Genomic DNA, 57,671 nt, shown 5'->3' with positions numbered 1-57,671 from the left:
CCGACGTCCGTCACGACCGATCGCCGAGAGGGTCCGACGATGCAGCACGACGCGCCCGACGCAACGGGTACGCGCGCAATGTTGAAGTCGTACAAAAAAGTTTCGCGCTGGTATCCCAGCCTCGAGCCCGGCGCCGACGGCGCGGTGCTCACCGACGCCCAGGGCGACACCGTATTCGGCGAGGACGACAGCCCGGCCCGGTTCCCGCACTACATCAGCGACGACGAGGCAGAGCTGGTGATCCCGCCGGTGCCGGACGCGATCCTGCGCCGCAGCCACTTCGCGGGCGCGTGGTCGGACTGGATGACCGATCGTGAAACCGCTTCGTACACACCGAAACTGCGCTACCGGGCATCCACCGTGGTGGAATTCCCGTCCGAGAGTGACGAATACGACCGAACTCCGCCGGTCGATACCGCGTCCGCGCTGCTGGACGCCGTCGCCGACCCGCCGCCCGCGCAACCCGCACCGCAGCCGCACTACATGCGCCGCAGGATCATCGCGGTCGCGATCCTGGTCGTTGCCATTCTGTTGCTGGCAGTAGCCGGGGGATTAGCTCTACATACGCTCAAATCTTCGCGTGACACTTCGCAATCCGTCGGCACACTCGAAGAGGATGACCGTTCCGGTCCGGGCGCCCGCACGGCGGCGTACAACGAGATGACGGACACCTTGGTCATCGGCGACCATATCCCCGCGGGCATCCCGGCCGGATAAGAGGAGAGCTGAGACAGATGGATCAGGACTGGAGCCGTTGGCTCGACGAGGTCCCCGACGAGGGGGAGTCGTCGAGTGGTGTCGCGCGTTCCAAGGCTCCGGTGGTTCGATTGCGAAAGCGCCGTGGTGATTCCGGTGAGCCGGGACCCGCGCAACGCTCGATTCTGGTGGTCGGCGGCTGCGGCGGCGCGGGCACCACGACCACCGCACTCGGCATCGCCGGCGAGGTGGGTGCGGCGGGCGCACAGGTGGTCGCGGTGGACGCCACCCACGCCGGCAGCGATCTGGCGCTGCGGGGCGCGGACGAGCACCTCAGCCCCATCAGCCTGCAGTCGTGGCTCTACGGCCGCGGCGACGACGAGCCCGCCCCGCTCAAGGAGTGCCTGTCCCGGGCCACCTCCGGGATCGGATTGCTGTGGCGCGATCCCGAACCGCTGCGCCGGCGCGCCACCTACCTCACGGTCGCGCGTGCCATCGGCGACTCCGGATACACCCCCGTATACGACGGCGGCAATCCGATCGCCGGGCGGCACCTGCGCCCGCTGCTCGAGGACGGCGATATCGCACTGGTCCTTGCCATTCCGGCCCGCGTGGACGCCGCCAACCGGCTGCGCGTCACCCTGGAGTGGCTCGACGACCAGTTCAGCGGTCAGGGCGAGGGTCAGGGCGGTGGAATTGTGGGCGATACCACGATCGTTGTGTCACATCAGTTGCCGGGCGTCGACTCTCGGATCGCTGACCATTTGCGGGAGCATCTGGACGGCTGGGTCCGTGACATTCGTGAGATACCCTATGACCCGCACCTCGCGCGCGGAGAGCTTGTGCGGCACAGCAACCTGGCCGCCGAGACACGCCGGGCGTATCGCCGCCTGCTTGCTGGAGTGGCATCATGACCGCAGCCATGAAGGAACGTCGATCCTCCTCCGAGACCGCTATGGCGGCCGGAGTGGTGCCGCCGCCGGAGACCCGCCGCGCACCCATCTGGGACCGTCCCGTACCCGGAGCAGGTCGAGCGCCACTGGTGTGGCTGCTGGGCGTGCACGGCGGTGCGGGCGCCAGCACCCTCGCGCATGTGCTTGCGCCCGCTGCGGATTCGTACCGCCGCTGGCCGGGCGGCTTCGATCGCGAATCACCGTTCGTCGTACTGGTCGCCCGCGAGACCATCTCCGGGCTGACCCGCGCGCACGACCTCTTGCGCCAGCACCACGCGGGCCTGGCCGGCTCGTGCGAGGTGCTGGGTCTGGTCACCGTCGCGGCCCGGCCGGGCCGGATCCCGGCGGAGATCCGGCGCTATCGCGACGTGGTCGGCTCGCTGGCCGGTGAGGTGTGGCAGGTGCCGTGGCACGAGGAGTGGACGCTGGTCGAACCCGATCAGCTGCCGATCTGGTCGCCCGGCGACGCACCGCCGCCGCAGCAGCGCAGACGCAAAACCGATGCGCTCGAAGAGGTCATGCCCGATGTCCGCGAGCTCGGTGCGGGGATCGTCGCGGCCGTGCAGGACGCACTGGACGCCCCATCCGCCCCCCGGTCCGATCAGCCGGAACCCGGGGAGTGATCATGGTGGCAAGTGGAAAGCTTTGCGCACCAACGTTTTTATCCCCGCCCGCCGGGGTGTGGGAAGGCTCATCCGAAGGAGTTGCCGGGGCCGGCCGTGCGAAATGGCCGATCATCGGCGAGATTGTAACTAGCAGTTCGCTTTTGGAGAAGGACAGACAATGAGCATGCTCCTCGCCGTGCACGACGCCTACGGTTCCATCCTCGCCCAGGTCGGCAATCCGACCCCCGAGGCGCCACCCGCGTCGGACAAATTGTTGAAGCTGGTTCGGTACTTCACCTGGTTCGTACTGTTGTCGGGAGTCTTGGGGATCACCTACGCGGGTGGTCGCTTCGCCTGGGAGAAGTGGACAGGAGGCGGTTTGGAGTCGCCGAAGATGGTGGCGGGCGCGATGATCGGCGGAATCATCGCCACCAGTGCGGGAACCATCATGAACGCTGTGATCACCTAATGTCCGCCACAGTGGCCCTGCTGGCCTACAAACAGATGCCCGCCGACGTACTGCGGCCCATGATGCAGTTGATCGATTGGCTGCTGTGGTGCGTACTGCTGTTGTGCCTGGCCTGGATGATCCTGTCCGCGGGCAAGCTGTGGTACGCGTTCCGCGACGATCTCGCGGCGAACGACGCGACGCACGGTGTGGTGGTGAGCCTGATGGGCGCGATCATGGCCAGTTCGGCCAGTGGGATCGCGCTCGCCCTGCTGCCGACCTAAAGTTTTCTTGGTAAGCGCAATTGTCCAGTGACATACAGACTTTGGAGGCGCCGCAATGAGCGAGAAGGAGTCGCCCGAGCGCGACCGGATCTCGTTCGGCGTCATCGTCTCGGCGGCCGTGGTGACGTTGATCGTCATCGTCGGCGTCGTGGTCTACATCGGCCGCGACGACACCCCGTCGAGTACGAAGGCCGAGGGAACGACACCCATAGCGGGTGAAGCGGGTGCGACGGGCTTCGCCGCGCCCGAGGTTGATCTGTTCGGCCGCCGGGTCGACATCCCCAACAATGCGGCGGGGCAGCCACTCTCGCAGGAACCGGGTAAGCAGCGCAAGCCCGCGGACCAGGACTGGCTGACCGGACTGCCGTCGGGGATCACCGAACCGCACGGCTGGCAGCGGGTTTTCGGCGCGTCGGTGCCGTTCTCGACCTCCGACGGCCCGGCACGGCTGGAAAACGGTCTGGCCGTCGGCTACTCGCACACGCCGCAGGGCGCCGTGCTGGCCGCCGCCCAGATCACCTACCGGCTCAACGCCCGCCCCGCCGACCGCGAGCTCTACGTGCGGCAGGTCCGGGTGTCGGCGCAGCAGGTGGCCGCCTACGACCAGGCCCTGGCCGATCAGCGGTTGCCGAAACAGCAGCCGGAGAAGGTGACCCGCTACCTGGTGGCCTCGGACGGCTTCCAGGTGGAGAACTATGCCGACGACATGGCCATCGTGCGCCTGGCGGCGCGCGGTCCGGTCGTGGACAACCGGCAATTGTGGGCGGCGGTACGACTGATCATGGTGTGGGACGCCGGTGACTGGCGACTCAAGCCGTCGACCTCGAAGGCCTCGCAAACCGAGTACGTGGATTCCCTTGCGGGGTGGACGCGGTGGTGATGAAAAAATGGTGAATGAAGTGGCAACTCGACCCATGAAGGGGCGGACCACATGCTGAGGCGCATCCTGACGATCTTCGCGGTCGTGTTCACCGTCATGATCGCTACACCGACGGTGGCGTACGGACAGAACTACGGTTTCGACGAGGCGTGCAACCAGTTACACGATTCGCTCGACGGTCTCGGCATCCCCGGTCTCACCCTCGGTGACGCGGCCTCCGCCGCGTGCAAGGCCGGCAACGTAGCCACCCATCCCACCGACGCCGCCGCCACCGTGCGGGACAAGGCGTGGGACTCCACCTTCGGCAAGGTGGTGGACTCGCTCATGAGCGGTCTGGGCGAGGCGCTGATACTCGCGCTGACCTTCTGGATGAAACTGCCCAATGAACGGGTCAGCGACGCCGGAACGCTCTTCAGCAAGATAAACGACTACACCTATCAGGCGCAGATATTGCTGCTGATGGTGTCGGTGATCCTATCCGGCGCGAAACTGGCAGAGGCCAGACGAGGGGCCGCGGTCAGTGAGGCGGCCGAATCCTTCCGCATGTACGCGCGGGTCATCTTCAGTTCCTGGATGCTCGGCGCGGTCATCGTGGCGGCCACCCAGGCCTCGGACAAGTTCTCCGAGTGGGTGATTCAGGATTCCACCGACGGGCAGGCGCGCAACATCGCCGAGCTCATGGTGAAAACGTCCAAGCTGCAGGCGTTCTCGCCGGGTCTGGTGCTGATCATCGCTATCGTCGGCCTGCTCGGGGCGCTCGCGCAGATCGTGCTGGCCATCGTGCGCCAAGGGTTGCTGATAGTCGCGGCGGGCGTCCTGCCGCTGGCGGCGGCGGCCTCGGGCACGGCGACCGGGCGCGGGTCCTATCCCAAGCTCATCAGCTGGATCATCGCGTTCATGCTCTACAAACCGGTGGCGGCGATCGTCTACATGATCGCGTTCACCACCGCGGGCAACACCGATGAACTGACCTCGACCGCGGGGCTGCCCGACGCCGATCAGGCCCAGCGCATGCTGGTCGCGATCGTGCTGCTGTGCAGCGCGGCGTTCGTGCTGCCCGCCCTCATGCGCCTGGCCACCCCGGCCGTGGCGATCGTGGGCAGCGGCGGTTCGGGTCTGACCGCCACCACCGGCACCCTCGTCGGCGTCGCCGCCATCGGTGCGGTCGGCAGCCGGGCCGTGGGCGCGAAGGTGGCGGCCGGGCCGGGCAACGCCGGATTCGTCGGACCGCGTCGTGGCGGACCGCGTGGCCCCGGTGGGCCGGGCGGTCCCGGCGGCGCTGCCGGACGGCCGTTGCCACCGCGCGGCGGCGGAGGCGGCGGTGGCGCGGCCGCCGCGAGTCCTTCCGGGCCGGGCGGCAATGCGGCAGTACCGTCAGGCGCGGCACGAGCAGCAGCGAACCGGGTCTCGCAGGTGCGAGCCGCGACAGCCGGGTTGAACCGGGCGGATGCGGCCGCTGGCGATCTCGCCGGTGACCGCTGGACCAACCGTTCACCCGACCTCGGCAGGAGCACCATCCCACGATGACCATGACCGACACCTACGAGCGCCGCTCGTACGGACTGTGGCAGAAGCCCCGCAGCGCAGGACTTTTCGGCCTGCGCTGGGGTGAGACCGTGGTCGGCTTCGCGGTGGTGATCACCGCGCTGCTGACCGCGCTCATCGCCGGACCCAAACCGGCGCTGTTCGTCGCGGTCTTCGGTCTGGTCGTAATGGTTCCACTGGTGTGGCGGACCGGGGGACGCTCCGGCTACGAGACGGGATTGATGATGTTCCATTGGTTGCGCGGCCGCAGCAGGGGCGAGCACGTGTATCGCGGCGGCCGGTTCTCCCGGATTCCGGGCGGGGTCACCCGGCTGCCCGGAATCATGGCGCCCTCACGGTTGTACGAGGGGATCGACGCCGGCGGGTACAGCTTCGGCATGATCCACCTGCCGCAGTTCGGGCAGTACACGGTGGTCCTGCGGGCGTGGCCGCAGGGGCACGAGGCCGTGGATCAGCCGGTGATCGACCGGTGGGTGTCCGCGTGGGGCACCTTCCTGGCCTCGCTGGGGCAGACCTCCGACATCGTGGCGGTGGTGCCGGTCATCGACACCGTGCCCGAGACCGGAAACCGTTTGCTCACCGAGGTTTCCGCCATCACCCGGCCCGAAGCGCCGGATCTGGCGCAGCAGGTCATGTACGAGCTGGCGACCGAACTGCCGCAGGAGCGGGTACAGCTGCTGCCGCGCGTGTCGATCACGTTCAAGGCGACCACGGCCGAGCGGCGCAAGAATCCGGCGGAGGAGGCGGTCGAGATCGGGCGCCGGCTGCCGGGCATCTGCGCGGCGCTGGCCGAGGCGGGCGTGCGCGCGCAGCCCATGTCGGCGGACGACGTCATCTCCTTCATCCGGCGCAGCTACGATCCGGCCGCGCAGGCCGATCTCGAGGTGGCGGCGGGCGAACCCGGTGGGCACGGGCTGGATTGGGCCGACGCCGGGCCGGTCTCGCACGAGGAGCGGTGGGATCACTTCATCCACGACGGCGGGCGTTCGGTCACCTGGGAGATGGACACCGCGCCCGAGGGCGCCGTGGACGAGCGGGTGCTGCAGCGGCTGCTCGCGCCCAATCCCGAGGTGCCGCGCAAGCGCGTGACCATCGTGTACCGGCCGCATTCGGCGGGCGACGCGGCGCAGATCGTGGACGACGACTACAAGAACGCGCTGGTGGCTCAGCAGAGTGAACGCGGCGTGGTGTCGGCGGCGGCGACGATTCGGGTCGGCGCGACGCAGCAGGCGCGCGAGGAGCAGGCGCGCGGGCACGGCGTCACGCGATTCGGCGCGCTGGTGACCATCACCGAGCCGCTGCGCGGGGATCTGCCCCGCATCGAGGCGATCACCCGCGACCTGTCCACCCAGTCGCGGTTGAAGATCCGGCGCTGCTACCGCTACCAGGCGGCGGCCTTCGCAGCCTCGCTCGGCTGCGGGGTGATCCTGCCGGAGCACGCGACAATTCCGAAAGCGCTTGCGGGGTAACAGTTCATGCCACGTGATTTCGAACCACCGGTCCGGGACCGCGACGCCGCCGCCTCGGCGCGTCGCGGTTCTCGCCGCGACCAGGGTACGGCGGACGAACCCGACCGCACCCCCGCGGACCCCGACCAGTCCTGGCCCTCGGCCCGCGTGGCCCGCGATGAGCACCGCCCCCGCCGCGGCACCCTCCCCGACCGCCGGATGCTCCGCCGCGACCCGGTCCCCCCGGAGACGTTCATCCACCCCGCCCCGGAGGATTCCGCGACGGACTCCGCCGCCGAAACCCCCGACGCCCCCGGCCCCGAACCCCGCCAACCGGATTCGTCCACCCCACCCCGCCGCTCGGCCTACAAACTCGATCCCGGCCGCACGACCCAGGACCCCGAGCCCGGTGCGGGCTCGACTCCGGAGACCGGGCTCCCCGGCGGGCCCGGTTCGACCGCCGGACCCGGCTTCCGTGGCGCGGCTGCCGCGAGTGGTGGGGGTGCTGCCGGCGGCGCGGCTGCCACAAGCACTGTGGGCCACCCGGGTGGTGCGGGCAGCACGTGCGGTGCGGGTGCCCCCGGAGATGCGGGTGCCCCCGGAGATGCGGGTGCCCCCGGAGGTGCGGCCGCCACGAGTAGTGCGGGTGCCGTAGGTGGTACGGCCGGCGCGCGCAATGCGGGTGCCGTGGGTGGTACGGTCGACGCGCGCAGCGCGGGTGCCGCAGGTGGTCCAAGCACCGCGGGCGATGCGGGTGCGGTGCGTGGATCGACCGGTGCCGGCAATGCGGGTGCAGACGGTGGTTCGGCCGGTGCGGGGAGCTCCAGCACAGCAGCCGGTTTCGGCCCGGCGACAGATTCGAGTGCGTCGGCCGGCTCGAGCGCCGCGACGGGTTCGAGCGTGGCAGGGGCGGCGCGCGGCGCTGATTCCGGCCCCGCGGCAGGTTCCGATTCCGCCACGTCGGCCGACTCCCGGCGGGACACCGGTGGCCGCCCCGAATCGTCCTTCGAGCGCACCATGCTCCCGCGCACCCGAGTGGGCGAGCCCCCCTGGTCCCGTACCGATTCCGGAGACCAACGCCGTCCACTCGCCCGCCCCCAGCCCAATTCGGCCACCTTCGGCGCGAACCGCGGCGCGGGCGCGTACGGCCCCCCACGCCGCCCCATCCCCGCCCTCCCCGTCGACCCGTCCCCGGCAGCTCCCGCGCCCCGCGACATCGAGAACCGGGGTTCGACCGGGACTTCGGCCGCGGATCAGCCCGCTGGCCCGGCTCCGGAAGCTGTCGACCGCGAGCGAACCAGCGCCGAAGCGCTGGCACACGCCGCGGCCACGAACCCGGATGGCTCGGCCATCCCACGCCAAAACACTTCGCGCACAGTCGAATCCCCGAAGCAGGCGACAGCCGATGCACACCGGGACGGTGGCGAGGCCGTAACCATCGAGAGTGAAGACGCGCCGTCCACCACAGGCCGATCGCATGGGTCGCGATCATCCGAAGATTCAGGTCGGGCAAGCGCTTCCACGGTCGCGGATCCGGACACGGGCGACGTGGAGCCGCGGGTGCCGGGTGAGGCCCGGCGGGCGGGGCGGCGGCCTATCCCGTCGTTGTCGCTGGAAACGGAAACCGGTGAGCGGCGGAGTTCGGACGTGGCGGGGGAGGGCACCGGTGGACGGTCGCGGACCGACGACGTGCGTGCGAACCGGGCCGGAGCTGATGCGGGTGGCGACCTTGGTCGCGGCGGTGGGGGTAGCGAGAGTGTCCGCGGCGACGCCGTGGGCGGGCGCAGTGTGCGGGGGAGTGTAACCGGCGGGGGCGAAGCGGACTTGGCGGCGAAGGACGCTGCTGCGGGGGTGGATTCGACCGGTGCGGCATCGGCCGGTGCGGTAGCCGCCGGTGGCAGCTCCGTGTCCGGAGCGTCCGCGGACGCCGGCGCGAAGTCTTCGGGGGTGGACGGGGGCCGGCGAAGAGCCGGGGCGGGAACGGGTGGCCCGTCGGTGGCGGGGTCGGAACAGGTTGGTGGCTCAGGAAGTTCGGAGCGCGAGGACGCGCGCCCGGGGCAGGCGGAGGGAACGGCCGCACCCGGTTCGGAACGATTCGAGGGGGACCGCATGGACCGGGAACGTGGCGACGACGGCGTGTCAGGGGCGGGAACCGAAGGGGGCGACCGGGATCGGGGCTCGGCCGGGCGGGTAGCGCAGGAAGTGCGGCCGCGCGCGGGCGCGGGCGACACCGCCGAGCGCGCCCACGGGGCCGGTCAGCGGGCGCACGCGGGCGAGATCGGGACGGGGCCGCATCGGCCGCCCGGCTCGGGGCAGCGAGCGCACGGCGCGGACAGCGCTGGCAGTGAGCGCGGGCGGACCGGCGCGGCAGGAGAATCCGGCCGAAGCGCCGGCACAGGTCAAGCCAGGGACGTTCGGCGCGGGACCGGCACGGGAGAGTCCGGAGACGGTCGGCGCGGGACCGGCACGGGCGAGCGCAGCGGCGAGACTCGGCGGGGGAGCGGGCGCGCGCGGCGCGACGACGACGCGTCGGCGCGGTCCCGGAGCGAGGCCGACGGCCGGGAACGGCGCGGCGAACAGCGGGGGACGGACCGGGAATCGGCACGCGGGGGCTCGGACTCGAAGCCGCGCACGGGCGAGCGGACCGGCGAGGGCCGGTCGCGGCCCACCGACGCGGACCGGGTCCACATCGGCGGGCGCTCGGGCAACTCCGGGCGCACCCGGCGGCCGCGGCCCGAGGGTGAGGCCGGGGAGCGCACGGCGCGCAAGCGGACCGCGCGCCCCGCACGCATCGAGGGCGAATCCGGTTCGCGGCGTGGCGGACAGGACAAAGGCAAGGACACGGACAAGGCCAAGACCCGGGTGCCCAAGGGCGCCGCGGAGCGGAAGAAGGCCGCGAAGAAGCGCCAGACCGGGCCGAAGCTGCTGGACGACGCGACCCGGGCCAAGCTCGAGGTCATCGTCCGCGAGCAGAACGGCCTGCGGGCGGTATGGGCCACCTTCCGCCTGCACACCGACGATCTGCGCCGCCGCAACTTCGCGGCCCGCGTCGAGCGCATCGAATACGGCAGCGTCGACGAATTCGACCGCACCACAGCACAACTCACCGATCGCGGCTACATCGGCGCGGGCGGCGGGCGCATGAACGTGGTCGGCCGCCCGGTCGAGTACCGCGCCACCACCGCACAGGTCGCGGGTCTGTGGCCGTGGTCGGTCGGCGCGGGCGCGCCGCTGATCGGCACCCCGCTCGGCTCGCACCTGCACACCGGCGCCCCGGTCTGCTTCGACCCCATGAACTGGTTCATGCGCGGCAGCTTCATCACCGCCCCGAGCCTTTTCGTGCTGGGCCTCAACGGTTTCGGCAAGTCCTCCCTGGTTCGCCGCATCGTGCTGGGCGGCGTCGCACAGGGCATCACCCCGCTGATCCTGGCGGACGTCAAGCCCGACTACCGCAAGCTGGTGGAGCTGGTCGGCGGTCAGGTCATCGACCTGGGTTACGGCCACGGCAAACTGAATCCGCTCGCGGCCGGCGTGCTGGGCTCGATCGTGCCCCGGCTCGACGACATGCCCGAACTGCAGACCCAGGTCATGCAGGAGATGCGCGCCCGCCAGGTCACCCTGGTCGCGGGCCTGGTGGAGCTGGTGCGCGGCGCGCGCGTGCGCGACTACGAGGAAACCCTCATCTCCACCGCCCTGCGCATCCTGTACCGCGAGGGCAGCGATTTCACCCCGGACCAGCCGCCCATCATCGAGGATCTGCTCACCGTCATCGTCAACGGCGGCGACGAACTGATGCTCGACGCCGGCGCCGACAATCCGGACGAATACCAGAACGCCATCAAGGGCCTGCGCCGCTCGCTGCGCGCGCTGACCCAGGGTCCGTTCGGCGCGATCTTCAACGGCCACACCACTACTCCCATCGACACCAACTCCACCGCGGTCTGCATCGACGTCTCGCACATCCCGAACGGCGACAAGAAGCTCAAGGCCGCGGTCATGCTGGCCTGCTGGGCCGACGGTTTCGCCTCGGTGGAGGCCGCGCACGTGCTGGCCGACGCCGGCCTGGGCCCGCAGCGCTACTTCCAGGTCGTCATGGACGAGCTGTGGCAGGTGCTGGGCCTGGGCGACTTCATGGTCGACCGCGTGGACGAGCTGACCCGCCTCCAGCGCAGCATCGCCACCGCGCTGATCATGATCAGTCACACCATCAAGGATCTGCAGTCCCTGGGCTCGGAAGCGGCGATCTCCAAGGCGCTCGGCTTCCTGGAACGCGCCCGCGCCAAGATCTTCGGCGCGCTACCCGCGGAGGAGATCGGCCGGCTGGACTCGATCGTCCCGTTCACCTCCGCCGAGGAGGACATGGTCACCAGCTGGTCCGCGCCCCAGGCGCTCACCGGCGAGGCGCTCAAACCCGGCCAGCTGCGCCCGTCCGCCCCCGGCACCGGCAAGTTCCTCATCAAGATCGGTGAGGACCGCCGCCCCGGTATCCCGTTCCACATGGAGTTCTCGCCCTCGGAGAAGGAGAGCGGAATCCACGACACCAACCAGCGTTTCAGCGAATTCACCGAAACCACCGCCCGGCGCGGCACCGACGACGACGGGAACCCCGAATGATGCCGCACCGGTCCTACCGAAGAGTGTCGCCGGAGGTGCGTCAGGCCGCCGTCGAACAGGTGGTCGCGCTGAGTGCGAAGATGCGCTCGGAGTCCGAGGCGTGCCGGGTGGTCGCCGAACAGATAGGTGTGCACACCAATTCGGTCCGCAACTGGGTGCGCGCCGCGGAGAGCCCCGGCCTGGAGCAGATGGACGCGAGCACCCTGCGCCGCAAGGTCGCGCTACTACAGCAGCAGCTGGCAGCGGCCGCGGAGATGAACCGCAGCCTGGTGGAAACGCTGAATCACGCCAAGCGGGGCTCATGACCGCGTCCCGGCAAATCGGACACGCCGATTCGGGAAAACCGCTGGTATCGCCCGGCGCTCGGCTCGTAGGACTAGCCTGGAACGCAGGTCCGAAGCTGCGCCGCCGGCACGGACCGGGCGATGCGGTCCCGGCGGCCCAACGCGCGAAACTGGTGGTGATGCTGGTGCCTGTCGTCGCGATGCTGACCGCCGCGTGCGGCAGTAGCGATTCCGACGGTGGCTCGGGTCCGCTGCAACCGCCCACCTCCACCACCCGGTTGCTGCTCAGCGCCCCGGCCCCCGATCCCGCCAGCGGCGAGGGCGTGGCGGTCGCGGCCCTGCGTGAGATCTACACCTGGTATCCCGCCACCGAGGTGCAGGGCGCTCCCGCGCTCGCGCGCGCCCGGAAATGGCTGGGACCCACGCTGATCCGTACACTGGATGCACCACCCGCCGGTGCCGCGACGCCGAAGGCGACGTTGCAGTGGGCCGATTGGAGCAAATCCGGGGCTCACGTCGAAGCGTTCGCGTTCGCATCCGGTGAGAAGGCTCCGCCCGGCGCGGATCCCGGCCGTCAGCGATACAAGATCGGCATCGAACAGACGGTCGTCTATCCCGACGGCCGTCGCGAACCCTTGTCGCCCACCACCGTCGTCGCCACCGTCGTGCGCGGCCCCGGCGGCTGGGTGCTGGACGAATTCCGTTGAGCCGCATCAATTTACAGGTCATCTGAGGAGGCTGGAGATGGCGAAGCAACCGGTAAAGGATCCCGCCGCACCGGGTCCGGACACCACGCTGTTCATGATCTACGCGGCATTCGCCGTGCTGGGAACACTGTGGATATCCATCCAGATGGGCAATGCCCTGTCCTCGCCCAAGCAGGATCTGCCGATCAATCCGATCGCCATCGTCGTCGACCTGGCCAAGGGCAAGCTGTACTGGCCCGGCTGGGCGACCGTGATCGTGCTGCTGATCGTGCTGAGCGCGGTCGGCTACCAGCTGTACAAGCGAAGGGTCAAGGCGCGCAAGGCGATCGGACGCCTCGCGGTCGACGACAAGGCCGACCACATGGGCTCGGGCGGCGCCATCAAATCGCTCACCGACGCCGGTGTGCGGGAGAAGGCCACCCAGCTCGGCATGCGGCTGGGCAACAACGACATGCCCGGCGTCCCGATCGGCATGTCGGTGGCCGACGGCTGCATGCTCTACGGCTCCTACGAAGACCTGCACATCGACATCTGGGGCCCGCGCCAGGGCAAGACGACCTCGCGTGTCATCCCGGCGATCCTGGCCGCCATCGGCCCCGCGCTGGTCACCTCGAACAAGCGCGACGTGGTCGACGCGACCCGCGACGTGCGCCAGAACAAGGGCAGCCCGATCTTCATCTTCGACCCGCAGGACATCGCGGGCGATCCGATGAATCGCGATGACCGGGCGCGCAATTGGCACTGGGATCCACTGGCCTGGATCGACGCCCGCGCCGATGGCTGCGAGATGCGTGCGGCCCGCCTGGCCGGGCACTTCGCCGACGCGGACGACGGCGCCGGCGGTGGGATGGCGACCTCCACCGACAGCTTCTTCGACCAGGAGGCCGAGGATCTGCTGGCGGGCCTGTTCCTGGCCGCGGCGGTGGCCGACCGGCCCATCACCCAGTGCTGGGAATGGGTCACCAACCCGCAGGACACCGAGCCCATCGAGTTGCTGCGCCGCACCGGCCGGTTCCACTTCATGGCCTCGGGTCTGGCCCAGCAGTACAACGTCGACGAGCGCACGCGCAGTGGCGTTTTCGGCACGGCCAAGAAGATGGTGCGCTGCCTCAAGCTCTCCAACGTGCATCGCTGGATCACCCCGGAGGCGGGCGGCGAGCAGTTCGACGAACTCGCCTTCATCCGCGACAACGGCACGCTCTACTGCCTCTCGCTCGAAGGCCGCGGATCGGCGGCCCCGCTGGTCAGCGCCCTCACCGAGGCGGTCATCGACATCGCCATGCGTGAGGCATCGCGCTCGCACGGCGGCCGCCTCGAGATCCCGCTGCTGGCCGTGCTGGACGAGGCCGCGAACGTGGTGCGCTGGAAGGATCTGCCCAAGCAGTACAGCCACTTCGGCTCGCGCGGCATCGTGGTCATGACGGTGCTGCAGTCCTGGGCGCAGGGCGCGCGCTGCTGGGGCCTGGACGGCATGGAAGCCCTGTGGGCCGCGGCCAACATCAAGGTGCTCGGCAGCGGCGTGGACGACACCAAGTTCCTGCAGGAGCGCTCCGAGGCCATCGGCGCGTACGACAGCATCTCGTCCTCGGTCTCCGAATCCAGTGGCGGCAAGAGCTATTCGCGGTCCCTGGGCTCGTCCAAGACCTTCGACGTGCACGGCCTGGCCACGCTCCCGCGCGGGCGGGCCATCGTGTTCTCCTCCGGCACGCCGGCGGTGCTCGTGCGCACGGTGCCGTGGTGGGAGGGCGAATACGCTGCCGCGGTGAAGGAATCGATCACCAAGCACGATCCGTCGCCGCGGAAGAAGACCGAGATCACCGATCTGATCGGCGCGCCGTCACTGATCAAGCAGGAACCGGCGAAAGACGCCGGGCAAATCGAGGAGGTCCGGCCGCTGTGACCGAACAGCAGCAACAACCGATGGTCTACCAGAGCGTGGTGGAGTTCGTCGAGAACTACCTGAGCCTGGTGTACCGCCGTCAAGTGACCGACATCAGCGACACGGTCTGGTGCCCCGAATGGTGGAAGCACGCCGAGGCGGTCGCGCGCCTGGATGCCATGTGGCGCGCCTGGGAGCACTACCGCCAGGACGGCAAAACCGGTCTGAGCGTGTGGTTCCTGGATCACGCGGACCCGCACATGGCCAAGCTGTTCGACCCCAAGGGGCCGTTCAAGTACTGCAGCGTGCGCAACGGGCACAAGGACATGCTCACGCCGCTGCCGTTGAAGTCGCCGCAGCAGGGGCTGTTCAGCGATCCCACGATGGGGGACTTCCGGCTCTGAGCCGGATGGCGGTCGACGGCCGGGGCTCGGTCCCGGCCGGAAACCGAATCGTTGTGAACACGATTCGAGTCCGGGCGTGTCGAGCCGGGCGGTGACCGCGCTTCGGGATGCCGTGCGGCCGTGCGGGGATCATCCGTCGGCCGGGAGCCTTAGAGGAAGACGGACCGGCCGGATGGGCAAGCGACACAGCCCGATCAGGCTGTGCCGCTGTGGTTCACCGTGAACTCGTGCGAATCTAGGTGCGGGTGCGCTGGAGGCCGCGGGCTTCCATTTCCCGCGCCCGGCGCTGTGCGACGGCGGCTTCCTGCTCCCGGGCCTTGACCGCTTCGGCCGCCGACTGCGCCTGCCCGACCTCGAGCAGCATGCGGACCGCGGCCAGCTCCGGCGCGATACCCATGCGAGAAAGGTGCTGGGCCAGCGCGGTTCGGCGCTCCACCGAGTCGTAGCGGACCAGGTTCTTGTTCATGGCGGCCTGCGTGGCGGCCATGCGCGTGGCCTCGGCCTGCGCGGCGAACCTGTCCTTCTCGAGGGATACGCCCTTGTCCAGCGGCGGCTTCTCGATCATGCGCGCCAGTTCGAGGTTGCGCGGATCCTTCGCCTTGGAATCCGCGGCTTCCCGGAGCTGGAGCTCACGGGCCTCTTTGTGCCGGGCTTCGGTGACTTTGACGCGCGCTTCCGCTTCTTTCTGGCCACGTTCCCGGGTGCGCAGCGCGACAAGCGTCGCGAGCTGCAACATTTGCCTCATCATCGCCGCGGTCTGGGCGCCGATGTCGTCGAGTTCCTCGGCCATTGCCTGCTCCCCGATGCTGCAGTGATCACTATGGATGATTGTGGTGCTTCGTCTCGAACATCGCCACACGAACGGTGATTCGGCTAGCTATGTCCCGCCTGCGAACGTGACACCGGGAGTGCTGGGAGGCGCTGGGGGCTCGGTCCGTTGGGGGTTGCCCGGTGGGCCTTACTACGCCGCTTCGTACTCCGTTCTACGAGATTACCAGCGAAAACTCGGATACCACCGTACGCGCGAGTCGCGATACAGCATATATCGCACAATTCCGGCATCTCAGCGAAAACTCAGGATTTTCTTTGGTTAGGGAACCCTTACGCAGGAGGTTCCGTGGAGGTATGCGGTTGCTTTTCGCGAAAAACGAACGGCCCCGGTGCTACACGAGCATCGGGGCCGAAAAACCATGCTGGTCAGTCGATTCGGACCGACTGGATGGTTACGTCCTGGGCGGGCTTGCCATCCGGCGCGCCGCCCGCGACACCGGCCTTGGCGATCTTGTCGAGGGTGGCCAGGCCGCCCTCGTCGATGGTGCCGAAAATCGTGTACTGGGGCGGCAACTGCGAGTCGCCGTACACCAGGAAGAACTGGCTGCCGTTGGTGCCGCGGCCGTCCGTCTGATCCGGGCCGGCGTTGGCCATGGCCAGCACGCCGCGCTTGTAACCCACCGGCATCTGCGCCGCGGGATCGGCGGCGTCGTACTGATCGCTCGGGTACTCGTTGTCGAACTGGTAGCCCGGGCCGCCCATGCCGGTGGCCGACGGATCGCCGCACTGCAGCACCTGCAGGCCCGCACCGGTCGTCATGCGGTGGCACTGGGTGCTGGCGAAGAAGTTCTGCTTGGCCAGGCTCACGAAGCTGTTGACCGTGCACGGCGATTCGGCGGCGTTCAGCGTCACGCCGATCGCACCCTGGTTGGTCTCCAGGGTGGCCTTGGGATTGGTCGTGGTGGAGATGTCCGCCGCGCCCGGCTTCTCGACCGGCTTGGCGGCCGGGCTCTGCGCGTTGCGGTAGTCACAGCTGACCGTGGCGGGCTTGGCCTTGGCGACCGGGAGCGGCGCGGCCGAGGAGAGCGAGGCGTCCGGGGTCTCGGAGGTCGCGGTCGTGCTCGCGTTGTCGTCGCCGCGGTTCCAGAGGTACAGGCCGACACCCGCTGCGATCACGACCACGACGCCCAGGGCGGAGGCGGCGATCGTCATCTGCTTCTGCTTGCGTGCCCGCGAGGCGCGGTTCGCCAGCTGGCGCTCCAGCTTCCGTTTCGCCGCAGCGCGTCGCTGTTCATTGCTCGGCACTAGCTAGTCCCTCCGTATCGGTTGCTTCCGGCATAAGAGTGTGCCATCACTTCCTGAGACGCTCCCTTATAACCGGTGCACACTAACCGGTTGGACTTGGATAAGCACCATGGGGAAAACTGGACGGCGTGACCAAGACCAGCAGCTTCCGTGCCCCGAAGGGGGTACCCGACTATCTGCCCCCCACCTCCGCGGAGTTCGTCGCCGTGCGCGACGCACTGATCCACACCGCGCGACTGGCGGGATACGGGCACATAGAGCTGCCGATCTTCGAGGAAACCGCGTTGTTCGCGCGCGGCGTCGGCGAGTCCACCGACGTGGTCTCCAAGGAGATGTGGACCTTCGCCGACCGCAACGGTGAGAGCTTCACCCTGCGCCCCGAAGGCACCGCCGGCGTCATGCGCGCGGTCATCCAGCACGGGCTCGACCGGGGCCAGCTCCCTGTCAAACTGGCCTACGCCGGGCCGTTCTTCCGCTACGAGCGACCGCAGAAGGGCCGCTACCGGCAGTTGCAGCAGGTTGGCCTGGAGGCCATCGGCGTCGATGATCCGGCGCTGGACGCCGAGGTCATCGCCATCGCCGACCGCGGTTTCCGCTCGCTCGGACTCGACGGGTTCCGGCTCGAGCTCACCTCCCTCGGTGACGACAGCTGCCGCCCGCAGTACCGGGAACTGTTGCAGGACTTCCTGTTCAAGCTCCCGTTGGACGAGGAGACCCGCCGCCGGGCCGAGATCAATCCGCTGCGCGTGCTCGACGACAAGCGGCCCGAGGTCAAGGAGATGACCGCGGGCGCGCCGCTGATGATCGATCACCTGTCCGAGTCCGCGAAAGCGCACTTCGACCAGGTGCTCGGGCACCTCGACGCGCTCGGCGTGCCGTACGTGGTCAATCCGCGCATGGTCCGCGGCCTGGACTACTACACCAAGACCACCTTCGAATTCGTGCACGACGGGCTCGGCGCGCAGTCCGGCATCGGCGGCGGCGGTCGGTACGACGGGCTCATGGCCGAGCTCGGCGGGCAGCCGCTCTCGGGCATCGGCTTCGGCATCGGCGTGGACCGCACGGTGCTCGCGCTCGAGGCCGAGGGCAAGTCCGCCACCGACGGCACCCGCATCGACGTCTTCGGCGTGCCGCTCGGCGACGTGGCCAAGCAGCGGCTGGTCGTGCTGGCCGGCGACCTCCGGGCCGCCGGGATTCGCACCGACATCGCCTACGGCGGTCGCGGGGTCAAGGGTGCGATGAAGGCCGCGGACAAGTCCGGGGCGCGCTTCGCGCTGGTGCTCGGTGAGCGCGAGGTCGCCGAGAACGAGCTGGGCCTGAAGGATCTGAGCAACGGTGAGCAGCGGCAGATCGCCCTGGACGACGCCGTGGCCCAGATCGCCGCGGCTCTCGCGGGGGAGTAGGCGCAGATCCAAGGACAGACCGCGCCCCGGACTTCGAGTCCGGGGCGCGGTGTCGTTTCCGGGAGCGACGTGCGCGCGGCAACGGGTGCGGCCGGTCGGCTGCCGTCGTGGTGCTTCGGTGCCGTGGTGCCTAGGTGCCGCGCTGTGACCTGGAGTCGGGGCAGTCACCGGGCGGCTTCTCTCGTGCATTCGCTAGGGCCGAAATCGCGGGGCCGCAGCGGCGTTCGGTACGCGGTGAGCCGTTGTGCCCCGAGCCCCCGGTGAGCTGCCGGACAATGGATTCGGAAGTCGGGCACGCCGGGCGAGAGTCCTGGTAGCGTCCCGGCGGTGCGTGGCAGCCGCGGCGCGCCTGATGCACTTGGACGAATGCGCAACTGTGACTGACAAATCGACATCCGGGGCCGCCGCCGAGGTCGGCCTCGATCTCGTGGCGCCCGAGCTGCTCGCGCCGGCGCTCCGGCGGCTCACCCTGGCCGCGCTGGGCGTGGGCATCGGGATGGGGTTGCTGACCGCGCTGTGGGTGAGCTGGCCGGTGGCCGTGGCCATCGGGCTGGTGCTGGGCGCACCCACCGCGCTCTACGCGATGGCGGTGCAGCGCAAGCGGATATCGCTGTCCGGCACCGTGATTCGCGCCCGCACCTGGCACGGCGAACACAGCGTCGACCTCGCCGCCGCGACCGGCACCGAGATCCTGGTGTACCCCGGCAAGATCAGCCGGGTACTGCTGCGGGTGACCTCGAAGGGTGACACCCGCACGGTGCCGCTGGCCATCTACACCGATTCCGGCAGCGGCCGCGAACTACACATCCTGGGCCTGCGCAAACTCGCCGACGCACTGGCCACCTGCCCCCTGGCGGCCGCCCTCGCGGTCTCCGAGCTCCTCGTGCACCAGCTGCGCGCCGAGGCCCGCGACGCCAACGCGGAGGAGCGCCCGCTCTATCGGGCGATGAAGATGGTCCGCTCGCGCGATGTCGTCCCGATGGTCGTCCTGTCCGACGCCGATATCTCCGAACTCACCCGCTGAGCGCGGTCGCGCTTCCGGTCGCGCCGCGCGCTGCTCGAGCCCGTGGGCGGCGTGGAACGGGCTGCTCGTGAGCGGCGTGCGCACACGGGTTGGGATGGCTTGGCGCGCAGCGTACTTCGGAAATTGTGGCTCACAGTGGCGCAGGGAACCGAGGAACCGGGCCGGGGCGGCGGAATCAGCGCGACTGGTCGGAATTCCACAGCGACCCGAATTCCCGGTGGCCCAGGAGATCCGCGACGCGCAGCAGCGGGGCGGCGTAGCCGGGGATCGCGCGCGGATCGTGCAGCTGGGCGTTCGGTACATAGGTGAGCAGGTCGGTCCCGGCCAGACTCCACAGCGGGACCGCGCCCGCCACGTGCGCCTCGATCAGGTGCGGCCCCACCATGGCCTTGGCGTAGGCCGGATCGCCCGCGTCGATGCGGAAGGTGCAGTCGAACAACGGGTTTCCGGTCGCGGTCTTCCGATCGCCGAACAGGGCCCGGCCGAGTAGCGACCACATGCCCTGGGCGCGCACCTCGAGCGGCGGGTACTGCCGGTCGAGGTGCACCACCGTCACCACGTAGCGATGGGTGGTGGTGTCGGTGACGGTGGAATCGCCGCTGGAGCGGGTGTGACTGGTCTGGTACGAGTACTCCGCGACCGTCACCCAGTGGCCGCCGAGGCGGCCGACGAGGCTGATGTCGATGCCGTGCCGGTGCCCGCCGGGCAGCCGGTCGGTCCACGGCGCGTCGCTCCGGTGATACACCCGCCATCCGGCCGCGGCCGCCCAGTGATACAGGCGGTCGACGCGTTCGCGCTCGGCCCGGGCCGAACTCGCCGCCGCCAGCATCATCAAGCCGACGAATCCCACCACGATCAGTACGCAGAGCCACCCCATCGAAAACACCTCCCCGGTCGGCCGCGCCGTGGAGCGCGGTCGCGTGAATGATCTTGCGGGTGGCTTAACGCGGAGCGTGGCAAACGGTTGGAATCGGCTGTGGCCGGGATAAACATGCAGGTGGTGAGCTTGATCGAGGCGGATGGCCCGGTGTCTGGTTGATCACTTCCGGGCTCACGGCCGGGGCTTTCCTGGTGTGAGCGGGGATAGGGTGAAAACGGATATCTCGACTATGCGAGGAGTTCGTGGTGAGCGAGCAAGGTCGTTCGGAACCCGTAACCGTCACCGTCACCGGCGCCGCCGGGCAGATCGCCTACGGGCTGCTGTTCCGCATCGCGTCCGGGGCGCTGCTGGGCGAGCGGACACCGATCCGGCTGCGACTGCTCGAGATACCGGCCGCGGTCTCCTCCCTCGAGGGTGTGGCCATGGAACTCGAGGACGGGGCGTTCCCGCTGCTGGCCGGCATCGACATCGCCGACGACCCGTGGGTGGGCTTCGACGGGGCGAACATCGCGATCCTGGTCGGCTCGCGACCGCGCACCGCGGGTATGGAACGCGCGGACCTGCTCGCGGCCAACGGCCCGATCTTCACCGATCAGGGCGCGGCCATCAACGCCAACGCCGCGGACGACGTGAAGGTGCTGGTGGTCGGCAACCCGGCCAACACCAACGCCTACATCGCCATGAGCAACGCGCCCGACGTACCCGCCGAACGCTTCACCGCGCTGACCCGGCTCGACCACAACCGCGCCATCGCGCAGGTCGCCCAGCGCACCGGCGCGGCCGCCGCCGACATCGAGCGAATCGCCATCTGGGGCAACCACTCCGCCACGCAGTATCCGGACCTGAGCTACGCCACGGTGGGCGGCAAGCCCGCCCTCGAGCTCATCGACGACCGGAACTGGGTGGAGAACGACTTCATTCCCACCGTGCAGCAGCGCGGCACCGCGATCATCAAGGCGCGCGGCGCGTCCTCGGCGGCGAGTGCGGCCAGCGCCGCCATCGATCACGTGCACGACTGGGTGCTGGGCACCGGGCCCGGCGAGTGGGTCTCGATGGCCGTGCCCTCGGACGGGTCGTACGGGGTGCCGCGCGGGTTGATCAGTTCGTTCCCGGTCACCTGCGCGAACGGTGAACACAGCATCGTGCAGGGGCTCGAGATCGACGACTTCTCGCGCGCCCGAATCGATCTGAGCGTGGCGGAGTTGGCGGCCGAGCGCGACGCGGTGATCGAACTCGGCTTCGCCAAGCACTCCTGAGTCGCGAGCGGGCCGACTCCGAGGGGGACTCCGGTCGATCTCGCGCCGAGCCCGGAGGGCCGTGCGGGGGCGTTGAACCCTCCTCGCGTGATCGACTTCGAACGCACATCGCGTGCGCTCCCGCTGGGGGAGCGCACGCGAATCGTATTCCGGCCCTTGCCTACCGGGTGCGAGCCCTCAGCTGTTGAGCTTGCCGATGATCTTCTCGCCGTACCACTTGATCTTGACGATCTTCTCGTCGAGCGTCTCGGTGTCGTGCTCCTTGGCGTAGGAGTTGCGGAAGCCGACGATCGCGTCGGTGATGCCCTTGTCCTCCATGCGCTTCACGCCGTCGACCGAGTACGCGTCCATCGAGGCCGCGTGGATCTCGAACTCACCGGGATTGTCGCGCTCGCTGCGCAATTCGTTGATGCGCGCCAGGTACCGATCCAGATCCTCGGGCTTGCCGCCCGCGTGCATCCAGCCGTCGGTCAGGCGCACCGCGCGCCGCAGCGCCGCGTCGCTGTGCCCGCCCACCAGAATCGGCAGCGGCTCGGTCGGGGCCGGGGTCATCTTGATCTTCTGGATGTCGTAGAACTCGCCGTGGTACTCGAAGTACTCGCCGGTCGACAGGCCCTTGAGGATCTCGATGCACTCGTCCAGGCGCTTGCCGCGCTTCTCGAACGGCACGCCCATGATGTCGAAGTCCTCGGGCCACGGGCTGATGCCCACGCCCAGCGCGAAACGGTTGTTGCTCAGGCGTGCGAGCGAACTCGCCTGCTTGGCCACCAGCACCGGCGGGCGAATGGGCAGCTTGAGCACGAAGGGGGTCAGGCGCAGGGTGGTGGTGGCTGCCGCGATGGCCGCCGAGAGGACGAACGTCTCGATGAAGGGCTTGTCCTCGAGGAACTCGCGATTGCCGTCGGCGTTGTACGGGTACTTGGAGTCGGACTCCGCCGGGTAGGCGATGCTGTCCGCGACGGTGATGCTGTGGAACCCGGCCTCCTCGGCGGCCCGCGCCAGGGGGATGTAGTAATCCGGGTTGGTCATCGCCTCCGCGTAGGTGAAGCGCATCGGGATCGTCCTCTCGACGGTGAGCAAGTACGAAAACTAGAACAGATTCTAGTTTGTAGCCGTGATGCTAGCGGGGGTTCGAGCGCACTGGCCAGTAGTCGGCGAGATCGGGGCGAATTGCCGCCGATCGGCCCGAAGTGCCTGATCCGTTGTAGCGCACCCGGCTGGTGACCGGGGCGGGCGGTCCCGATAGCCGAGATCGGCAGCGGGGTGGGTTGCGGCAGTAATCTGAACCTTGTTCTAATCGCAGGCATGACCATTGCCATCACCGGATCCGGGTCGGGCATCGGAGCGGCCACCGCCGCCGTGCTCACCGCGGCGGGCCACGACGTCATCGGCATCGACCTGCGCAACGCCGACATCACCGCCGATCTGACCGATCCGGCCGCCCGGGCCGCGGCCGTCGACGCGGTGCTCGAACGCTCGGGCGGCGCGCTGAGCGGACTCGTGCTCTGCGCGGGCGTCGGCCCGCACGTTCCGAACCCCGAGCTCGTGGTCGAGATCAACTATCGCGCCACCGTCGCCTTCCTGGACGCGCTGCTCCCGGCGCTGCGCAAGGGCGAATCGGCTGCGGCGGTGGTGGTTTCGTCGGTCGCCTCGACCCACATCCAGTGGGCCGACAACCCGATCAACAAGGGGACCGAGGCCGAAGCCTTCGCCGAGGCGGGCGATTTCGCGGGCCAGTACGCCTACGCCTCGTCCAAGAACGCGGTGACCGTGGCCGTGCGCGAACGCGCGCCCGAGTGGGGAGCGGCGGGTGTGCGCCTGAACACCGTGGCCCCCGGCGGCGTCGACACCCCGCTGCTGCGCGCCGGCATGGACGACCCGCGCTACGGCGAGGCCATTCGCAACTTCATTCCGCCGATCGGGCGCAACGGAACTCCCGATGAGATAGCGTCCCTGATCGCGTACCTGCTCGGCCCGCAGGCCGGTTTCATCCACGGCGCTCAGTTCGTCATCGACGGCGGGATCGACGCCCAGGTTCGCCCCACAGCGGTCTGATCCACCCGCCGGTCACGCACCGGCCCCCGTACGGTGTCGGAGCCCGCGAGGTGTACAAATCGCGTTCCGCCTCCACGATGCCGCGGTCCCGGAGCAGCTACTCCGACGGCCGCGGCATCACCTTTCGGCGGGGCCGGCCTCGTGGCGCGGCACCATGATCGGCGATGCACGGCAGTCGATCCGGCGTGGCCCGGGTGGTTCCGGCCGGCGTGGCTCGGCAGCTCGATCGGCGCCGCCGGGTTCTACGGCGTCCCGGCGGTCGAATCCGGGCGGTGGGGTCGTCGTGGCAGCGTGGCTGGGCGGTTCGATCGAGGCGGCCGGGCTGTGCGGCGCCGGGCAGTCGATCCGGCGCGGTCGGGCAAAGCGGTGCGGTGCGGCTCGGCAGTCCGATCGGCGCGGGACGTATCTCGCCGTCGATTCGATTGCGTGGCAACGTACCTGGCCCCACCGTGGTGCCCACCCGCACCCAGCTGCCGGCCGTGCCGGCCGATGTGCGGCTCACGCCGCCCGCTCGAGTAGTTTCTCGCTGCCCGAACCCGCTCGAATGATGCGCCGAGTGGTGCTGGGCCGGTGCTCAGGCCTCGTCGCTCTGGTCGGGTGCGGCCTGTTCGTCCAATTCGCCGATGACACTCGGCGTCGCCGCGCCCAGATCGCCGGTGAGTTCGCTTTCGCCGGAAACGTTTTCGTAGGGCTGCACCGCGCGCGCGTGGTCCTGATCCGCGCCGCCCCGGTTCGCGGCCGCCGCGGCGGGGGAGCCTATGAAGCCCGGGGAACCGGGTCCGGCCGTGCCGGGCGCACCGGAGCCGCCCGCGCCCACGGGAGCGCCCGCGCCCGCGCCGGGACTGCCGCCGGGAATCGAGGAGCCGGGAGCGCCCGGCGTGGACGGGATTCCACCGCCGCTACCCAGCCCGCCGCCCGCGCCGAGACCGCCGCCGCTACCCAGCCCGCTGCCACCACCCGGCCCGCCGCCTGCGCTGAGACCGCCGCCACCGGCTCCGCCGCTACCCAGGGCCGCTGCCCTGGTGTCCGGATCGGTGGGCGTACCCGGCTCACTCACACCCGGATCGGTGCTCGCCGGATTCAGGCTGCCCTCGAGGAGTTGCTTGGCCTGCTCCAGAATCGGCTGACCGACGTTCTGCGCCAGCGACTTCGCCACCGCCGCGGGGTCGGGACCGCTGCCCGGTCCGAGCAGCTCGCCGACCATCCCGTTGACCTGCGCGGTGTAGCCCGCGAGCTCGCCGCGGGTGAGGTTGACGACCGTGATCGCCGAGGCGAGATGCTCGGTGGCCGAGGCGATCAGCGCGGTTTGCGCGGGCGGGGCGAGGATCACCGGCGCAAGGGCCGTGGCCTGGGCGCCGAAGGACTGCGCGATCGCGGTGAGTTGGACATTGCCGCGCTGCACCACCGCCGCGGCCTGCTCGGTCACCGCGGACAGATCGACACCGCGCTGCGCTGTCTCCCGCCCGCGCGCCTGGGCCTGCTGACTTGCCGCCTGTGCGCTGTCGGACGCCTTGCCGTCCCACGCCGATTCGACGGTCTCGAATGCGCCCTTGCCCACCTGCACGGCGGTCTCGATGAGCTGGGAGCCCTGACTCAGCAGGGTGGCCGGGTTCAGCCCGCCCAGCACGCCGGTGCCGAAGCTGCTGATCAGCTCCAGGAACGGTGCGAACAACGCGTCCAGTCCGGGGATCGCGGGCAGCGCCAGGCCCTTCATGAGATCGCCGATCGGGTCCGCGGGCAGCGGCGGCAGGACCGGCAGGTTCGCGGCCGCGTCGCTCAGTGCGGCCTGGGCGGCATCGAGGGCGGCGGGGATGCCGTTCACGGCGCTCTGCGCGCCCGACAGCAGGCTCTGCGCGTCGCCGAGGGCGTGCTGCGCACCGGAGAGCACGCCGGTGGCGGCATCGACGCCGGGAGCCGCGGCGTCGCCGAGCGTGGCCGCGTCCCGGGGGTCCGGACCCTGCCCGCCGCCGGAGCCGAGCGGCGGACCGCCGGTCAGCGGTGCGTCCTCCGGCTCGATCTCTTTGCGGGACAACAGGAATGCGGGTGCTTCGAATGGGGCGATGCCGTCGGGGAGCTGCCCCAGCCGCAGGTCCGGCAGGCCGCCGAATACGACCGCGCCACCGTCGCCGGAGTCGGTCGGGTCGTCGGCGAGATCTCCGGCCGGGGCCGCCGCGCCGATCACGCCGTCTTCGAGGGGGCTCACGCCGGATCGCCGATCGCGCCCGCGATCGAGTCCAGTCCGCCGGTGAACGATTCGTCGGCGACGTCATAGGTGGCGGCCGAGCCGAAGGCGGCCTGCCCCAGGTGCGCGAACCGGCTCGACAGCGAGGCGATGTCCTTGTCGTGCAGCAGTTCGGCGACCGCGAAGCCGGCCAGGAAGTCGGCCCCGATGAGTCCGAAGACCGGGGTCATGGCGGCGACGTGGGTTACCGTGTCCAGGCCGCCGGTCGCGGCGATATCGGCGGCGACGCCGTCCTGGGCCGTGGCAAAGGCTCGAACCGCGCCGGTATCGACAGAGAGATCGGCCATCGGTGCCCCCCAATCGTCATGGACATGCGCGTGTGAATATAACGCGTCGAGCGTCCAGCTCGGCGGGTCGGATGAACCTCGCGCACCCGCGAGCGTCTACCACGTTGGGTACGCGAGCGTCTCTCGATCGGGTCCCGGCCGTTCTTGCAAATTAGAACAAGTTCTATATTCTTCATCACATGAAGGTCGCAGTCACCGGCGCCGCCGGGTTCCTTGGCACCAATTTGCTTCGCCTGCTTACCGATCGCGGTCACGAGGTCACCGCCATCGACCGTGTCAAGCCCGCCGGACCGGCCGTCCCGGGTGTCACCTGGGTCAGCGGCGACGTGCTCGATCCCGCGTCCATGCGCACCACGCTGGAGGGTGCGGAGGTCGTCTACCACCTGGTCGCGCTCATCACCCTCGCGCACAAGAACGATCTCGCCTGGCGGGTCAACACCGAGGGTGTGCGCGTGGTCGCCGAGGCCGCGCTCGAGGTCGGTGCGCGCCGCATGGTGCACACCAGCTCGATCCACGCGTTCAACCAGTACACCTGCGGCGGCACCATCAACGAGCGTTCGCCGCGGTCGATCGATCCCGATCTGCCGGTCTACGACCGCTCCAAGTTCCAGGGCGAGGTCGAGCTGCGCAAGGTCATCGATCAGGGCTTGGACGCTGTCGTCTGCAACCCGACCGGTGTGTACGGCCCGGTCGACAACACCGATTCGCGCATCAACAAGACGCTGTGGGACGCCGCGCGCGGCCGCGTGCCCGTCATGATCAGCGGCGGCTTCGACCTGGTCGACGTGCGCGACGTGGCCAACGGCCTCATCCTGGCCGGAGAGCGCGGCAAGACCGGTGAGAACTACCTGCTCGGCGGGCATTTCACCAACATGTTCGACGCCACCCGCCTGGCCGCCGAGGTCAACGGGAAGCTCAAGCCCGCCTTCGCCATTCCGGCCAAGTTCATCAACGCGCTGATGCCGGTGCTCGAGCCCGCCGCCAAGGCCGTGGGCAGCGACCGCATCTCGAAGGCGGCCATGGGCGCGCTGCTGTCGGCGCCGGTCGTGGAACACGACAAGGCGAGCACCGATCTCGGCTACCGGCCACGCCCGGCGGAGGAGACGATTCGCGACCTCGTGGCCTTCTACAACGGGCAGAACTTCAAGACGGTCACCCAGAAGATCGCTTGACACCAGGTAGAACAAATGTTCGACTTGTGTGGTGCGGTGGCAGAGCCAGACCCTCGAGGCCGATGACGGCGCGCTGCCCGGGCTCGAACGCGCGGGCTTCGTACGCAGCGTACAAACCCCGGAGTTCGAAGGCATCACTTTTCACGAAGTGCTCTGCAAGAGCGCGCTGAACAAGATGCCCGAGGGCGGCACGCTGCCGTTCAACTGGACGGTCAACCCCATGCGGGGTTGTACCCACGCCTGCCGCTACTGCTTCGCCCGCCCCACCCACGAATACCTGGACCTGGACGCGGGCGAGGACTTCGATCGCCAGATCGTGGTCAAGACCAACATCGCGGCGATCCTGCGCCGGGAAGTGCACAAGCGCTCCTGGCGTCGGGAAGTCGTTGCGCTGGGGACCAATACGGATCCGTATCAGCGCGCGGAGGGTCGCTACCGGCTGATGCCGGGCATCATCGGCGCGCTCACCGAATCCGGCACCGGGTTCTCCATTCTCACCAAAGGCACACTGCTGCGCCGGGATCTGCCGCTGCTCACCCAGGCGGCGCGTCAGGTTCCGGTGCATCTGGCCGTGTCCATCGCCATGCTCGATCCGGAACTGAGCGAAGCGCTCGAACCGGGAACACCGTCGCCGCGCGCGCGGCTCGAGCTCGTGCGCGCCCTGGCCGATGCCGGGTTCGCGGTGAATGTCATGGTGGCGCCGATCATTCCGTGCCTCACCGACGGCCGGTCGCAACTGGACGAGCTCTTCGCCGCCATCGCCGAGGCCGGGGCCGCGAGCGCGGTCGCCTTTCCCATGCATCTGCGCGGAAGCACCCGCGGCTGGTTCCTCACCTGGCTCGCCGAACAGCACCCGGCGCTCATCCGGCGCTATCGACAGCTGTATGGTCGCGGGACTTCAGTGACACCGGAGTACTCCGCGTGGTTGCGCGGCCGGATCGATCCGTTGCTGGACAAGCATGGTTTGAACCGCGAACGGCAGGCCGAGCCTCTCGAGCGTGCCGCCGAATCGCATACGCCCGACCCGCAGCTGGCACTGTTCGCCTGACGCCGGCCGCGAAATCTCGACGTTTCACCGCTGTTTTCGCGGGTGTGTCGCGAATATAGCGGAGTAGTTTGGCGTTGGTACCTCTCACGGACGAGGAAGTGATGCAGGCGCATGGGTTCCCAGCATGACGAATCGGTGACAGCGGCCCGAAACGGCGCTGCCGCAGAGAAATTGGAAAAGGTTGTAATTCGCTTCGCCGGCGATTCCGGTGACGGTATGCAGCTCACCGGTGATCGATTCACCCATGAGGCAGCCGCTTTCGGAAATGATCTTGCTACGCAGCCGAACTTCCCGGCCGAGATCCGCGCGCCCCAGGGCACGCTGCCGGGTGTCTCGTCGTTCCAGATCCAGATCGCCGACTACGACATCCTCACCGCCGGTGACCAGCCCGATGTGCTGGTGGCGATGAATCCCGCGGCTCTGAAGGCGAATCTGGAGGAGCTGGCGCGCGGGGCCACGCTCATCGTAAATACGGACGAATTCACCAAACGTAATCTTTCGAAGGTCGGCTACGCCGGTGATCCACTCGCCGACGGGACGCTGTCCGATTTCGTGGTGCATCAGGTGCCCATGACTTCGCTGACGCTGGCCGCCACCGAACCGACCGGTGTGGGCAAGAAAGACGGTCAGCGCGCGAAGAATATGTTCGCGCTGGGATTGCTGTCCTGGATGTACGGCCGTCCGCTCGGCGGCACCGAACAGTTCCTCCGGGAGAAATTCGGGTCCAAACCCGAAGTGGCAGAAGCGAATATTCTCGCATTCCGGGCGGGATGGAATTATGGCGAAACCACCGAGGCCTTCGCCACCACCTACGAGGTCGCCCGCGCGACGCTGCCCGCCGGGACCTACCGGCAGATCACCGGCAATACCGCCCTGGCCTACGGCCTGGTGACCGCCGGTCAGCTGTCCGGGCTGCCGGTGTTCCTGGGCACCTACCCGATCACCCCGGCCTCGGACATCCTGCACGAGTTGAGCAGGCACAAGAACTTCGGCGTCACCACCTTCCAGGCCGAGGACGAGATCGCCGGAATCGGTGCGGCCCTGGGCGCTTCGATCGGCGGGGCGCTGGGCGTGACGAGTACCTCCGGTCCCGGCCTGGCGCTCAAGAGCGAGGCCATCGGCCTGGCGGTCATGACAGAGCTGCCGCTGCTCATCATCGATGTGCAGCGCGGCGGTCCGTCCACCGGCCTGCCCACCAAGACCGAGCAGGCCGATCTGCTGCAGGCGCTCTACGGCCGCAACGGCGAGTCGCCGGTGCCGGTCCTGGCCCCGCGCTCACCCGCGGACTGTTTCGACGCGGCGGTGGAGGCGGCGCGGATCGCCATCACCTATCGCACGCCGGTCCTGCTGCTCTCGGACGGGTCCATCGCCAACGGGTCCGAGCCGTGGGCGATTCCGCAGGTCGGCGACCTCGCGCCCATCGACCCGGCGTTCGAGCCCGAGGGTTCGGACGACGACGGCTTCCAGCCGTACGCGCGCGATCCCGAGACACTGGCCCGGCCGCTGGCCGTCCCCGGTACGAAGGGACGCGCACATCGCATCGGCGGCCTCGAAAAGGCCGACGGCAGCGGCAATATCTCCTACGAGCCCGCCAATCACGAACTGATGGTGCGCCTGCGCCAGGCCAAGGTCGACGGCATCACGGTGCCCGACATCGAGGTCGAGGATCCCAGCGGCCGGGCCGAACTGCTGCTGATCGGCTGGGGCAGCTCGTACGGTCCCATCGGCGAGGCGTGCCGGCGGGCGCGGCGGCGAGGCGTGCCGGTGGCCCAGGCGCACCTGCGGCACCTGAATCCCTTCCCCGCCAATCTCGGAGCCGTGCTGGGTCGCTACCGCACGGTGGTCGCGCCCGAGATGAACGGCGGCCAGCTCGCCATGCTGCTGCGCGCCCGCTATCTGGTGGATGTGCAGCCGTGGACCAAGGTCGCCGGGACGGCGTTCTCCGCACAGGAACTGGTCGGGGTGATCGACGCGGCACTGGACGGCTCCATCACGGAGATGGAGCAGAGCAAGGCCTTCGCGGCACGGGCGCGGGCCACCTACCGCACGCCAGGGGGTAACTCATGACCATCCTCGAAAATCCGCTCGTCGGAACGGATCTGGGGCTGACCGGACTGTCCGGGGTGCCGCACGCCGAGGGTCCGCAGAAGGCCAAGGACTACACCACCGATCAGGAGGTGCGCTGGTGCCCCGGCTGCGGTGACTATGTCATCCTGGCCACCGTGCGCGGGTTCCTGGCCGAACTCGGGCTGAAGCGCGAGAATCTGATGTTCGTCTCCGGTATCGGGTGCTCGAGCCGGTTCCCGTACTACCTGGAGGCGTACGGGATCCACTCGATCCACGGCCGTGCCCCCGCGATCGCCACCGGCCTGGCCGTCACCCGTCCGGACCTCTCGGTCTGGGTGGTCACCGGGGACGGCGACGCGCTGTCGATCGGCGGCAACCACCTCATCCACGCGCTGCGCCGCAACGTGAACATGACGATCCTGCTGTTCAACAACCGGATCTACGGGCTCACCAAGGGCCAGTACTCGCCGACGTCGGAGACCGGCAAGGTCACCAAGTCCACGCCCATGGGCTCGATCGACCACCCGTTCAACACGCTGTCGGTGGCCCTGGGCGCCGAGGCGACCTTCGCCGCACGGGCGCTGGATTCGGATCGGGCGGGGCTGACCGAGGTGCTGCGTGCCGCCGCCGAACATCGGGGGACCGCGTTCGTGGAGATCCTGCAGGACTGCCCGATCTTCAACGACGGGTCCTTCGACATCCTGCGCAAGGAGAACGCGGAGTCGCATCTCATCCGCCTGCGCCACGGCGAGCCGATCCGGTTCGGAGCGGACAACGAGATGGCGGTGGTGCGCAGCGGTTTCGGGCTGAAGGTGGTGCCCGCGACGTCGGTTTCCGAGTCCGAGATCGTGGTTCACGACGCGTACACCGACAACCCCGAGTACGCGTACGCGCTGTCCCGGCTGTCGGATCAGGACATGACGCGGGTGGTCACCGGGGTTTTCCGCGCCGCGTCACGACCGACCTACGACGACGGCGTCCGCGGGCAGCTGGCCGCCGCTGTCGAGCAGAAGCCGATGACTGATTCGACGCTGCAGAGCCTGCTGACGGGCCGCGAAACCTGGACGGTGACTTAGCCTTCGGCAGTCCGGCAGGTTGCGCGGTATCGACGCCGTTCGGCCGACTGCCGATCGAAGGCTCGGTTGCTTCTGATGGAATGCCCCGGCACTTGCGAGTGCCGGGGCGTTTTCTGTGCGCTACGGCCTGCGCATCAAACGTTCGTCGTCGTCATCGGGCGAGGGGCCCGCGTCGGTGAATCCGTTGCGCTCGTACAGGCGGATCGCGGCTTTGTTGTCGGCTTTGACCGAGAGGATGACCGGACGAGGGTCCGCCCAATCCAAGACGGCCCGGATCGCCGCGTCCGATACGCCTTTTCCGCGTCCGAACGGGGCGACCCACATCGAAATGAGTTCGACCGTACCGGGTTCGGTGTCGGAGGGGTACGCGCCGACCATTCCGGCCGGAGTGCCGTCCAAGGAGATGACGGCGTTGTAGGGGACGTTGTCGAAGCGCGAGCGCCAGCGGGCCTCGGTGTCGCCGGCGTCGCTCCATTCGGCGAGGGTGGAGCCGAAAGCCCAGGGGGCGTCGGTGAGTGCCGCCAGGCGGAGTTGACGCCAGAGCTGCCAGTCGTCGGACTGGAGTGCGCGTACTTCGATCACGGGGGCAGCTTACTGTCGGGGTGAGTTTTCGTTCGGTTGTGAATTGTTGGATGGTCTGAATGGCGTTGTATCACAATGTAATTGGGCTATTGCATCCGATCCCCCGAAAAGCCGGCCACGCATCCACCCCGCACCCCCTACGCAGACAGATCCCGAGCAGGCGAGTAGTCGACCTTCCAATCCACATAAACCCCGAGAACACCGTCATCAAGACACCGAAGCCCAACACTGACCCACCGAACATCCCCGTCCGGCCGAACAGAGAACCCCACCGCTACAGCGAATCGCTCCGACCCACACGGACAGCTGCACTCAGCCCAGTCCCCATCCTCGTCCCAATGCTCGCCACTATCAGCCAGAAAGGCCGAGCTACCGCAGCCGGTACAGATACGCCGGGCAACACCCTCCACGTCATCGGCATCCACACCGAATTCCCGCTCACCGCAGCTGCCGCAAACGGACTCGAGCACTCGATCGACGGGATATCCGCCCGCTTCGAAGTCGCGAAGGTATTCGGTCAGATCCGCGAGATCGTCGCCCCGCGTGTATTCGCCTGCTGTATCCAGAACCACGGCATGAGCCTGCCACGGGGGTATGTCAACTTTCGCCCGGATACGACCGTGCCCGCACCGGATCCGATGCGGGCACGGGGACGACTTCGCTCAGCGCAGTGCGGACGGGTTGTTCAGGTCGCGGGCGTTGTAGGTGTCACAGGCTGCGACCTGTCCGGTGCGGTATCCCGTGAGGAACCACTTCTGGCGCTGCTCGGATGAACCGTGGGTCCAGCCTTCCGGATTCACTCGGCCGGTGGCCGCCTTCTGGATGCGGTCGTCGCCCACTGCCGCGGCGGCGGACAGACCGTCGCGAATATCGTTCTCGGTCAATGGATTCAGGAAGGGTTGACCCCCGCCGGGGGCCGGGAGCTTGTCAGCGTAGTACGCCCACACGCCCGCGTAGCAGTCCGCCTGGAGTTCGGTGCGAACCGCGCCGGATTCGGGACCGCGGGGATCGCGCTGGGCGCGGTTGATGTCGCCGAGCAGGTTCTGGATGTGGTGGCCGAATTCGTGAGCGACCACGTACTCCTGGGCCAGGGGGCCGCCGCTCGCGCCGAATTTGTCGGTGAGTTCCTGGAAGAAGCTCGTGTCGAAGTACGCGGTCTGGTCCGCGGGGCAGTAGAAGGGGCCCACCGCCGAGGAGGCGCGGCCGCAGCCGGTGTCGATCACGCCGGAGAACAGCGAGACCTGCGGATCGACGTACTGCTTGTTGACCTGCTTGGGCAGTTCGGTGGCCCACACGGCGTCCAGGCTCTGCACGGTCGCGATGACGCGGCAGTCGACGTACTTGTTCGCGTCCGCACCCGTCTTGCAGTGCTCGGGTGCGCCGGCGGTGCCCTGGTCGGTGCCGCCCGCGCCGGTGAATTGCCCGAGTACGCTGCCCGGATCGCCGCCCAGCAGCAGGGTGGCGATGAGGGCGATGATGCCGAGTGCACCGCCACCGAGCACCATGCCGCCGCCCAGGCCCGGCCCGCCGCCGCTTCGAACCCTGTCCGGGTCGATCTGCATGCCTTCGTTGAACGTCATGGTCGCCGCTCTCCTTCGCACACGCTTCGGCCGCGGGTCGGCCGACCCGGGGTCAGAAGGGGCTCGCGCGGGCTGATGTCGAGCCTTGGCGTACAGCTTGACAGGTTCGCGTGGATATCGGTTTCCACTCGGAATACGTGTCTCACTACGATGGGAACGCGCCCGGCCACCCCGCGGGCGTTTCGAAGTCCGTCGAAAGGAATCCCGTGCTGCGCACCCACTTGGCTGGTTCGCTGCGAAGCGAGCACGCTGGTCAGTCCGTCACCCTCACCGGATGGGTGGCGCGGCGTCGAGACCACGGTGGCGTGATCTTCATCGATCTGCGTGATGCTTCGGGCGTGTCGCAGGCTGTCTTCCGTGAAGGCGTGCCCGCTGAACAGGCTCACAAGCTGCGCAATGAGTTCTGCGTGAAGGTTACCGGCGTGGTCGAGAACCGTCCGGCGGGTAGCGAGAATCCCAATCTGCCGACGGGCGCCATCGAGGTCAATGTGACCGAGCTCGAGGTGCTCAACGAATCCGCGCCGCTGCCGTTCCAGCTCGATGACGAGCCCGGTGAAGAGGCTCGCCTCAAGTACCGGTACCTGGATCTGCGCCGCGAAGGCCCGGCCAAGGCGATTCGCCTGCGGTCCCAGGTGAGCGCTGCCGCGCGCGAGGTGCTCGGCAAGCATGCCTTCGTCGAGGTCGAGACTCCGACCATGACGCGGTCCACGCCCGAGGGTGCGCGCGACTTCCTGGTGCCCGCGCGCTTGCAGCCCGGCAAGTTCTACGCGCTGCCGCAGTCGCCGCAGCTGTTCAAGCAGCTGCTCATGGTGGCGGGTATCGAGCGCTACTACCAGATCGCGCGCTGCTATCGCGATGAGGACTTCCGCGCTGATCGCCAGCCCGAGTTCACCCAGCTCGACATCGAGATGAGCTTCGTCGAGCAGGAAGACGTCATCCTGCTCGCCGAGGACATTCTCGTCGCGCTGTGGAAGCTCATCGGCCACGACATCACCACGCCGATTCCGCACATGACCTACCACGAGGCCATGCGCCGCTATGGCTCGGACAAGCCCGATCTGCGCTTCGGCGTCGAGATCACCGAGATGGCGGAGTACTTCAAGGACACGCCGTTCCGCGTGTTCCAGGCGCCCTACGTCGGCGCGGTCGTCATGCCCGGTGGTGCTTCGCAGCCCCGTCGTCAGCTCGATGCCTGGCAGGAATGGGCCAAGCAGCGCGGTGCCAAGGGCCTGGGCTACATCCTCATCCAGGAGGATGGCACCCTCGGCGGACCCGTCGCCAAGAATCTGACCGAGGCCGAGCGCGAGGGCCTGGCCAAGTTCGTCGGCGCCAATCCCGGCGACTGCGTGTTCTTCGGCGCGGGCGATGCCAAGTCCAGCCGTGCGCTGCTCGGCGCTGCTCGCGGTGAGATCGCGCGCAAGTGCGGGCTCATCGACGAGAACGAATGGGCCTTCGTCTGGATCGTGGACGCGCCCATGTTCGAGCCCGCGGCCGATGCCACCGCCAGCGGTGATGTGGCCCTGGGCCATTCGGCCTGGACCGCGGTGCACCACGCGTTCACCTCGCCCAAGCCCGAGCACCTGGCCACCTTCGACACCGATCCCGGTTCGGCGCTGGCCTACGCCTACGACATCGTCTGCAATGGCAATGAAATCGGCGGCGGTTCGATTCGTATTCACCGCAAGGACGTGCAGGAGCGGGTCTTCAAGGTGATGGGCATCAACGAGGAGGAGGCGCAGGACAAGTTCGGCTTCCTGCTCGACGCCTTCTCCTTCGGCGCTCCGCCGATGGGTGGCATCGCCTTCGGCTGGGATCGCATCACCGCGCTGCTGGCGGGGGTGGATTCCATTCGCGAGGTCATCGCCTTCCCGAAGTCCGGCGGTGGCGTGGACCCCCTGACCGATGCGCCGACTCCGATCACCCCGGTGCAGCGCCGCGATGCCGGGCTGGATGTGAAGCTCGACGCCGAGGGCAATCCGATCAAGGAGAAGTAAGCCCTCTCGACCGAAAAAACACCGGCCCGGTATCCATGGATACCGGGCCGGTGTAGTTGGTCATGGTTCGTTCACAGCGGTGCGATGAACCCGCCGGTGAGGTCGCGATAGGCGTAGGTGATCGCAATGGCGCAGACCGGGCCGGCCACCATCAGGCCGAGGCCGCAGAGCATGGCCCCGATAAAGGTGATGATCATGACAGCCAGCGCCAGCAAGATCACCTGCAACGCGTTGGCGACCACGAGCTGCGCGCTGGACTTGATGGCGGTGAGCGGGTCCTGGTCCTGATCGATGACGAAGTGCAGTGCGAACATGCACAGCACGCCGATGATGATGGCGGGGAAGACCCAGGCCATCGACGCGATGAGACAGGCGACGAACACGATCAATGCCGTGATCAGGACATTTCCGGCGTTGACGAAGCCGAAGAACGCCGGGAAATCCGGTGGGGTGCCATCGGTTTCATAGAGGCCGCCGCGCACCATGGCCGCCTGCAGCAACCAGACGACCAGGGCCGCGACCGCGCAGAGCAGCAGAACGCCCGAAAGTGACTGGACGTCAAGAATATTCACCATGAGGATGACGACCAGCCAGGCGATGAGGCCGATCAGCACCATCCCCGCCCACGGCACCGGATTGAGACGGAACCTGTCCCAGCCGTAGGCGATGGCGTGGCCCACGTTGAGCCGCTCGCGATCGTAGACCGGTGCGGCGCCGGCGGGCGGGAACTGCGCGGTATCGGTTCGCGGGGCGCCGGCCGGCGGCGGTGCGAAACCGCCCTGGGGGGCGAAACCGCCCGGCGGGGGCGGGTTTCCCTGCGGTGGGCCGCCCGCGGGCATGGCGCCCGGCTGGTACTGCTGCGGCGCACCGGGGCCGTAGCCCTGCGGAGCCCCGGGGCCGTAGCCCTGCGGCGCGCCCGACTGCGGGTGCAGGTTCGGCGGGGGTTCCACGGGCTCGCTGCCGTACTGCGCGGCGCCGGGACCACCGAATTGCGGGTAGCCGGCCGCTCCCGGCAGCTCGTGCCTGCCGTGCCCGCCCGGCGGTTCCTGCGGTGCGGAATACGGTGCGGGCTGGGGGTTTTGATGACGACCCGGGTCGGCTGCGTACTGCCCGCGGCCCTGCTGGGCGGGATTGTCGCCGTAGGGTTGGTTCGGTGCGGAGGGCGGCGTGCCGGTCATGGTCGCGAGCCTTTCACATTTCCCGGTTTACGGTGTGGCGCACAAGAGTTGAACATGAGACAACTAGACGGCCCAGGTTGTGTCAAGCAACCAGCGCCGCGTGGGCAAACCCTTCACAAAGACACGCCGGACGACGCGCGAAAGGTTGCGTAACCGCTCGCTGAAAGTGACCTGGAGCGAGTACTTTGGGTTCCGATGACCGCACTATTGGCCGAACGCGCCGCCGAAGTCGTGTACGCGGCACAACAGTTGCTCACAAAGCGAATGGGTGCTGCGGTAAAGCTGAGTGATCCAATCGAGCTCAGCGGCAGTGGTAGAACAACGGTTCTTCGCGTCCGTGTGGCGGAGAACGCGTTTTCACTTCCGCGTACCCTCATTGTGAAGCAGGTGCGGGGCACAGCCTCGCAGCGACGCACCGGCGGCATGGCCCCCGGCGTCGCCAGTATCGACTCCGCGTTCCTGCGCGAAGCCGTGTCCTATCAGTTCACGACCGCCCTGGGTAAGGAACACAGACCCGGGGCCTATCTACTCGGCTACAGCCTGCCCGACCGGTTGCTGATCCTGAGCGATCTGGGCGAGAACACCTCGCTGACGCAGGTGCTGCAGACCAACGTCGAGCCCGCCGGCCGCAATGCCCTCATGGCGTTCGCCCAGGCGCTGGGCCGGATGCACGCCGCCACCGTCGGCCGCGAGGCCGATTTCGTCGCCCTGCTGCGGCGCGTGGACGTGGTACACCGGGTCGACGGCATCGCTCAGCAGGCCGAGACCGCGGTCACCGAGGTGCCCGACATGCTGCAGCGCGAACTCGGCATCGAGGTGCCGGGGGAGATCGCCGAACGCATCGTGCGCGGCAATCGCCTCTTCTCCGCCGGCCGGCACCGCGCGTTCAGTCCGTCCGACCTGTGCCCGGACAATGTCATCCTCAACGACGAGGGTGCGCGGTTCCTGGACTACGAATGGGGCGGCTTCCGCGATGCCACCCTCGACATCGCCTACGCGCTGGTCTCGTTCCCCGGCTGCCTCTGCGATTTCGAACTCTCCCGCGAACGCGCGCGGCAGATGGTCGAAGCCTGGCGCTCGGAAGTGGTCGCGGTCTGGCCCGCGCTCGCCGACGACGACGCGCTCGCCGAACGGATCCTGGAAGCGCGCCTCATCTGGGTCTGGCTCTCCACCTACTGGTTCCTGCCCGCGGACCACACGCGAATCGCCGCCGCTCGCGAACACGGCCTGTCGATTCCGCGCTCGGCCGCCCTCATCAACCGCTGGGCCGCCCTCGCCGAGGATGCCCGCTGCACCGGTGACGACGCCCTGGGCGATTTCGCCGAACACGTCTCCGCGACCCTCGAGGAACGCTGGGAAGAGTGAGCACGGGCCGCTGAAACCGGGGCGGCCCGTCCCCACTCGCGCGGTTCGTGCGCGCCGCGCTCTGTCCGTGGGAGTTCTCGCGGGCGTATCGACGGCGGGCGGTGTCCTCAGCCCGTGATCGGTCCCGGTCGCCGTTCGATGTTGCCGCCTCCGCTGCGCACCGCGTAGGAAACGCCGTGCCGTACACCCGTATTCGGATCGCCCACGTCCAGGAGATAGAACCAGTCCATCTGGGCCTGCTCGGCGGTCACCGACAGCACCCCGTACCCGTGTGAATCCAGTTCCACGTAGCGCAGATGCGGATTGATGGCGCCGATGGCGGTTTCCAGCGGCACGCTCACCGTGCGCGCGGGCATCTGCAGGATCTCCCCGACGCTGCCGGTGGTGACCGAGGGGACCACGAATTCGGTCCCCGCGCGCGGGCCCGCCGGGTACGCCGTGACGTTCACCGGGAGATCGGACGCCCACGAGGTGTGGATGTCCCCGGTCAGGAAGACGACGTCCGAACAATCCCGGGAGGCGATGGCGTCGAAGAGCTTTCGGCGGTCGGCCGCGTAACCGTCCCACTGATCCGCGTTCACCGGGATGCCGGCCTGCGGGACGCCGATCACGCTGTTCAGGGCCGCGGCGGTGGCCGCGTCCATGGGTGGCAGCAGCAGCGGGGCGATCATGACCGGATTGCCGACCAGCTTCCAGCGCACCGGGGCCGAGACGAGACCGCCGGTGAGCCAGTCCATTTGCGCCTGGCCGGTGATGGAGCGGGCGGGGTCGTCGACCTGCCGCCAGCCCGCGACGGCGGGCAGCTGCTGATCACGGTAGGTGCGCAGATCCAGCATCGAGAGTTCGGCCAGATCGCCGAAGCGCAGGCGGCGGTAGAGCCGGGCGTCCGGACCGTGGGCGCGCACCGGCATCCATTCCAGGTACGCCTGGAGCGCGGCCGCCCGGCGGGTGCGCCAATCGCCCTCGCCGGGTTGATGATTCTCCGCGCCGCCGGACCAGGCGTCGTTGGCGGACTCGTGATCGTCCCAGGTGCAGATGAACGGGACGCGGGCGTGCAGGGCCGCCAGGTCGGCGTCGGTCTTGTACTGCCCGTGCCGAATTCGGTAGTCGGCGAGCGAGACGATCTCGTGTGCGGGCTCGTGCTGCCGGTTGACCTTGGGCATCAGCCCGGCATGCTTGCCCCGCGCGTACTCGTACAGGTAGTCGCCCAGGTGCACGACCGCGTCGAGGTCGTCGCGCGCCGCGAGATGCCGGTACGCGCCGAAATACCCGGACTCCCAGTTGGAACAGGACACCACGCCGAAGCGGAGACTGCCGGGGGAGTCGCCGGCCGCGGGCGCTGTCCTGGTGCGGCCGGTCACGGAGGTCTGACCGAGCGCGCTGAAGCGATAGAAATAGTCCGAGGCGGGGGACAGGCCCGCGGCGTCGATCTTGATCGTGTGGTCGGCATCCGGGCCGGTGGTGATCGAGCCGGACGCGGTGACGCCGGTGAACGCGGGATCGGCCGAGATTTCCCACCGCACCGAAACCGATTCCCCGGCACCGGAACCCGGGATCGCGGCGTCGTCGGGCGTTACCCGCGTCCACAGGATCACCCCGGTGGGCAGTGGATCCCCGGAGGCGACGCCGTGCCGGAAGACCGGCCCGGCCGCGGCAGCGCGACCCGGAGTGGCCAGCAGCGCACCGGCCGCGGTGATCGTCCCGCCCTTGAGGACGGTGCGGCGATCGAGGGCGGCGAGAGGTGCGATCTTGGTGCGGGCCACGACCCATGACATCGTGTGCGGCCGAACGGAATCAAGAGGAAACGCGTGAACAGCGCATGAATGGCGGACCCGGCCAATGCGGGGGCACGGACACCATCGCAACCCGATCCGCCCGGCTGCGCGAGAAACTCGTGAACTGTGTTGTGCCGCAACAGCACTACCGCACCCCCTTCGTTCCCTCGCATCGAGCGCAGGGAACCGGTCTCGGCGCGGTAGCGGTCGTGGTGCCGGAGCCGTGGCCCGGTGCCACCACAATGTGATGGCCCCGGGCCGCGGCGGGAGGCTCTCAGACCACCGGGGTCGCGCGGGGCTCCAGTCGCCCGCCGCGGCGAGTGCCGAAGGAAGCACCGTGGCGCACGCCGGTATTCGGGTCGGCGATGTCGGTGACGTAGAACCAATCCATCTGGGTCTGGTCGGCGTCGATGTGCAGGACGCCGTAGCCGTGCGAGTCGAGTTCGGTGTAGCGCAGGTGGCGATTCACGCTCACCAGGGCCGTTTCGGCGGCTACCGAGGTGGTGCGGGGCGGGGTCTTGGTGATGTCGCCGACGCTCTGGGAGGTGATGGAGGGGACCACGAATTCCACGCCGGCGGTGGGCGAGCCGGGATAGGTCGCGGCGACCAAGGGGAGGTCGGCGGCCCAGGAGGTGTGGATGTCGCCGGTCAGGAAGACCACGTCGGAGACCTGATTGTCGACGATGGTGTGCAGCAGTTTCTGGCGATCGGCGGTGTAGCCGTCCCACTGGTCCAGGTTCACCGGGATGCCCTGGTCCGGGATGCCGATTGTCTCGGTCAGCGCGGCGGTGACCGCCGGATCCAGCGGTGGCACGGTCAGCGGCGCGATCATGACCGGGTTGCCGATCACCTTCCAGGTCACCGGCGCGGAGACCAAACCGGCCGTGACCCAGTCCATTTGGTCCTTGCCGGTGATGGTGCGGTCCGGGCTGTCGACGTCGCGCCAGCCGGGACCGGCGTGCAGTTGCTCGCTGCGGTAGGTGCGCAGATCCAGCATGGACAACTCCGCCAGGGTGCCGAAGCGCAGGCGGCGGTACAGCCGCTTGTCCCCGCCGGTGCGCACCGGCATCCACTCCAGGTACGCCTGCAGCGCGGCCGCGCGCCGGTCCGCCCAGGAGCCCTGCGTGGCGGGATCGTGGTCCTCCGAGCCGTTGGACCAGGCGTTGTCGGCGGTCTCGTGGTCGTCCCAGGTGCACACGAACGGCACTCGCGCGTGCAGGTTCGACAGGTCCGGGTCGGTCTTGTACTGCGCGTGCCGAATTCGATAGTCGGCCAGCGACACGATCAGGTGCGCGGGCTCGTGCCAGCGCACCGAACCGGCGCGGCCGCCGTACTCACCGCGCGGGTATTCGTACAGGTAGTCGCCCAGGTGCACGACGACATCGAGATCCTCGCGCGCGGCCAGGTGCCGGTACGCGCCGAAGTATCCGGCCTCCCAGTTCGCGCACGACACCACACCCAGGCGCAGCCGGTCCGGGGTGGCGGATTCGGCGGGGGCGGTGCGGGTGCGGCCCACCGGCGAGGTCTGGCCCAGGGCGGTGAAGCGGTAGAAGTACTCGCGTCCGGCGTCGAGTCCGGAGACGTCGACCTTGACCGTGTGGTCGGCGCCGGCGGTAGCCGTGTGGGTGCCCGAGGCGGCGATCGATCCGAAATCGGCGTCGCCGGCAACTTCCCAGCGCACCGATACCGGGTCGCCGGAACCGGAACCCGGCAGGGCATCGTCGGAGGGGGTGACGCGAGTCCAGACGATCACCCCGCCCGGCAGTGGATCGCCCGAGGCGACGCCGTGCCGGAACACGACGTTCTCGGCCCGCGCGAGGGCGGGCGCACCGAACAGGGGCGAGGCCACCGCGGCGGCGCCGCCGGCGAGGATCGCGGCCGTTCCGCCCTTGAGCGCGGAGCGTCGATCGAAGGGCCCGGAAATGATCTCGGTGAGGCGCACGCCACAGATCGAATACGATCCGGTGCCCGCTGAGCAAATTTGGACAGATGAACAGTTAGTGACCGCGGGGTTCGGGCCGGTCGCGCGCGCCTAACGCGGAGGCTGTCGGTCCCGCTGGGTAGGGTCTGCTCGTGAGTGATGGGCTGTTCGACGCACCGGAAACGGAGGCCATGTCCGACGAATTCGTGCCGCGCGCACCGGCGGGCGGCGAGGGATTCGCGCCGCTGGCCGTCCGCATGCGGCCGCGCACGCTGGACGAAGTGGTCGGGCAGCAGCATCTGCTGGGTCCGGGATCACCGCTGCGCCGGCTCATCGAAGGGTCGGGCGCGGCCTCGGTGCTGCTCTACGGTCCGCCGGGAACGGGCAAGACCACACTCGCCTCGCTCATCTCGCAATCGACCGGCCGCCGCTTCGAGGCCCTGTCGGCGCTGTCCGCCGGGGTGAAGGAGGTGCGCGCGGTCATCGACGTCGCGCGGCGGCGGCTCACCGCGGGCGAGCAGACCGTGCTGTTCATCGACGAGGTGCACCGGTTCTCCAAGACCCAGCAGGACGCACTGCTGGCCGCGGTCGAGAATCGGATCGTGCTGCTGGTCGCGGCGACCACGGAGAATCCCTCCTTCTCGGTCGTCTCGCCGTTGCTCTCGCGGTCGCTGGTCCTGCAACTGCAATCTTTGTCCGAGAACGACATTCGCACCGTGCTGCAGCGCGCGATCGAGGATCCGCGCGGGCTGGCGGGGGAGTACACCGTCACCGCCGAGGCGCTGGACCACATCGTCCGCATCGCCGGTGGTGACGCGCGCCGCTCGCTGACCGCGCTGGAGGCCTCCGCCGAATCCTCCCTGGACGGGAATGTCGGGGTGGAACTGGTCGAGGCCAGCGTGGACAAGGCCGCGGTGCGCTACGACCGCGCGGGCGATCAGCACTACGACGTCATCAGCGCGTTCATCAAATCGCTGCGCGGATCCGATGTCGACGCCGCGCTGCACTATCTGGCGCGCATGATCAGCGCGGGCGAGGATCCGCGATTCATCGCGCGCCGCTTGATGATTCAGGCCAGCGAGGAGGTCGGCATGGCCGACCCCATGGCGCTGCAGACCGCCGCCGCTGCCGCGCAGGTCGTCCAGTTGGTCGGCATGCCCGAAGCACAATTGGCGTTGGCGCAGGCCACTATTCACATTGCGACGGCACCCAAATCGGGTGCCGTCGTCAAGGGGATCGGCGCCGCGCTCGCGGATGTGCGCGCGGGCAAAGCGGGTGCGGTGCCACCGCATCTGCGCGATGGGCACTACAAAGGCGCGGCCGCACTGGGCAATGCGCAGAATTACCGCTATCCGCACGATCACCCGGATGGTGTTCTGGCACAACAGTATCCGCCGGACGAATTGGTCGGAACGGATTATTACCATCCAACGGACCACGGCTACGAACGCGAAGTCGGACCGCGCGTGACCAAGCTCCGCCGGATCGTGCGCGGCAGGTAACCGCACTTCAAGCGTGTCGTTCGGCGAGTCGGGGTGCGGCCGTGGCGATCCCGGTCGAATGCGCCGCGAGCGGGTATAACGTCCGTCGCATGACTGCCATAGCGGATCGGCCACAGATGCTCATCGAAGATTTCGAGGCCCTCGCGAACGATGCGCGCGAGGGGGTCAGGCTGGAATTCATCAACGGAAAGCTGGGGGCGAAGCCGTTGCCGGACGGGGATCACGACGAGATCTTCCAATGGTTGCTCGAGCAGGTGCTCGCGCAACTTCCCGGCGTACGGCTCTACCCGGAGATCGGCTTGCTCGTCGACGCGTACGGCGGCGGCCGCGCGCGCACCGACGCGGTGGTCGCGGCCCGGCGGGCATTCGCCGGACAGGGGAGATGGAAGACCCCCGAAGCGGTCCTCATGGTCGTGGAGGTGACCCGCTTCGACTCCGATTCCGATCGGCGCGACCGCGAGGAGAAGCCGCGCGCCTACGCCGAGACCGGCATTCCGGTCTACCTGCTCATCGACCGGGAGAGTCAGGAGCTCATCGTCTACAGCCGCCCGCGCGGCAGCGTGTACTCCTCGTGTGTGCGTCTGCCCATCGGGGAGCCGTTCGAACTCCCCGATCCGGTGGAGATCACCCTCAACACCGAGCCGCTGCGCGACCTCGTGCACTGACCGGCCACGCCGGAACGAACCCCGGGCATCGGGGCCCGGAAGGCGGTGCCGCCCACCGGGCCCCGAGTGGGTTCAGCCCAGGATCAGATCCTCCCGATACACCCCGTTGTCGCGGGCGATCGCCTCGATCTCCTTCGGCGTGCCCGCCATGATCGTGCGCACGTGGGCGGTGACCAGCTCCACCGGCCAGTCCCACCAGGCCGCGCGCCGCAGCCGGGCCACGTCCGCGTCGTCGAAGCGCTGCTTGACCGGCTTCGCCGGATTGCCGCCGACGATCGTGTACGGCGGCACGTCGGCCGTCACCACCGCACCCGTGGCGATGATCGCGCCGTCACCGATGCGCACGCCCGGCATGATCAGCGAGTTGAACCCGAACCACACGTCGTTGCCGACCACGGTGTCGCCGCGGCTCGGAATCGAGGTGAGGATGTCCATGGTGTCCGCGGCCCAGGTGCCGCCGAAGATGGTGAACGGGAAGGTCGACACCCCGGCCGTGGGGTGATTGGCCCCGGCCATGATGAACCGCGTGCCGCTGGCCAGCGCGCAGTACCTGCCGATGATCAGCTTCTCGGGCCCGAAGGCGTAGAGCACGTTGTTGCGCTCGAACTCGGTCGCGGCATCGGGATCGTCGAAGTAGGTGTAGTCGCCCACCTCTATATTGGCCGCCTCGATGAACGGCTTCAGGAAGATCGTGCGATCGGTGTGCGGGAGCGGATAACGGACGTCGGGATCGGGAATCTCTGGCACCTCCGTGATGCTAGCCACCCCGCCGGAGTCGGGGAAAACCCGCTGGACCGGGACCGGTAGGCTGGATAGCTGTGCAGACCCACGAGATTCGCCGACGCTTCCTGGAGCATTTCGTCCGTGCCGGACACACCGAGGTGCCCAGCGCCTCGCTGATCCTGGCCGACCCCAACCTGCTGTTCGTCAACGCGGGCATGGTCCAGTTCGTGCCGTATTTCCTGGGGCAGCAGACGCCGCCGTTCGACACCGCGACCAGCGTGCAGAAGTGCGTGCGCACCGGCGACATCGAGAATGTCGGCATCACCACCCGCCACAACACCTTCTTCCAGATGGCCGGCAACTTCAGCTTCGGCGACTACTTCAAGCAGGGCGCGATCGAGTTCGCGTGGTCGCTGCTGACCAAGAGCGTCGAGGACGGCGGCTACGGCTTCGATCCCGAGCGCCTGTGGGTCACGGTCTACCTCGACGACGACGAGGCCGAGCAGATCTGGCTGAAGCTGGGCGTGCCGTCCGAGCGCATCCAGCGCCGCGGCATGGCCGACAACTACTGGTCCATGGGCATTCCCGGCCCGTGCGGTCCGTGCTCGGAGATCTACTACGACCGCGGACCCGAATACGGCATCGAGGGCGGCCCCGAGGCCGACGAGGATCGGTACATCGAGATCTGGAACCTCGTGTTCATGCAGAACGAGCGCGGCGCCGGCCGCGGCAAGGACGACTTCGAGATCCTGGGCCCGCTGCCCAAGAAGAACATCGACACCGGCATGGGCGTCGAGCGCGTCGCGTTCCTGCTGCAGGGCGTCGACAACGTCTACGAGACCGACCTGCTGCGCCCCATCATCGACAAGGCCGAGGAACTGACCGGCCGCAGCTACGGCGTCGAGCACGCCGACGACGTGCGCTTCCGCGTCATCGCTGACCACGCCCGCACCGGCGCGATGCTCATCGCCGACGGCGTGAACCCGGGCAACGACGGCCGCGGCTACGTGCTGCGCCGCCTGCTGCGCCGCATCGTGCGCTCGGCGCGCCTGCTCGGGGCGGAGAAGCCGGTCATGGGCGAGTTCATGAAGATCGTCAGCGATCTCATGGCCCCCTCCTACCCGGAACTGGCCACCGACTACAAGCGCATCGAAACCGTCGCCGTCGGTGAGGAATCCGCGTTCCTGCGCACGCTTAGCACCGGCTCCAAGCTGTTCGACGACGCCGTCACCGAGGTGAAGGCCCAGGGCGGCAAGCGGATCAGCGGCACCGAGGCGTTCACGCTGCACGACACCTACGGCTTCCCGATCGATCTGACCCTCGAGATGGCCGCCGAGGCCGGCCTCGAGGTCGACGAGACCGGGTTCCGCTCGCTCATGGCCGAGCAGCGAGCGCGCGCCAAGGAGGACGCCTACTCGCGCAAGCAGGGCCACGCCGATCTCACGGTCTACAAGGAATTCGTCGACCGCGGCGCCACCGAGTTCACCGGTTTCGACGAATTGGCCACCGAGGCAACGGTGCTCGCCATCATCAAGGATGGCGTGCGGGTGCCGGTGGCCGAGGTCGGCCAGGACGTGGAGATCATCCTCAACCGCTCGCCGCTGTACGCGGAGTCCGGCGGTCAGATCGCCGACCGCGGTTCCATCGTCTCCTCGCACGGGCTGAAGGTCCGCGTCAACGACGTGCAGAAGATCGCCAAGAAGGTGTGGACCCACAAGTCCACCATCGAGGCCGGCCAGCTCACCGAGGGCGACACCGTGCTCGCGCAGGTCGATCCCGCGTGGCGGCGCGGCGCGACCCAGGGCCACACCGGCACCCACATGGTGCACGCCGCGCTGCGACAGGTGCTGGGCCCCAACGCCGTCCAGGCCGGCTCGCTCAACAAGCCGGGCTACCTGCGCTTCGACTTCAACTGGCAGGGCGCGCTGAGCGAGCAGCAGAAGGCCGACATCGAGGCCATCTCCAACGATGCGGTCGGGGACGACTTCACCGTGAACACGTTCGTCACCGATCTGCCCAGCGCCAAGAAGATGGGCGCGATGGCGCTGTTCGGCGAGAACTACGGCGACGAGGTCCGCGTGGTGGAGATCGGCGGACCGTTCTCCATGGAACTGTGCGGCGGCACGCACGTGCAGCACTCCTCGCAGATCGGCCCGATCACCCTGCTCGGTGAATCGTCGGTCGGCTCGGGCGTGCGCCGCGTCGAGGCGTTCGTCGGTCTGGACTCGTACCGGTACCTCGCCAAGGAGCGGGCGCTGCTGGCCGGTCTGGCCTCCTCGCTCAAGGTGCCCTCGGACGAGGTGCCCGGTCGCGTGGAGCAGCTCGTCGAGCGGCTCAAGGTTGCCGAGAAAGAACTCGAGCGCACCAAGATGGCCGCGGTGCTGTCCTCGGCGGGCACCTTCGCCGAGCAGGCCCAGCGCGTGGGCAAGGTGCTGCTCGTCGCGACCGCCGCCCCGGAGGGCGTGGGCGCGGCCGATATTCGCACCCTCGCGCAGGACATCAAGGGCCGGTTGGGCTCCGAGCCCGCCATCGTGGTGCTGCTCGGCAATGACGGCGGCAAGGTCCCGTTCGTCGTCGCGGTCACCAAGGCCGCCCAGGATCTGGGGGTCAAGGCCGGGGATCTGGTCGCCAGTTTCGGGCCGAGCATCGCGGGCCGCGGTGGCGGCAAGCCGGAGATGGCCCAGGGCGCGGGGTCCGATCCGTCCGGTATCGAGGCTGGTCTGACGGCTGTGCGGGCGCGGGTGGCCGAGCTCGCCGGCTGATGTCCACGAGTTCGGAATTCTCCGATTCCCGAACACCGGCGGCCACGGGGTCGGCGCGCTACAGCGCCGACCGTCCGGACCCCGGCACGGATCCCGGACGGGGTCGCCGCATCGGCATCGACGTGGGCACGGTCCGCGTCGGCGTCGCCTCGAGCGACCCGGACGGTGTCCTGGCCACGCCGGTGGAAACCGTTCCCAAAGCCAAGAAGGTCGCCCCGGGCGCCCTGGCTCCCGACCTCGCGCGGATTGCCGAGATTGTGCGGGAGTACGAGGCCGTGGAAGTAATCGTCGGCCTGCCGCGCACCTTACGCGGTGAGAGCGGCTCGTCCGCTAAGCTGGCGGCCACCTTCGCGGGGCGTTTGCGGACTTTGATCGCACCGGTGCCGGTGCGGCTTTCCGACGAACGTTTGACTACGGTGTCTGCTGCACGCGCGTTGCGGGACAGTGGAGTTCGCGCGCGCGGGCAGCGGCAGGTCATCGATCAGGCGGCCGCCGTGTCGATCCTGCAAGGATGGTTGGACGAACGGAGTGCGCTATTGAAGCCGCGCGGTGATGGTGATACCGCATGACCGACCGCTGGACCCGGGCCGAGGAACTCTACCGGCAGAACGCTGAACGTCGTTACCGCAGAGACGACCTGGACTGGCCGGACGCGGACGACGACGAGGACGACACCACCGTCATCCCCCGGTACGAGGACGAAGACGAGTACGACGACGAGCCGTACCTCGAGCCCGAGCCGCCCCGTCGTGCCGCGCCGCAGCGCGCCGACCGCGGTCGCCGCGCGCCCTCCGACGGTGCGAAGTCTCGGTCGGGCGGCCGGGGCGGTGGGCGTCCCAAGCGTTCGCGCGTGGCCTCGCGCAAGGCCGCCGAGCGCAAGCGCCGCCGTCGCAACATGGTCGTCATCGCGTCGGTGTTCGTCGTGCTGTTCGTGGGCGCGGTGGGCTTCGCGGCGTGGAAGTTCATGAACCGCTACACCCCGGCCGAGGACTTCGCCGCGGGTGAGTCCGGCGCGCTGGTCGTGGTGCAGGTCAAGTCCGGCGACACCGCGACCCAGATCGCCGATTCGATGTACGACAAGGGTGTGGTCGCCAGCAGTGCCGCCTTCTACGAGGCGGCGGTGCGCAATTCGGAGATGAACTCGATTCAGCCCGGCTACTACTCGATCCCGAGTCACAGCAAGGCGTCCGAAGCGGTCACCGCGCTGGTCGGATCCACCTCGCGGGTCGGCAACGTGGTCATCTCCGAGGGCAGGCAGCTGCACGACTCGAGTGATGTCAACACCGGTGCGCCCAAGGAGGGCATCTACCGCAAGATCGCCGCGGCCAGCTGTGTCGGTTCGGGCACCGCGAGCAAGTGCCTCACCTACGAGCAGCTCGAGGCGGCCGGAACCAATACCGATCCGGTGGCGCTCGGTGTGCCGGCCTGGGCGCTGGAGCGCGTGCGGCAGGTGCCCGATCGCACCCGTCAGCTCGAGGGCCTGATCTCGGCGGGCACCTTGGACTTCGATCCCAGCGCCACCCCCGAGGGCGTGCTGCGGCAGCTGGTCTCCGAAAGCGCGCAGCGGTACGAGTCGACCGGACTGCTGCAGGCCGGGGGCAAGCTGAGCCCGTACGACATGCTCGTGGCCGCGTCCCTGGTGGAGCGTGAGGCGTTGCCGCCGGACATGTCCAAGGTGGCCCGGGTGATCGTCAACCGGCTCGCGGTCGATCAGCCGTTGCAGTTCGACTCCACGGTCAACTACCGGCTCGACAAGACCGAGGTCGCCACGACCGACGCCGATCGCGCTCGCAAGACGCCGTGGAACACCTACGCCATGGCCGGGCTGCCGGCGACGCCGATCTCGTCGCCGTCCCTGGATGCCTTGCGCGCCATGGAGAATCCCGCACCGGGTACGTGGCTGTACTTCGTGACGATCGACAAGCAGGGCACCACCCTGTTCACCGAGAGCTACAGCGAGCATCTGCGCAACATCGAAAAGGCACAGCAGAGTGGAATTCTCGACAGTGGGCGGTGAGGTTCGCAAGGCCGCCGTACTGGGCAGTCCCATCGCGCATTCGCGGTCGCCGCAGTTGCATCTGGCGGCGTACCGCGCGCTCGGGCTGAACTGGACCTATGAGCGGGTCGAGTGCACGGGCGAGCAGCTGCCCGGTTTCGTCGACGGCCTCGGCCCGGAATGGGTCGGGCTGTCGGTGACCATGCCGGGCAAGGTCGCCGCGCTCGCGTACGCCGCCGAGCGCACCGAGCGCGCGGAACTGGTGGGCTCGGCGAATACGCTCCTGCGCACCGAGACCGGCTGGCGCGCGGACTGCACCGACGTGGACGGCGTGCGCGGCGCGCTGCAGGGCGCTGGAGTCGAGGAGATCGCCCGCGCGGTCGTGCTCGGCGCGGGCGGCACCGCGCGACCGGCGCTGCTGGCCCTGGCCGAACTGGGCGCGCACACAGTCACCATCGTCGCGCGCGACAAGGGCCGCGCGGCCGACACCCTCGAACTGGCCGAGCGCCTGGGGATGTCGGCCGAGATCATCGACTTCGACGCGGACGCACTGGGTTTCGTGTGCGCCGAGGTCGATGCCGTGGTCAGCACGGTCCCGGCCACCGGTGCGGCGGGCGTGGCGGACGCGGTGGCCCAGGCGCCCGTGGTGCTGGACGCCATCTACAACCCGTGGCCGACCCCGCTCGCGGAGGCGGTGCAGCGGGCCGGTAACACCGTGGTCAGCGGGCTGGAGATGCTGCTGAACCAGGCGTACGGGCAGGTCGAGCAGTTCACCGGCAAGCCCGCCCCGCGTGCGGAAATGGCTGCCGCGCTACAGGAGTGAGCGGCGGGCAGGGTTGCGCACCTGCCGCGCTACTACACCTGCTGCGCTCGGTGGAACGCTGAAAGGCACGACGGCGTCGCGTGATCGCGGCGCCGTCTTTCGTATCCAGCCCTGGGCACTGCACTGCCACCGGTGCGCCGGCGAGGCCGATCACGCGGTCTCGGAGGCGGTATGTGGCGCGGACTCCGTGTGCGGTCCGTTCGGTGTGCTCGTCGCCGCGTGCGCGCGGATCTCCGGCGCCGCGTGCGGGTCCGGATCGAACGCGCGCCGGAAGGTGAAGGCGTACGGCGTCGGGCCGTGGTCGCGCAGATGCGCCAGCCGGGTCATCGCGTCCTCGATGGTCGGCAGCTGCCCGGCGGGCACCCACCACAGCACGGTGAAGACCTCGCCCAGCGAGACGAACCACTCGCGCCTGCGACGCACGTAATCCATGTGGCCGCTGCGGTACACGTAGTCGAACAGGGTCTCGCGCGACTCCCACAGGCTCATGTTCACGAGCAGGTCCGGATCGTCGTAGGGGCGCAGCGATGTCGCGTCGTTGGAGTCCTTGTCCACCAGTCGCCAGACGAATCCGGGGGAGCGTTCGGCGAGGGCGTTGATCGAATCGAGTCCGGCGTAGAACGCGGCCACGCGCGGATCACCCTGCGGGGCGACCATGCGGCCGATGTTGAGCTGTGCGAGGTGCATGTCCGGACTATAACTAATCATCGCTTGTTTTAGAGAACGATACGCAACACCGGCCCGGTGCCGCGTCCATCCGCGCGGTCCAGCCCGCTTCGGCGGCGACGGGTCCGAGCAGGGCCAGGTTCATGCCGCAGACCAGAGGTGGGAAGTCCACGGCCAGGCGGTGGAAGGGGCAGTTGCGCAGCCGGATTCGCGCGTCGTCCAGGTAGGGCTCGTAGCCGCGTTCGCGCAGCACGTCGAACAGTTCACGACCGTCCAGGCGCGGGCCGTGTGCGGCGGCGGCCGCCTCGATGGCCGTGTCGAGTCCCGAATGTTCGGCGACCTCGGCGAGAATCGTTGCGACGGTGCGATAGTCGCGTTCGGGGAGCAGGACGGCGAATTCGGCGTCGGCGCGCCGGTAGAACTTGGCGGGCCGGCCCGACCCCGGCCCGGTCCTGCCGTCGGGGCGGCGGAACACCGCGTCCAGCAGTCCGGCCTCGGCGAGCTTGTCGAGATGGAAGGCGGCGAGCGGGCGCTTGATCTCCACCGCCGCGGCGGCCTCGTCCCGGCTCACGTCGTGATCGGCGGCCGCGACGTGGTCGTACAGGCGCCGGCGAATCGGGTCCTGCAGCAGGGCGACGGCTTCGATGCTCACCCAGTCTTTGTAGCAGCGTGCGCGGCCATCGGGCCCGGTCGCGGGCGCCCCGCGCGTCCGATCCCGGCGAAACCGGCTAAAGTTCTGGAACGAGTTTCAATTCCGTGGACCGGTTCGCAGGTTAAGGTGATCATCATGAATGCGTGGGTGTTGCGCGCCGTGGCTTTGGGAGCGCTGACCGTAGTGCTCCGGACCGTGCTCGGCCTGGCGATGATTTACTGGCCGACCAATGGCGCCTGGATGCGGATCTTGTGCCTGGTCGTGCTGCTCGCCGCCGTCGTGGGCTGGGGTGTGCTGGACGGCCGCGCCGACCGCCGCGCCAACCCCGATCCCGAGCGCGGCGCCGACCTCACCATGCGCTGGCTCAAGGCCGGCGTCGTCGGTGGCATCGGCAGCGGCGTGGTCTCCTGGATCCTCGACTTCGCGCCCAAGTTCGATCTGGGCGACAACGGGCTGCTCTTCGAGGTCAGCTCGGGCGCGTCCTTCATCATCCTGATGATCTTCGTGCCGGGCATGATCGGCGTGACCATCGGCCGCTACCTGGCCGGCCGCGAGTCCAGGGGCAACACCAATGCCTCCGCCGACACGGTCGTGCTGAACAAGGAATCGGCCTCGGTCTGAGACTCCGGCTTCGATCGGAACGCCACGGTGGGACGCCCGCCGTGGCGTTCGGCGTTTCCGGGAGTCGTGCGCGCCGGTATCCTCGGCGCGGACAGCGATCGAAAGGGGCCGGGGGACAGTGGGTGTGGCGATGAACGAGGCGTTCGAACGGGCCGACGCGCTCGAGCGGCAGGGTGACACGGCCGCGGCCGTGCGGCTGTTCGAGGAGCTCGCGGCGAGCGAGTACGGACCGGCGCTGTCCCGGCTCGGACTGATCGCGGTCGAGCGCGGCGACGAGGCGGGCGCCGAGGGGTGGTGGGAGCGGGCCGCGGCGGCCGGCCACGCGGCGGCGATGTTCAATCTCGGGTTGCTCGCGGACAATCAGGCCCGGCCCGCGGACAGCGAGCGCTGGTTTCGCGCGGGTGCGGCGGCCGGTGACACCGACGCGGCGTTCAACCTCGCGCATCTGCTGGAGCAGCGCGGGGATACGCGCGAGGCCATCGAGTTCTACCGCGTGTCGGCCGCGGCGGGCGATGTGAAGGCCATGTACAACGTCGGCAGTCTGCTGTTCGTGGATCGCGGCAAGTTCGACTACGGGGACGAGTACCGGACGTGGTGGCAGCGCGGCGCGGACGCCGGGGAGATGCACAGCGCGTACAGCCTCGCCGTCGCGTACGAGGTGCTCGATCCCGAGGCGGCGGTGGAATTGTTCCGAGCGGCGATCGCGGCGGGGCATCCGAAGGCGGAGGGTCGGCTGGCCGCGTTCACGAACGGGTGCTGGTCCGACGGGCGGCCGCATATTCGCGGATTGTTCTGAGGGCTCGCTCGCTTATTCTGGCGACTGATCGGCAATCGACGCCGGGGGATGCGTCTCCCTGCGGCCGGGATGTGTCAGTGGTCATGTGCGCGGGGCCACCGCATTGATAACGATCGGCTCTACTCCTCATTGCTAATCGATAGCTTCGCGGGGAAGCGGAGATAACAGCGCGAGGAGTATTGCCCGCTGGGGTGCTGTTTCTGGCGCGTATGCGGCCCGTTTCGCAGGGTGGAGATGAGTCTGCTCAGCGAGTTAGGGTCCGATCCCATGGCTGCCGAAACGTCGAACGTACGCGTCGAGAGTGAATTCGCGCCGTTGCGCACCGTGGTCGTCTCGCGAAGTGAATTCCGAGCTCCGGACAGTGCGGCAATCCTCGGGCATTCGATGCCGGTGGAGGCCGGAGCCGTCGAGATCCTGGATGCGGTCTGGGGTCGGGACTTCGGTGCGGTCTACCCCGAGAAGCAGATCCGGTGGGAGGCCGAGCGCGATGAACTCGCGGTCGTGCTGGAACGGCACGGGGTGGAGGTGCTGCGGCCGCGAATGTTCACCGATGACGAGAAGGCGGCCGCGGGGCAGACGGGGTACGCGAACTTCTTCGTCCGTGATCCCTGGTTCACCGTGGCCGACCACGTCATCGAAGGGGTGCTGCAATTCCCGCACCGGCGCATGGAGGTGCTGCCGAGCCGGGATCTGCTGCTCGAGCGGGTGCTGCCGTCCGCCGCGGCATACGTGTCGCTGTTGCAGCCCGGCAAAGCGCCCCTGGGCCACCCGGGACCGGGCCCGTTCCTCGAGGGCGGCGACGTGCTGGTGCTGGGCGAGTATGTCCTGGTGGGTCATTCGGGCATGGCCACCGACGAACTCGGCGGCCGCTGGCTCGCGAAATACCTGGAACCCTTCGGGCTGACCGTGATTCCGGTCCGTCTCCCACCGCACGTGCTGCACCTGGACTGCGCGCTCGGCCTGGTCCGCGACGGCCTGCTGATCGCCTGCCCCGACCGGCTCCCCGGCGGGCTGCCCGCACCCCTGCGCGGCTGGGAAGTGATCGAGGTCAGCGAGGAGGAGGCCGCGGCCATGGCCACCAACGGCCTGCCCATCGACGAGCACACCTACATCACCGATCCCGAATTCGCCCGGGTCGGAAAGGAACTGCAACACCGCGGCATCGCCGTGGAGTACATCGACTTCTCGGTGTCCCGGCTGTTCGGCGGGGCGTTCCGCTGCTCGACCCAGCCGCTGCTGCGCGCCAACTGAGCGGTGGCGCAACGACTCCGGCGGTGCGGCATTCGATCGCACGCATCGGCGGACAGTCAGCGGAAAGCGCGGCGGTAGGCGTGGGGGCTCACGCCGGTCGTGCGCTTGAAGCGTTCGCGGAAGCCCGCGGGGGAGCCGAAGCCGACCCGGTCGGCGATGAGTTCGACCGAGTCCGAGCTGGTTTCGAGGAGCTGTTGGGCGCGGCGGACGCGGGCGCGGTGGACCCATTGCAGGGGTGTGCTACCGGTCTGGTCGGTGAAGCGGCGCAGCAGGGTGCGGGCGCTGACACCGGCGTGCGCGGCGATATCGGCGAGTGTCAGCGGGCGGGAAAGGTTTTCCTGAATCCAGAGCAGGGTCGGCTCCAGGGCGGCGCCCGTCGGAATCGGCGTGTGATCGTGCGGGATGAACTGCGCCTGGCCGCCTTCGCGTTCGAGCGGCATGACCGCCTGTCGGGCGGCGTCGGCGGCCACGGCCGAACCGTGGTCGCGGCGAATCAGGTGCAGGCACATGTCGACTCCGGCGGCAGCTCCGGCGGAGGTGAGGAACTGACCGTTGTCGACGTAGAGCACGTTGGGATCGACTTCGATCGCCGGATGCCGGGCCGCGAGGAGTTCGGCCGCCATCCAGTGGGTGGTCGCGCGCAAGCCGTCGAGTAGACCGGTGGCGGCGAACGGGAAAGCGCCCGAACAGATGGAGGCGATCCGTGCGCCCCGCGCGGCGGCCGCGATGAGCGCGGCCCGGGAGTCCGGCGACAGGGGCGTGGTGGGTTGGGCGATACCCGGAATGATGACGGTGTCCGCCGCGGTCAGTGCGTCCAGGCCGCGGGGGGCGCGCAGGGTGAAGGTCCCGGTCTCGACCTCGGGCCGCTCGGCGCAGACCAGCACCCGATAGCACGGCCGGCCGCCGGGCAGGCGAGCCCGGCCGAAGGCTTCGACCGGCGTTGCCAGGTCGAAGGGGATCACGCCATCGAGCGCCAGGACCGCCACCGTGTGCACGAATCCGAACATACGGGTGGCGGCGAGAATCCAGCGAAAGCTGTCGCCAATGCCACTGGGGCGGCGGGGTCGCACGCCATAGCGTCGATGAGCGAGCGAAACGAGTTCGCGCACCGACCGCCCGGAGGCATTGATGACCGGCACTTCGCCGCAGCCCGACCGCATTCAGATCGCCATCCTGGCCTACCCGGGCATGACGGCCCTGGATTCGATCGGCCCGTACGACGTCCTGCGTGGGTTGCCGGGCGCGGAGATTCGTTTCGTCTGGCACGAGCCCGGGCCGATCACCACCGACAGCGGGGTGCTCGTGCTGGCCGCGACGCATTCGCTGGACGAGACGCCCGCGCCCGACATCGTGCTGGTGGGCGGGTCGATTCCGGCCACCATGGCCACCGCCGCCGACGAGAAGGTGCTGGCGTGGCTGCGGCGCGTGCACGAACACACCACCTGGACCCTGTCGGTATGCAGCGGATCGCTCATCCTGGCCGCCGCGGGCCTGCTGGACGGGCAGCCCGCGACATCGCACTGGGCCGCCCAGTCGCTGCTCACCGGGCTCGGCGCGAAACCGCAGCGCGACAAGCGGATCGTGCGGTCGGGCAAGATCGTGACCGCCGCCGGCGTCTCGGCCGGGATCGATCTCGGACTGTGGCTGATCGGCGAGATGGCCGGGCCCGATCGTGCCCGGGCGGTGCAGTTGGCGATCGAGTACGACCCGCAGCCGCCGTACGACAGCGGCCACCCGAGCAAGGCGACGGCGCAGACGAAGCAGGCCGCCGCGCGCCTGACGAAGGATCTGGCCACGTCCCGCGAGCTCGGGGGAGAGTTTCTGAACGGGTCGAAAGTGCTGTGGTCCAGTGCGATTCGACGAGCTCGGGCCCGGTTCGCGCGCGTCTGAGGAGCGTCCGTTCCCGGTTCGAGCCGGGTGGTTCTCTCCGGGTTCGAGCCGTGCCGGTGCGGGTGCGCGCCAGGTCGGGACGGTGGTGCAACCGCCTGCGCCCCACCGCGATCGATGCGCGGTGGGGCGTACGATCACCGGCCGGTCCGGCGGGTGATCGGCTCGGCGGTGATCAGGAGAAGTCGGCGAGGTGGTCGGTGACCCATTCGGCGTAGCCGCGCGGGGCGTGGCCGGTCAGATCCTCGACCACGGAATTGACCTGGGCCGGCTTGCCGACGGTCGCCGCCATCAGGTCGAACAGCGCGTTGATGAACGCCGGATCCATGAAGTTCGCCATCTGCGCCCGCACCGGGGCGTCGTCCAGCTCCTCGAAGACCAGCGGACGGCCCAGTGCCGCACCGAGAATCGCGACCTGGTCGACCTGGGTGAGCGAAGCCGGGCCGGTGAGGTCGTAGACCTTGCCGGCGTGTCCGCCCGGAAGCACCGCCGCGGCCACCTCGGCCACGTCGTTCTCGTGCACGACCGACGCGGACGCCTGCCCGTAGGCCGCCCGGATCACGTCGCCGCCCGCCAGCTGCATGGCGAAGGTCAGCGAGTTGATGGCCGGGAACAGCAGGCGCAGGAACGTCCACTCGATGCCCGACTCCTCGATAGCGAGTTCCACGTCGCGGTGGTACTGCGCGATCACGTCGGGCTGGGTCGCGCTGCCGTCGACCACCGCGCCCGAGGACAGGAACACGATGCGCCGCACGCCCGTTCGCCGCGCCGCGGCCACCAGCGGTGCGACGTCCATCTGATACGGCAGCACCAGGAAGATCGCCTCCACGCCCGAAAGCGCCTGCACCAGCGACTCTTCCGAGGTGAGGTCGCCCACCGCGACCTCCGCGCCCGCGGGCAGCCCGGCCGATTCCGGGCGACGGGTGAGCGCGCGCACCGGCTGTCCCGCGGCCAGCAGGGCGTCCACGGCCTGACGGCCGAAGTGAGCGGTGGCGCCGACAACGAAGAACATGAGATTTCCCTTCATGCGCGGCGGTCGTTCCGCCCGCGCTCCATGACTGTAACAGAACGGAATGATCTATTCCACTTGAATTCTGAATCCGAGCTGTACCAGCGCGAACGCGCGGTACGCGGCCCAGCGGCTACGCGGCCCGCGTTCCGTATCCGCGCGGCGGCGTCGAAATGCGAGAGGTGCAGGGTCTGTTGCAGGAACACGATCGGACCGCAGCAATGCATCATGATTGCGCTGGGCTTCGCTGCGGTGATCGCGCTTGGCGGCGGCTCGCGGTACCGCGCGAGCGGCGACGGTCGCAGCATCGGCGTCACTGTCGTCGGCGTCTGTGCCACAGAGGCGAGCCGCTGCCCGCGTGAGAGATGCAGCGGGCGACCGTTCGCATCAACCACCAGCACGTACGGAGTAGACCCTTCGGCCAGTTTCGGGGCTTCGGTGATCGAGAGCATCCCGCCGGTGGCCGTGGTGGCGATCCCGGCGGCTACGCGGTGCGGCGGCTGCGCGGTGCGGCGATCGTGCGACCTGGCGACCGTGCGGTTCCGGTTGTGTAGCGGTACGCGAACGCCCGCGACCACAGTGGTCGCGGG

Annotated in this window: 49 protein-coding genes and 1 pseudogene; 33 read left to right on the top strand and 17 right to left on the bottom strand. The window is 68.9% G+C overall.

Annotated elements, in window-relative coordinates; all coding sequences use genetic code 11:
* Window positions 1–78 precede the first annotated feature (78 nt).
* From ABZ319_RS14710 to ABZ319_RS14650, 13 genes are all read left to right on the top strand, one after another.
* Complete coding sequence (locus ABZ319_RS14710; RefSeq protein ID WP_354986902.1) at window positions 79–717, top strand: hypothetical protein; 639 nt, start codon at window positions 79–81, stop codon at window positions 715–717.
* Window positions 718–734: 17 nt separating this feature from the next.
* Complete coding sequence (locus tag ABZ319_RS14705) at window positions 735–1,610, top strand: hypothetical protein (RefSeq protein WP_354986901.1); 876 nt, start codon at window positions 735–737, stop codon at window positions 1,608–1,610.
* On the top strand, window positions 1,607–2,272 hold the full coding sequence (locus ABZ319_RS14700; protein ID WP_354986900.1) for a DUF6668 family protein: 666 nt from the start codon (window positions 1,607–1,609) through the stop codon (window positions 2,270–2,272). The genes ABZ319_RS14705 and ABZ319_RS14700 overlap by 4 nt, the downstream gene beginning before the upstream one ends.
* 160 nt (window positions 2,273–2,432) lie before the next feature.
* Entirely contained in the window at window positions 2,433–2,723 is a 291-nt protein-coding gene (locus ABZ319_RS14695; protein WP_354986899.1) for a hypothetical protein, read from the top strand.
* Window positions 2,723–2,986 carry a hypothetical protein gene (locus tag ABZ319_RS14690; protein ID WP_354986898.1) on the top strand — a complete coding sequence of 88 codons (264 nt, stop codon included), beginning with the start codon at window positions 2,723–2,725 and terminating at the stop codon, window positions 2,984–2,986. Before ABZ319_RS14695 ends, ABZ319_RS14690 begins: the two co-directional genes overlap by 1 nt.
* Before the next feature lie 55 nt (window positions 2,987–3,041).
* The gene (locus ABZ319_RS14685; protein ID WP_354986897.1) at window positions 3,042–3,866 is read left to right on the top strand and encodes a hypothetical protein; all 825 of its coding nucleotides are present in this window, start codon (window positions 3,042–3,044) and stop codon (window positions 3,864–3,866) included.
* Between the two features lie 51 nt (window positions 3,867–3,917).
* Window positions 3,918–5,393, top strand: a complete 1,476-nt coding sequence (locus tag ABZ319_RS14680; protein ID WP_354986896.1) for a hypothetical protein — start codon at window positions 3,918–3,920, stop codon at window positions 5,391–5,393.
* Window positions 5,390–6,880, top strand: a complete 1,491-nt coding sequence (locus ABZ319_RS14675) for an SCO6880 family protein (protein ID WP_354986895.1) — start codon at window positions 5,390–5,392, stop codon at window positions 6,878–6,880. The genes ABZ319_RS14680 and ABZ319_RS14675 overlap by 4 nt, the downstream gene beginning before the upstream one ends.
* A gap of 2,088 nt (window positions 6,881–8,968) precedes the next feature.
* Window positions 8,969–11,473, top strand: coding sequence for a hypothetical protein (locus tag ABZ319_RS14670; protein ID WP_354986894.1), 2,505 nt, complete (start codon window positions 8,969–8,971; stop codon window positions 11,471–11,473).
* Window positions 11,470–11,778, top strand: coding sequence for a transposase (locus ABZ319_RS14665; RefSeq protein ID WP_354986893.1), 309 nt, complete (start codon window positions 11,470–11,472; stop codon window positions 11,776–11,778). The genes ABZ319_RS14670 and ABZ319_RS14665 overlap by 4 nt, the downstream gene beginning before the upstream one ends.
* 158 nt (window positions 11,779–11,936) lie before the next feature.
* Entirely contained in the window at window positions 11,937–12,464 is a 528-nt protein-coding gene (locus ABZ319_RS14660; protein ID WP_354986892.1) for a hypothetical protein, read from the top strand.
* Between the two features lie 37 nt (window positions 12,465–12,501).
* Entirely contained in the window at window positions 12,502–14,364 is a 1,863-nt protein-coding gene (locus tag ABZ319_RS14655) for a TraM recognition domain-containing protein (RefSeq protein WP_354986891.1), read from the top strand.
* Window positions 14,361–14,747 (top strand): DUF4913 domain-containing protein, encoded by a 387-nt coding sequence (locus tag ABZ319_RS14650; RefSeq protein ID WP_354986890.1) that lies wholly within the window; start codon window positions 14,361–14,363, stop codon window positions 14,745–14,747. The genes ABZ319_RS14655 and ABZ319_RS14650 overlap by 4 nt, the downstream gene beginning before the upstream one ends.
* Before the next feature lie 235 nt (window positions 14,748–14,982).
* Here ABZ319_RS14650 and ABZ319_RS14645 read toward each other — a convergent pair whose 3' ends face one another.
* Together ABZ319_RS14645 and ABZ319_RS14640 are read right to left on the bottom strand one after the other, a co-directional pair.
* Complete coding sequence (locus tag ABZ319_RS14645) at window positions 14,983–15,537, bottom strand: hypothetical protein (protein ID WP_354986889.1); 555 nt, start codon at window positions 15,535–15,537, stop codon at window positions 14,983–14,985.
* Window positions 15,538–15,944: 407 nt separating this feature from the next.
* On the bottom strand, window positions 15,945–16,823 hold the full coding sequence (locus tag ABZ319_RS14640; RefSeq protein WP_354986888.1) for a peptidylprolyl isomerase: 879 nt from the start codon (window positions 16,821–16,823) through the stop codon (window positions 15,945–15,947).
* 128 nt (window positions 16,824–16,951) lie between these two features.
* On the opposite strand from ABZ319_RS14640, the gene hisS reads away from it, so the two are divergent.
* Window positions 16,952–18,226 carry a histidine--tRNA ligase gene (hisS, locus tag ABZ319_RS14635; protein ID WP_354986887.1) on the top strand — a complete coding sequence of 425 codons (1,275 nt, stop codon included), beginning with the start codon at window positions 16,952–16,954 and terminating at the stop codon, window positions 18,224–18,226.
* Between the two features lie 376 nt (window positions 18,227–18,602).
* A complete protein-coding gene (locus ABZ319_RS14630; RefSeq protein ID WP_354986886.1) occupies window positions 18,603–19,250 on the top strand; it encodes a hypothetical protein in 648 nt (215 codons plus the stop codon).
* A gap of 175 nt (window positions 19,251–19,425) precedes the next feature.
* Here ABZ319_RS14630 and ABZ319_RS14625 read toward each other — a convergent pair whose 3' ends face one another.
* The gene (locus ABZ319_RS14625; RefSeq protein ID WP_354986885.1) at window positions 19,426–20,127 is read right to left on the bottom strand and encodes a hypothetical protein; all 702 of its coding nucleotides are present in this window, start codon (window positions 20,125–20,127) and stop codon (window positions 19,426–19,428) included.
* Between the two features lie 248 nt (window positions 20,128–20,375).
* Here ABZ319_RS14625 and ABZ319_RS14620 point away from each other — a divergent pair, with 248 nt between their 5' ends.
* Window positions 20,376–21,386, top strand: a complete 1,011-nt coding sequence (locus ABZ319_RS14620; RefSeq protein WP_354986884.1) for a malate dehydrogenase — start codon at window positions 20,376–20,378, stop codon at window positions 21,384–21,386.
* A gap of 177 nt (window positions 21,387–21,563) precedes the next feature.
* Here ABZ319_RS14620 and ABZ319_RS14615 read toward each other — a convergent pair whose 3' ends face one another.
* Window positions 21,564–22,439: a TIGR03619 family F420-dependent LLM class oxidoreductase gene (locus ABZ319_RS14615; RefSeq protein WP_354986883.1), complete on the bottom strand. Its 876-nt coding sequence runs from the start codon at window positions 22,437–22,439 to the stop codon at window positions 21,564–21,566.
* 252 nt (window positions 22,440–22,691) lie between these two features.
* Between ABZ319_RS14615 and ABZ319_RS14610 the strand changes: the two genes are divergently transcribed.
* A complete protein-coding gene (locus ABZ319_RS14610; RefSeq protein ID WP_354986882.1) occupies window positions 22,692–23,441 on the top strand; it encodes an SDR family oxidoreductase in 750 nt (249 codons plus the stop codon).
* Between the two features lie 574 nt (window positions 23,442–24,015).
* On the opposite strand, the gene ABZ319_RS14605 is transcribed toward ABZ319_RS14610, so the two are convergent.
* Both ABZ319_RS14605 and ABZ319_RS14600 read right to left on the bottom strand, forming a co-directional pair.
* The gene (locus ABZ319_RS14605) at window positions 24,016–25,644 is read right to left on the bottom strand and encodes a hypothetical protein (RefSeq protein ID WP_354986881.1); all 1,629 of its coding nucleotides are present in this window, start codon (window positions 25,642–25,644) and stop codon (window positions 24,016–24,018) included.
* Window positions 25,641–25,970: a type VII secretion target gene (locus tag ABZ319_RS14600; RefSeq protein ID WP_354986880.1), complete on the bottom strand. Its 330-nt coding sequence runs from the start codon at window positions 25,968–25,970 to the stop codon at window positions 25,641–25,643. The genes ABZ319_RS14605 and ABZ319_RS14600 overlap by 4 nt, the downstream gene beginning before the upstream one ends.
* A gap of 179 nt (window positions 25,971–26,149) precedes the next feature.
* On the opposite strand from ABZ319_RS14600, the gene ABZ319_RS14595 reads away from it, so the two are divergent.
* From ABZ319_RS14595 to ABZ319_RS14580, 4 genes are all read left to right on the top strand, one after another.
* Window positions 26,150–27,142, top strand: a complete 993-nt coding sequence (locus ABZ319_RS14595; RefSeq protein ID WP_354986879.1) for an NAD-dependent epimerase/dehydratase family protein — start codon at window positions 26,150–26,152, stop codon at window positions 27,140–27,142.
* A 31-nt stretch (window positions 27,143–27,173) separates the two neighbouring features.
* Window positions 27,174–28,190 (top strand): Rv2578c family radical SAM protein, encoded by a 1,017-nt coding sequence (locus ABZ319_RS14590; protein WP_354986878.1) that lies wholly within the window; start codon window positions 27,174–27,176, stop codon window positions 28,188–28,190.
* Between the two features lie 111 nt (window positions 28,191–28,301).
* Window positions 28,302–30,257, top strand: a complete 1,956-nt coding sequence (locus tag ABZ319_RS14585; protein WP_354986877.1) for a 2-oxoacid:acceptor oxidoreductase subunit alpha — start codon at window positions 28,302–28,304, stop codon at window positions 30,255–30,257.
* A complete protein-coding gene (locus ABZ319_RS14580) occupies window positions 30,254–31,333 on the top strand; it encodes a 2-oxoacid:ferredoxin oxidoreductase subunit beta (RefSeq protein WP_354986876.1) in 1,080 nt (359 codons plus the stop codon). Before ABZ319_RS14585 ends, ABZ319_RS14580 begins: the two co-directional genes overlap by 4 nt.
* 120 nt (window positions 31,334–31,453) lie before the next feature.
* Here ABZ319_RS14580 and ABZ319_RS14575 read toward each other — a convergent pair whose 3' ends face one another.
* On the bottom strand, window positions 31,454–31,915 hold the full coding sequence (locus ABZ319_RS14575; RefSeq protein WP_354986875.1) for a GNAT family N-acetyltransferase: 462 nt from the start codon (window positions 31,913–31,915) through the stop codon (window positions 31,454–31,456).
* Window positions 31,916–32,577: 662 nt separating this feature from the next.
* Entirely contained in the window at window positions 32,578–33,495 is a 918-nt protein-coding gene (locus ABZ319_RS14570) for a neutral zinc metallopeptidase (RefSeq protein ID WP_354986874.1), read from the bottom strand.
* A gap of 206 nt (window positions 33,496–33,701) precedes the next feature.
* On the opposite strand from ABZ319_RS14570, the gene aspS reads away from it, so the two are divergent.
* Entirely contained in the window at window positions 33,702–35,489 is a 1,788-nt protein-coding gene (aspS, locus tag ABZ319_RS14565; RefSeq protein ID WP_354986873.1) for an aspartate--tRNA ligase, read from the top strand.
* 71 nt (window positions 35,490–35,560) lie between these two features.
* On the opposite strand, the gene ABZ319_RS14560 is transcribed toward aspS, so the two are convergent.
* Window positions 35,561–36,667 carry a hypothetical protein gene (locus ABZ319_RS14560; protein ID WP_354986872.1) on the bottom strand — a complete coding sequence of 369 codons (1,107 nt, stop codon included), beginning with the start codon at window positions 36,665–36,667 and terminating at the stop codon, window positions 35,561–35,563.
* 195 nt (window positions 36,668–36,862) lie between these two features.
* Here ABZ319_RS14560 and ABZ319_RS14555 point away from each other — a divergent pair, with 195 nt between their 5' ends.
* Window positions 36,863–38,032 (top strand): kinase, encoded by a 1,170-nt coding sequence (locus ABZ319_RS14555; RefSeq protein ID WP_354986871.1) that lies wholly within the window; start codon window positions 36,863–36,865, stop codon window positions 38,030–38,032.
* A gap of 107 nt (window positions 38,033–38,139) precedes the next feature.
* Here ABZ319_RS14555 and ABZ319_RS14550 read toward each other — a convergent pair whose 3' ends face one another.
* Window positions 38,140–39,807, bottom strand: a complete 1,668-nt coding sequence (locus tag ABZ319_RS14550; protein WP_354986870.1) for an alkaline phosphatase D family protein — start codon at window positions 39,805–39,807, stop codon at window positions 38,140–38,142.
* 274 nt (window positions 39,808–40,081) lie between these two features.
* The gene (locus tag ABZ319_RS14545) at window positions 40,082–41,656 is read right to left on the bottom strand and encodes an alkaline phosphatase D family protein (protein WP_354986937.1); all 1,575 of its coding nucleotides are present in this window, start codon (window positions 41,654–41,656) and stop codon (window positions 40,082–40,084) included.
* 263 nt (window positions 41,657–41,919) lie between these two features.
* On the opposite strand from ABZ319_RS14545, the gene ABZ319_RS14540 reads away from it, so the two are divergent.
* Both ABZ319_RS14540 and ABZ319_RS14535 read left to right on the top strand, forming a co-directional pair.
* Window positions 41,920–43,230, top strand: a complete 1,311-nt coding sequence (locus tag ABZ319_RS14540; RefSeq protein WP_354986936.1) for a replication-associated recombination protein A — start codon at window positions 41,920–41,922, stop codon at window positions 43,228–43,230.
* Between the two features lie 89 nt (window positions 43,231–43,319).
* Complete coding sequence (locus tag ABZ319_RS14535; RefSeq protein WP_354986869.1) at window positions 43,320–43,895, top strand: Uma2 family endonuclease; 576 nt, start codon at window positions 43,320–43,322, stop codon at window positions 43,893–43,895.
* 72 nt (window positions 43,896–43,967) lie between these two features.
* Here the strand turns inward: ABZ319_RS14535 and ABZ319_RS14530 are convergent, their stop codons facing one another.
* Window positions 43,968–44,642, bottom strand: coding sequence for a CatB-related O-acetyltransferase (locus ABZ319_RS14530; protein WP_354986868.1), 675 nt, complete (start codon window positions 44,640–44,642; stop codon window positions 43,968–43,970).
* A gap of 71 nt (window positions 44,643–44,713) precedes the next feature.
* Here ABZ319_RS14530 and alaS point away from each other — a divergent pair, with 71 nt between their 5' ends.
* Genes alaS through ABZ319_RS14510 form a run of 4 tightly spaced genes read left to right on the top strand, consistent with a single transcriptional unit; the run spans window position 44,714 to window position 50,199 of the window.
* Complete coding sequence (alaS, locus tag ABZ319_RS14525; RefSeq protein WP_354986867.1) at window positions 44,714–47,380, top strand: alanine--tRNA ligase; 2,667 nt, start codon at window positions 44,714–44,716, stop codon at window positions 47,378–47,380.
* The gene (gene ruvX, locus ABZ319_RS14520; protein ID WP_354986866.1) at window positions 47,380–47,949 is read left to right on the top strand and encodes a Holliday junction resolvase RuvX; all 570 of its coding nucleotides are present in this window, start codon (window positions 47,380–47,382) and stop codon (window positions 47,947–47,949) included. Before alaS ends, ruvX begins: the two co-directional genes overlap by 1 nt.
* Window positions 47,946–49,397, top strand: a complete 1,452-nt coding sequence (locus ABZ319_RS14515) for an endolytic transglycosylase MltG (protein ID WP_354986865.1) — start codon at window positions 47,946–47,948, stop codon at window positions 49,395–49,397. Before ruvX ends, ABZ319_RS14515 begins: the two co-directional genes overlap by 4 nt.
* Entirely contained in the window at window positions 49,372–50,199 is an 828-nt protein-coding gene (locus ABZ319_RS14510) for a shikimate dehydrogenase (RefSeq protein ID WP_354986864.1), read from the top strand. The genes ABZ319_RS14515 and ABZ319_RS14510 overlap by 26 nt, the downstream gene beginning before the upstream one ends.
* Window positions 50,200–50,349: 150 nt before the next feature.
* Here the strand turns inward: ABZ319_RS14510 and ABZ319_RS14505 are convergent, their stop codons facing one another.
* Both ABZ319_RS14505 and ABZ319_RS14500 read right to left on the bottom strand, forming a co-directional pair.
* Window positions 50,350–50,886 carry a DUF3291 domain-containing protein gene (locus ABZ319_RS14505; protein ID WP_354986863.1) on the bottom strand — a complete coding sequence of 179 codons (537 nt, stop codon included), beginning with the start codon at window positions 50,884–50,886 and terminating at the stop codon, window positions 50,350–50,352.
* Window positions 50,887–50,899: 13 nt separating this feature from the next.
* The gene (locus ABZ319_RS14500) at window positions 50,900–51,517 is read right to left on the bottom strand and encodes a transcriptional regulator (protein WP_354986862.1); all 618 of its coding nucleotides are present in this window, start codon (window positions 51,515–51,517) and stop codon (window positions 50,900–50,902) included.
* 135 nt (window positions 51,518–51,652) lie between these two features.
* Here ABZ319_RS14500 and ABZ319_RS14495 point away from each other — a divergent pair, with 135 nt between their 5' ends.
* From ABZ319_RS14495 to ABZ319_RS14485, 3 genes are all read left to right on the top strand, one after another.
* Entirely contained in the window at window positions 51,653–52,138 is a 486-nt protein-coding gene (locus tag ABZ319_RS14495) for a B-4DMT family transporter (RefSeq protein ID WP_354986861.1), read from the top strand.
* A gap of 130 nt (window positions 52,139–52,268) precedes the next feature.
* Window positions 52,269–52,934, top strand: a complete 666-nt coding sequence (locus tag ABZ319_RS14490) for a tetratricopeptide repeat protein (protein WP_354986860.1) — start codon at window positions 52,269–52,271, stop codon at window positions 52,932–52,934.
* 267 nt (window positions 52,935–53,201) lie between these two features.
* Window positions 53,202–54,185: an amidinotransferase gene (locus ABZ319_RS14485; protein WP_354986859.1), complete on the top strand. Its 984-nt coding sequence runs from the start codon at window positions 53,202–53,204 to the stop codon at window positions 54,183–54,185.
* A gap of 56 nt (window positions 54,186–54,241) precedes the next feature.
* Here the strand turns inward: ABZ319_RS14485 and ABZ319_RS14480 are convergent, their stop codons facing one another.
* Entirely contained in the window at window positions 54,242–55,180 is a 939-nt protein-coding gene (locus ABZ319_RS14480; RefSeq protein ID WP_354986858.1) for a helix-turn-helix domain-containing protein, read from the bottom strand.
* 133 nt (window positions 55,181–55,313) lie between these two features.
* Here ABZ319_RS14480 and ABZ319_RS14475 point away from each other — a divergent pair, with 133 nt between their 5' ends.
* Window positions 55,314–56,075 carry a DJ-1/PfpI family protein gene (locus ABZ319_RS14475; protein ID WP_354986857.1) on the top strand — a complete coding sequence of 254 codons (762 nt, stop codon included), beginning with the start codon at window positions 55,314–55,316 and terminating at the stop codon, window positions 56,073–56,075.
* Window positions 56,076–56,247: 172 nt separating this feature from the next.
* Here ABZ319_RS14475 and ABZ319_RS14470 read toward each other — a convergent pair whose 3' ends face one another.
* Window positions 56,248–57,099 (bottom strand): NAD(P)H-binding protein, encoded by an 852-nt coding sequence (locus tag ABZ319_RS14470; protein WP_354986856.1) that lies wholly within the window; start codon window positions 57,097–57,099, stop codon window positions 56,248–56,250.
* Window positions 57,096–57,671 (bottom strand): annotated as a pseudogene (locus ABZ319_RS14465) (hypothetical protein); the annotation flags it as partial. The pseudogene ABZ319_RS14465 and the gene ABZ319_RS14470, both read right to left, overlap by 4 nt.

Origin of the sequence: Nocardia sp. NPDC005978 (genome assembly GCF_040614455.1) — a bacterium.
Lineage (GTDB): Bacteria > Actinomycetota > Actinomycetes > Mycobacteriales > Mycobacteriaceae > Nocardia.
The sequence above is the reverse complement of the archived record's forward strand: the minus strand, read 5'-3'. Positions and strand labels throughout refer to the sequence as shown.

What these genes read in the sequence shown, in the direction of transcription:
- ABZ319_RS14710 (WP_354986902.1), top strand. Translation starts at nt 79, where the DNA reads ATGTTGAAGTCGTACAAAAAAGTTTCGCGCTGGTATCCCAGCCTCGAG.
- ABZ319_RS14705 (WP_354986901.1), top strand. Translation starts at nt 735, where the DNA reads ATGGATCAGGACTGGAGCCGTTGGCTCGACGAGGTCCCCGACGAGGGG.
- ABZ319_RS14700 (WP_354986900.1), top strand. Translation starts at nt 1,607, where the DNA reads ATGACCGCAGCCATGAAGGAACGTCGATCCTCCTCCGAGACCGCTATG.
- ABZ319_RS14695 (WP_354986899.1), top strand. Translation starts at nt 2,433, where the DNA reads ATGAGCATGCTCCTCGCCGTGCACGACGCCTACGGTTCCATCCTCGCC.
- ABZ319_RS14690 (WP_354986898.1), top strand. Translation starts at nt 2,723, where the DNA reads ATGTCCGCCACAGTGGCCCTGCTGGCCTACAAACAGATGCCCGCCGAC.
- ABZ319_RS14685 (WP_354986897.1), top strand. Translation starts at nt 3,042, where the DNA reads ATGAGCGAGAAGGAGTCGCCCGAGCGCGACCGGATCTCGTTCGGCGTC.
- ABZ319_RS14680 (WP_354986896.1), top strand. Translation starts at nt 3,918, where the DNA reads ATGCTGAGGCGCATCCTGACGATCTTCGCGGTCGTGTTCACCGTCATG.
- ABZ319_RS14675 (WP_354986895.1), top strand. Translation starts at nt 5,390, where the DNA reads ATGACCATGACCGACACCTACGAGCGCCGCTCGTACGGACTGTGGCAG.
- ABZ319_RS14670 (WP_354986894.1), top strand. Translation starts at nt 8,969, where the DNA reads ATGGACCGGGAACGTGGCGACGACGGCGTGTCAGGGGCGGGAACCGAA.
- ABZ319_RS14665 (WP_354986893.1), top strand. Translation starts at nt 11,470, where the DNA reads ATGATGCCGCACCGGTCCTACCGAAGAGTGTCGCCGGAGGTGCGTCAG.
- ABZ319_RS14660 (WP_354986892.1), top strand. Translation starts at nt 11,937, where the DNA reads ATGCTGGTGCCTGTCGTCGCGATGCTGACCGCCGCGTGCGGCAGTAGC.
- ABZ319_RS14655 (WP_354986891.1), top strand. Translation starts at nt 12,502, where the DNA reads ATGGCGAAGCAACCGGTAAAGGATCCCGCCGCACCGGGTCCGGACACC.
- ABZ319_RS14645 (WP_354986889.1), bottom strand. Translation starts at nt 15,537, where the DNA reads ATGGCCGAGGAACTCGACGACATCGGCGCCCAGACCGCGGCGATGATG.
- ABZ319_RS14625 (WP_354986885.1), bottom strand. Translation starts at nt 20,127, where the DNA reads ATGGGGTGGCTCTGCGTACTGATCGTGGTGGGATTCGTCGGCTTGATG.
- ABZ319_RS14615 (WP_354986883.1), bottom strand. Translation starts at nt 22,439, where the DNA reads ATGCGCTTCACCTACGCGGAGGCGATGACCAACCCGGATTACTACATC.
- ABZ319_RS14610 (WP_354986882.1), top strand. Translation starts at nt 22,692, where the DNA reads ATGACCATTGCCATCACCGGATCCGGGTCGGGCATCGGAGCGGCCACC.
- ABZ319_RS14600 (WP_354986880.1), bottom strand. Translation starts at nt 25,970, where the DNA reads ATGGCCGATCTCTCTGTCGATACCGGCGCGGTTCGAGCCTTTGCCACG.
- ABZ319_RS14595 (WP_354986879.1), top strand. Translation starts at nt 26,150, where the DNA reads ATGAAGGTCGCAGTCACCGGCGCCGCCGGGTTCCTTGGCACCAATTTG.
- ABZ319_RS14585 (WP_354986877.1), top strand. Translation starts at nt 28,302, where the DNA reads ATGGGTTCCCAGCATGACGAATCGGTGACAGCGGCCCGAAACGGCGCT.
- ABZ319_RS14580 (WP_354986876.1), top strand. Translation starts at nt 30,254, where the DNA reads ATGACCATCCTCGAAAATCCGCTCGTCGGAACGGATCTGGGGCTGACC.
- ABZ319_RS14570 (WP_354986874.1), bottom strand. Translation starts at nt 33,495, where the DNA reads ATGACGTTCAACGAAGGCATGCAGATCGACCCGGACAGGGTTCGAAGC.
- ABZ319_RS14560 (WP_354986872.1), bottom strand. Translation starts at nt 36,667, where the DNA reads ATGACCGGCACGCCGCCCTCCGCACCGAACCAACCCTACGGCGACAAT.
- ABZ319_RS14555 (WP_354986871.1), top strand. Translation starts at nt 36,863, where the DNA reads ATGACCGCACTATTGGCCGAACGCGCCGCCGAAGTCGTGTACGCGGCA.
- ABZ319_RS14550 (WP_354986870.1), bottom strand. Translation starts at nt 39,807, where the DNA reads ATGTCATGGGTCGTGGCCCGCACCAAGATCGCACCTCTCGCCGCCCTC.
- ABZ319_RS14540 (WP_354986936.1), top strand. Translation starts at nt 41,920, where the DNA reads ATGTCCGACGAATTCGTGCCGCGCGCACCGGCGGGCGGCGAGGGATTC.
- ABZ319_RS14535 (WP_354986869.1), top strand. Translation starts at nt 43,320, where the DNA reads ATGACTGCCATAGCGGATCGGCCACAGATGCTCATCGAAGATTTCGAG.
- ruvX (WP_354986866.1), top strand. Translation starts at nt 47,380, where the DNA reads ATGTCCACGAGTTCGGAATTCTCCGATTCCCGAACACCGGCGGCCACG.
- ABZ319_RS14515 (WP_354986865.1), top strand. Translation starts at nt 47,946, where the DNA reads ATGACCGACCGCTGGACCCGGGCCGAGGAACTCTACCGGCAGAACGCT.
- ABZ319_RS14505 (WP_354986863.1), bottom strand. Translation starts at nt 50,886, where the DNA reads ATGCACCTCGCACAGCTCAACATCGGCCGCATGGTCGCCCCGCAGGGT.
- ABZ319_RS14495 (WP_354986861.1), top strand. Translation starts at nt 51,653, where the DNA reads ATGAATGCGTGGGTGTTGCGCGCCGTGGCTTTGGGAGCGCTGACCGTA.
- ABZ319_RS14490 (WP_354986860.1), top strand. Translation starts at nt 52,269, where the DNA reads ATGAACGAGGCGTTCGAACGGGCCGACGCGCTCGAGCGGCAGGGTGAC.
- ABZ319_RS14485 (WP_354986859.1), top strand. Translation starts at nt 53,202, where the DNA reads ATGGCTGCCGAAACGTCGAACGTACGCGTCGAGAGTGAATTCGCGCCG.
- ABZ319_RS14475 (WP_354986857.1), top strand. Translation starts at nt 55,314, where the DNA reads ATGACCGGCACTTCGCCGCAGCCCGACCGCATTCAGATCGCCATCCTG.
- ABZ319_RS14470 (WP_354986856.1), bottom strand. Translation starts at nt 57,099, where the DNA reads ATGAAGGGAAATCTCATGTTCTTCGTTGTCGGCGCCACCGCTCACTTC.